General features: G+C 71.2%; 43 protein-coding genes. 33 read left to right on the top strand and 10 right to left on the bottom strand.

Translation table 11 applies throughout. The features are described 5' to 3' along the window. Positions 1 to 135 precede the first annotated feature (135 nt). Positions 136 to 2,139: a Stk1 family PASTA domain-containing Ser/Thr kinase gene (pknB, locus tag ABCQ75_RS15455; RefSeq protein ID WP_345886544.1), complete on the bottom strand. Its 2,004-nt coding sequence runs from the start codon at positions 2,137 to 2,139 to the stop codon at positions 136 to 138. A 61-nt stretch (positions 2,140 to 2,200) separates the two neighbouring features. Continuing rightward, positions 2,201 to 3,583, bottom strand: a complete 1,383-nt coding sequence (locus tag ABCQ75_RS15450; RefSeq protein ID WP_345886542.1) for a LysM peptidoglycan-binding domain-containing protein — start codon at positions 3,581 to 3,583, stop codon at positions 2,201 to 2,203. 269 nt (positions 3,584 to 3,852) lie between these two features. Here ABCQ75_RS15450 and ABCQ75_RS15445 point away from each other — a divergent pair, with 269 nt between their 5' ends. Beyond that, positions 3,853 to 4,206 (top strand): Rv2175c family DNA-binding protein, encoded by a 354-nt coding sequence (locus tag ABCQ75_RS15445; RefSeq protein ID WP_345886540.1) that lies wholly within the window; start codon positions 3,853 to 3,855, stop codon positions 4,204 to 4,206. A 17-nt stretch (positions 4,207 to 4,223) separates the two neighbouring features. On the opposite strand, the gene ABCQ75_RS15440 is transcribed toward ABCQ75_RS15445, so the two are convergent. Both ABCQ75_RS15440 and ABCQ75_RS15435 read right to left on the bottom strand, forming a co-directional pair. Beyond that, positions 4,224 to 5,327 carry a polyprenyl synthetase family protein gene (locus ABCQ75_RS15440; protein ID WP_345886538.1) on the bottom strand — a complete coding sequence of 368 codons (1,104 nt, stop codon included), beginning with the start codon at positions 5,325 to 5,327 and terminating at the stop codon, positions 4,224 to 4,226. A 5-nt stretch (positions 5,328 to 5,332) separates the two neighbouring features. Continuing rightward, positions 5,333 to 5,644, bottom strand: coding sequence for a hypothetical protein (locus tag ABCQ75_RS15435; protein WP_345886534.1), 312 nt, complete (start codon positions 5,642 to 5,644; stop codon positions 5,333 to 5,335). Between ABCQ75_RS15435 and ABCQ75_RS15430 the strand changes: the two genes are divergently transcribed. The 28 genes from ABCQ75_RS15430 to nrdR all read left to right on the top strand — a co-directional run bounded on the left by ABCQ75_RS15430 (position 5,643) and on the right by nrdR (position 36,552). Continuing rightward, entirely contained in the window at positions 5,643 to 5,876 is a 234-nt protein-coding gene (locus tag ABCQ75_RS15430; protein ID WP_345886533.1) for a hypothetical protein, read from the top strand. The two genes, ABCQ75_RS15435 and ABCQ75_RS15430, sit on opposite strands and share 2 nt — an antisense overlap. A gap of 148 nt (positions 5,877 to 6,024) precedes the next feature. Further along, positions 6,025 to 7,251, top strand: a complete 1,227-nt coding sequence (dinB, locus tag ABCQ75_RS15425; protein WP_427916120.1) for a DNA polymerase IV — start codon at positions 6,025 to 6,027, stop codon at positions 7,249 to 7,251. Between the two features lie 193 nt (positions 7,252 to 7,444). Further along, complete coding sequence (locus tag ABCQ75_RS15420) at positions 7,445 to 7,819, top strand: DUF3040 domain-containing protein (protein ID WP_345886529.1); 375 nt, start codon at positions 7,445 to 7,447, stop codon at positions 7,817 to 7,819. A gap of 770 nt (positions 7,820 to 8,589) precedes the next feature. After that, a complete protein-coding gene (gene mraZ / locus ABCQ75_RS15415) occupies positions 8,590 to 9,021 on the top strand; it encodes a division/cell wall cluster transcriptional repressor MraZ (RefSeq protein ID WP_345886527.1) in 432 nt (143 codons plus the stop codon). A gap of 151 nt (positions 9,022 to 9,172) precedes the next feature. Further along, positions 9,173 to 10,171 carry a 16S rRNA (cytosine(1402)-N(4))-methyltransferase RsmH gene (gene rsmH / locus ABCQ75_RS15410; protein WP_345886526.1) on the top strand — a complete coding sequence of 333 codons (999 nt, stop codon included), beginning with the start codon at positions 9,173 to 9,175 and terminating at the stop codon, positions 10,169 to 10,171. Further along, positions 10,168 to 10,815, top strand: coding sequence for a cell division protein FtsL (ftsL, locus tag ABCQ75_RS15405; protein WP_345886524.1), 648 nt, complete (start codon positions 10,168 to 10,170; stop codon positions 10,813 to 10,815). The genes rsmH and ftsL overlap by 4 nt, the downstream gene beginning before the upstream one ends. Before the next feature lie 75 nt (positions 10,816 to 10,890). Continuing rightward, on the top strand, positions 10,891 to 12,732 hold the full coding sequence (locus ABCQ75_RS15400) for a peptidoglycan D,D-transpeptidase FtsI family protein (protein ID WP_345886523.1): 1,842 nt from the start codon (positions 10,891 to 10,893) through the stop codon (positions 12,730 to 12,732). 101 nt (positions 12,733 to 12,833) lie between these two features. Further along, positions 12,834 to 14,480, top strand: coding sequence for a UDP-N-acetylmuramoyl-L-alanyl-D-glutamate--2,6-diaminopimelate ligase (locus ABCQ75_RS15395; RefSeq protein WP_345886545.1), 1,647 nt, complete (start codon positions 12,834 to 12,836; stop codon positions 14,478 to 14,480). After that, positions 14,477 to 15,991 (top strand): UDP-N-acetylmuramoyl-tripeptide--D-alanyl-D-alanine ligase, encoded by a 1,515-nt coding sequence (locus tag ABCQ75_RS15390; RefSeq protein ID WP_345886522.1) that lies wholly within the window; start codon positions 14,477 to 14,479, stop codon positions 15,989 to 15,991. Before ABCQ75_RS15395 ends, ABCQ75_RS15390 begins: the two co-directional genes overlap by 4 nt. Further along, a complete protein-coding gene (mraY, locus tag ABCQ75_RS15385; RefSeq protein WP_345886521.1) occupies positions 15,988 to 17,097 on the top strand; it encodes a phospho-N-acetylmuramoyl-pentapeptide-transferase in 1,110 nt (369 codons plus the stop codon). The genes ABCQ75_RS15390 and mraY overlap by 4 nt, the downstream gene beginning before the upstream one ends. After that, positions 17,094 to 18,638, top strand: a complete 1,545-nt coding sequence (gene murD / locus ABCQ75_RS15380; RefSeq protein WP_345886520.1) for a UDP-N-acetylmuramoyl-L-alanine--D-glutamate ligase — start codon at positions 17,094 to 17,096, stop codon at positions 18,636 to 18,638. Before mraY ends, murD begins: the two co-directional genes overlap by 4 nt. 3 nt (positions 18,639 to 18,641) lie before the next feature. Further along, complete coding sequence (gene ftsW, locus ABCQ75_RS15375; RefSeq protein ID WP_345886519.1) at positions 18,642 to 20,129, top strand: putative lipid II flippase FtsW; 1,488 nt, start codon at positions 18,642 to 18,644, stop codon at positions 20,127 to 20,129. Between the two features lie 5 nt (positions 20,130 to 20,134). Beyond that, positions 20,135 to 21,268 (top strand): undecaprenyldiphospho-muramoylpentapeptide beta-N-acetylglucosaminyltransferase, encoded by a 1,134-nt coding sequence (gene murG / locus ABCQ75_RS15370; RefSeq protein WP_345886517.1) that lies wholly within the window; start codon positions 20,135 to 20,137, stop codon positions 21,266 to 21,268. After that, complete coding sequence (gene murC, locus ABCQ75_RS15365) at positions 21,265 to 22,665, top strand: UDP-N-acetylmuramate--L-alanine ligase (protein WP_345886516.1); 1,401 nt, start codon at positions 21,265 to 21,267, stop codon at positions 22,663 to 22,665. The genes murG and murC overlap by 4 nt, the downstream gene beginning before the upstream one ends. A gap of 25 nt (positions 22,666 to 22,690) precedes the next feature. Beyond that, positions 22,691 to 23,590, top strand: a complete 900-nt coding sequence (locus ABCQ75_RS15360; protein ID WP_345886515.1) for a cell division protein FtsQ/DivIB — start codon at positions 22,691 to 22,693, stop codon at positions 23,588 to 23,590. Positions 23,591 to 23,846: 256 nt separating this feature from the next. Further along, positions 23,847 to 25,076 (top strand): cell division protein FtsZ, encoded by a 1,230-nt coding sequence (gene ftsZ / locus ABCQ75_RS15355; protein WP_345886513.1) that lies wholly within the window; start codon positions 23,847 to 23,849, stop codon positions 25,074 to 25,076. Beyond that, the gene (locus ABCQ75_RS15350; protein WP_345886512.1) at positions 25,073 to 25,783 is read left to right on the top strand and encodes a purine nucleoside phosphorylase YfiH/LACC1 family protein; all 711 of its coding nucleotides are present in this window, start codon (positions 25,073 to 25,075) and stop codon (positions 25,781 to 25,783) included. The genes ftsZ and ABCQ75_RS15350 overlap by 4 nt, the downstream gene beginning before the upstream one ends. Continuing rightward, on the top strand, positions 25,776 to 26,510 hold the full coding sequence (locus tag ABCQ75_RS15345; protein ID WP_345886510.1) for a YggS family pyridoxal phosphate-dependent enzyme: 735 nt from the start codon (positions 25,776 to 25,778) through the stop codon (positions 26,508 to 26,510). Before ABCQ75_RS15350 ends, ABCQ75_RS15345 begins: the two co-directional genes overlap by 8 nt. 79 nt (positions 26,511 to 26,589) lie before the next feature. Continuing rightward, a complete protein-coding gene (locus ABCQ75_RS15340) occupies positions 26,590 to 27,105 on the top strand; it encodes a cell division protein SepF (protein WP_345886507.1) in 516 nt (171 codons plus the stop codon). Between the two features lie 7 nt (positions 27,106 to 27,112). Beyond that, positions 27,113 to 27,400 carry a YggT family protein gene (locus ABCQ75_RS15335; RefSeq protein ID WP_345886506.1) on the top strand — a complete coding sequence of 96 codons (288 nt, stop codon included), beginning with the start codon at positions 27,113 to 27,115 and terminating at the stop codon, positions 27,398 to 27,400. Between the two features lie 134 nt (positions 27,401 to 27,534). Next, positions 27,535 to 28,176 carry a DivIVA domain-containing protein gene (locus ABCQ75_RS15330; protein ID WP_345886505.1) on the top strand — a complete coding sequence of 214 codons (642 nt, stop codon included), beginning with the start codon at positions 27,535 to 27,537 and terminating at the stop codon, positions 28,174 to 28,176. Positions 28,177 to 28,250: 74 nt separating this feature from the next. Next, positions 28,251 to 28,904: a signal peptidase II gene (gene lspA, locus ABCQ75_RS15325; protein ID WP_345886504.1), complete on the top strand. Its 654-nt coding sequence runs from the start codon at positions 28,251 to 28,253 to the stop codon at positions 28,902 to 28,904. After that, entirely contained in the window at positions 28,897 to 29,823 is a 927-nt protein-coding gene (locus ABCQ75_RS15320; RefSeq protein WP_345886503.1) for an RluA family pseudouridine synthase, read from the top strand. Before lspA ends, ABCQ75_RS15320 begins: the two co-directional genes overlap by 8 nt. An 87-nt stretch (positions 29,824 to 29,910) precedes the next feature. Beyond that, entirely contained in the window at positions 29,911 to 30,495 is a 585-nt protein-coding gene (locus tag ABCQ75_RS15315; RefSeq protein ID WP_345886502.1) for a hypothetical protein, read from the top strand. Positions 30,496 to 30,597: 102 nt separating this feature from the next. Beyond that, a complete protein-coding gene (gene dnaE, locus ABCQ75_RS15310; RefSeq protein WP_345886501.1) occupies positions 30,598 to 34,152 on the top strand; it encodes a DNA polymerase III subunit alpha in 3,555 nt (1,184 codons plus the stop codon). Next, positions 34,145 to 34,615: a hypothetical protein gene (locus tag ABCQ75_RS15305; RefSeq protein WP_345886500.1), complete on the top strand. Its 471-nt coding sequence runs from the start codon at positions 34,145 to 34,147 to the stop codon at positions 34,613 to 34,615. The genes dnaE and ABCQ75_RS15305 overlap by 8 nt, the downstream gene beginning before the upstream one ends. Before the next feature lie 9 nt (positions 34,616 to 34,624). Next, on the top strand, positions 34,625 to 35,986 hold the full coding sequence (gene hisD / locus ABCQ75_RS15300; RefSeq protein ID WP_345886499.1) for a histidinol dehydrogenase: 1,362 nt from the start codon (positions 34,625 to 34,627) through the stop codon (positions 35,984 to 35,986). Positions 35,987 to 36,075: 89 nt separating this feature from the next. After that, positions 36,076 to 36,552: a transcriptional regulator NrdR gene (nrdR, locus tag ABCQ75_RS15295; protein ID WP_345886498.1), complete on the top strand. Its 477-nt coding sequence runs from the start codon at positions 36,076 to 36,078 to the stop codon at positions 36,550 to 36,552. Between the two features lie 100 nt (positions 36,553 to 36,652). Here nrdR and ppgK read toward each other — a convergent pair whose 3' ends face one another. After that, entirely contained in the window at positions 36,653 to 37,447 is a 795-nt protein-coding gene (gene ppgK, locus ABCQ75_RS15290) for a polyphosphate--glucose phosphotransferase (RefSeq protein ID WP_345886497.1), read from the bottom strand. 58 nt (positions 37,448 to 37,505) lie between these two features. Next, on the bottom strand, positions 37,506 to 38,384 hold the full coding sequence (gene map / locus ABCQ75_RS15285) for a type I methionyl aminopeptidase (RefSeq protein ID WP_345886495.1): 879 nt from the start codon (positions 38,382 to 38,384) through the stop codon (positions 37,506 to 37,508). Between the two features lie 117 nt (positions 38,385 to 38,501). Here map and ABCQ75_RS15280 point away from each other — a divergent pair, with 117 nt between their 5' ends. Next, positions 38,502 to 38,690: an SPOR domain-containing protein gene (locus tag ABCQ75_RS15280; RefSeq protein WP_345886493.1), complete on the top strand. Its 189-nt coding sequence runs from the start codon at positions 38,502 to 38,504 to the stop codon at positions 38,688 to 38,690. A 41-nt stretch (positions 38,691 to 38,731) separates the two neighbouring features. Here the strand turns inward: ABCQ75_RS15280 and panB are convergent, their stop codons facing one another. Further along, on the bottom strand, positions 38,732 to 39,628 hold the full coding sequence (panB, locus tag ABCQ75_RS15275) for a 3-methyl-2-oxobutanoate hydroxymethyltransferase (RefSeq protein ID WP_345886492.1): 897 nt from the start codon (positions 39,626 to 39,628) through the stop codon (positions 38,732 to 38,734). A 129-nt stretch (positions 39,629 to 39,757) separates the two neighbouring features. Between panB and ABCQ75_RS15270 the strand changes: the two genes are divergently transcribed. Beyond that, the gene (locus ABCQ75_RS15270; RefSeq protein ID WP_345886491.1) at positions 39,758 to 41,098 is read left to right on the top strand and encodes a glutamine synthetase family protein; all 1,341 of its coding nucleotides are present in this window, start codon (positions 39,758 to 39,760) and stop codon (positions 41,096 to 41,098) included. A 6-nt stretch (positions 41,099 to 41,104) separates the two neighbouring features. Next, positions 41,105 to 44,152, top strand: coding sequence for a bifunctional [glutamine synthetase] adenylyltransferase/[glutamine synthetase]-adenylyl-L-tyrosine phosphorylase (locus tag ABCQ75_RS15265; RefSeq protein WP_345886490.1), 3,048 nt, complete (start codon positions 41,105 to 41,107; stop codon positions 44,150 to 44,152). 149 nt (positions 44,153 to 44,301) lie between these two features. Here the strand turns inward: ABCQ75_RS15265 and glnA are convergent, their stop codons facing one another. Next, positions 44,302 to 45,726 carry a type I glutamate--ammonia ligase gene (gene glnA, locus ABCQ75_RS15260; RefSeq protein WP_345886488.1) on the bottom strand — a complete coding sequence of 475 codons (1,425 nt, stop codon included), beginning with the start codon at positions 45,724 to 45,726 and terminating at the stop codon, positions 44,302 to 44,304. Between the two features lie 256 nt (positions 45,727 to 45,982). Between glnA and ABCQ75_RS15255 the strand changes: the two genes are divergently transcribed. Further along, positions 45,983 to 46,417: an RDD family protein gene (locus tag ABCQ75_RS15255; protein WP_345886487.1), complete on the top strand. Its 435-nt coding sequence runs from the start codon at positions 45,983 to 45,985 to the stop codon at positions 46,415 to 46,417. Positions 46,418 to 46,878: 461 nt separating this feature from the next. Here the strand turns inward: ABCQ75_RS15255 and ABCQ75_RS15250 are convergent, their stop codons facing one another. Together ABCQ75_RS15250 and lipA are read right to left on the bottom strand one after the other, a co-directional pair. Beyond that, complete coding sequence (locus tag ABCQ75_RS15250; protein ID WP_345886486.1) at positions 46,879 to 47,595, bottom strand: DUF4191 domain-containing protein; 717 nt, start codon at positions 47,593 to 47,595, stop codon at positions 46,879 to 46,881. Between the two features lie 108 nt (positions 47,596 to 47,703). Next, the gene (gene lipA / locus ABCQ75_RS15245) at positions 47,704 to 48,714 is read right to left on the bottom strand and encodes a lipoyl synthase (protein ID WP_345886125.1); all 1,011 of its coding nucleotides are present in this window, start codon (positions 48,712 to 48,714) and stop codon (positions 47,704 to 47,706) included. Positions 48,715 to 48,728: the final 14 nt, after the last annotated feature.

Genomic DNA, 48,728 nt, shown 5'->3' with positions numbered 1-48,728 from the left:
AGAGAGCCTCCGGGGTCAGGTGAAAGCCTTCGACAAGCCACACCCCACCCGGAGGCTCTCCCTACGTCAACACGACTCGCCTGCCACCAACGTCATGACCCGGTACACCTAGGCGGCCCTGCAGCCACAACGCGCTCAGACCACCGTGAGGGTCACGACGCTGCCCTCGGGCACCTCGGCATCCACCGGGTCCTGGTCGCGGACGGTCCCGAAGAACCCGCCGAGGACGTTCTCGATCCGCACCTCGAAGCCGAGCTCCCGCAGCTCCGCGGCCGCACGGCTCGCCTGCTTTCCGATGAAGTCCGGCACGCGCACGAGCCGCGGTCCCTTGGAGATCGTGAGGGTGACCTTCCCGCCCTTCACCAGCGACGCGTCGGCGCCGGGGGACTGGGCGGCCACGGCTCCGCGCGGGATCGTCCGGTGGTGGACCTCGTCGGAGGAGACCACAGGATCCAGCCCCGCGGTCCGCAGGGCAGCGAGCGCCTGCGACTGGGACATGCCCACGACCTGCGGGACGGGGATCGGCTTCGGACCCTTGGACACCGCGAGGGCAACGGCCGTCCCGCGCCGCGCATCGGTCCCTGCTGCAGGCTTCTGCGAGATGACGGCACCGGCGGGAACCTCCTCGTCGAACGCCTCGGTGACCTTGCCTGCGGTCATCCCCGCGGCCGTGAGGGCCTCTTCGGCGGCGTCGAGGGTCTTGGTCCTGACGTCCGGGAGCGGGAAGAGCTGGGGGCCCTTGGAGACGAGCAGGGAGACGTCCTCGAAGCGCCGGATCTCGGATCCTGCTTCTGGCGTGCTGCCGACGATGAGCCCGCGGGCCACCTCGTCGTCGAACACCTCGCGTGTCGAGAAGGCGAGCCCGGCCCGCTCGAACAGCGGCCTCGCCTGTGCCACCGTGAGGTCTCTGACCCCCGGCACCGTCGCGGCGGAGCCGGGGCCGACCCCGAAGAACCACCCTGCGGCCGCCGCGACGAGAGCAAGCAGGACGATCACCGCTGCCCACACGGCGCCGCGCCTCCGCGGCCCGAGATCGCGGGTCGGCGTCGCCGCGGCAGCCTCGGCCGCCTTCCTGGCCTCGCGTTCACGGCGCTTCGCCTCGCGCGCGCTCGGAGGCGCCGTCGGCTCGGGGCGGGGAACCGCCGTCGTCGGCTGGAGGACCGCAGCGAGGGCCTCGGTCGGTGCGCCCGCCGCGCGCGCGCCCCGTCCGTCGCCGCCCGCGAGCACCTCTGTCGCGCCGGCGGGCGCCGCCGCACGCGCAGAGGGCGCTCCGGACGGCACGAGGTCGAGCTCCTCGTCACTGAGGTGAGTCCGGATGTGGCGGATCTCGCCCAGGAGGGAGTCGGCGTCGACTGGGCGATCGTCAGGCTGCCGCGCGGCCGCCCACTGGACGAGCTCGTCGAGTTCCCGCGAGAGGCCCGGGACGAGCTCGGATGGGGGCGGCACGTCACGGGTCACGTGGGCGAGGGCGACGTGGACCGGGAGGTCGCCGCGGAAGGGGGGGACCCCCGTGAGGAGCTCGTAGAGCATGATGCCCGCCGAGTAGAGGTCACTGCGGGCATCTGCCCCGCTCTGTTCGACGAGCTCGGGCGCGATGTAGGCGACGGTGCCGAAGGTCAGCCCGGTGCTGGTGGACGATGTGGCAGCCCTCGCGAGGCCGAAGTCCGCGACCTTGATCTGGCCTGAATCGCCGAGGAGGACGTTCTCCGGCTTGATGTCCCGGTGGATGAGCCCGGCGGCGTGCGCAGCGGCGAGCCCTTCGACCACCGCATCCACGAGTGCGAGCGCCTGGCGGGGCGCGAGCGGGCCCGATTCGTCCAGCAGCTGCCGGAGGTTGCGTCCCGGCACGTACTCCATGACCAGGAAGAAGACCTCGCCGTCCTGGCCCCGGTCCAGGACTGAGACAACGTGGGGATGCGAGAGGCGCGCGGCGGCCTTCGCCTCGCGCTCGAGGCGCGCTCGGAAGGAGTCGTCCCGGGCGAGGTGGGGGTGAAGGGCCTTGAAGGCCACTTGCCGGTCGAGGACCGTGTCCATCGAGAGGTACACCGTGGCCATCCCGCCGGTGCCGAGACGCGAGAGGACACGGTACCGACCGGCAACGAGTGAGCCGACGAGCGGGTCGCCCAGGTTCGAATTCACCCCACGATCCTATGCGCTCTCGCGCGGGCGGTCCCTCTCGGACCGCCCGCGCCGGCCGTGCTCAGCGGAAGGTCGCCCGGTGGGCGCGGATCGCTCTGACGTACGCCTTCGTGTCCTCGTACATGCCGTTCCTGCTCACGGAGTACTGGCCTTGGTAGTAGCCGGCGATCGCGTGGTCGACGTCCTTCGACGTGCGCACGAGAGCGCGGAGGATGGCGACTCCGGCTGTGACGTTGTCGTACGGGTCCAGCAGGTTCAGCTTGCGGCCCACCAGCTCCGAGGCCCACCGCCCCGAGGAGGGAATGACCTGCATGGTGCCGATCGCGTTGGCGGGGGATACCGCGCGCTGGTTGAAGCCCGACTCCTGGTACGCCACCGCAAGTGCGAGCGAGGGGTCCAGGCCCATGGAGCGCGCCGTCGAAGCCACGATCTGCTTCATCTGGGCGGTGCTCGGAACAGGCGAGGCGTTGAGCAGGCGCTTGTTCTCGTTGGCCGACTGCACCACCGCAGCGGGGTACTTGTAGCCGAGGAACGAGTCCGGGACGAGCTGCTTCACCGGGGTCGAGGAGGACGGGCGGACCGCGGAGGACGCAGTCGACGACGAGCCGGGAACCTTGAGGGTGCGGCCCGCGTAGATGACGCTCGAGAGGCTGAGCCGGTTGGCGGACAGGAGGTCCGCGATCGGCACCTTGAGCCGGGCGCTGATTCCGTACAGCGTGTCCCCGGGACGAATCGTGTAGGTGCTCGTGCGCGCCGGAGCCGGAGTCTGGACGGACGTCCGCGTCGCGGCCCTGGGAGCGGCCGAAGCCGCAGCGGCAGCGGTACCGCCGGGGAGCCTGAGGGTGCGGCCTGCGTAGATGACGCTCGTGAGCTTGAGACCGTTGGCGGACAGGAGCGAGCTCATGGGAATCCTCAGGCGCGAGCTGATCCCGGAGAGCGTGTCCCCTGCCCTGATCTTGTAGGTGCCGCCGCGGGCCAGGGTCGGCCCCTTCGCGGCCACGGCAGTCGGGGCTGCCTTCGGTGCCGCAGGAGCGGAGGCGGCCGAGAGCCTGAGCTTCTTCCCAGGGAAGATCAGGGAGTCGGCCCGCAGGCCATTGAGCTTGAGGACGTCGGAGACCTTGAGGCCGAAGCGCTGCGCCACGGCCCACACGGTGTCGCCGGGCGCGATCGTGTATTCCCGCGGAGTCTGCCTGAGCGGTGCGAGCCGCGAGGGGACGAGCGCCGCGATCTCCGCAGCGGGCACGACGGCGGCCTGATGCCCCGCGCGCTCCATGGCAGAGACGAGGGTGCCGGGCAGCTGGCGCTCGGCGGCGGGTGCCGCGGCGGCTGGCTCGGCGAGCGCGAGCGACGAGAGCGCGACGGCCGGCAGCACGGCGGTGGTTGCGGCGACGAGGGGAAGGCTGGCCTTGGCAGCAGCGGCCCCGTTGGTGCCGGACGGGCTCATCGGTCGTCCTCCTTGGCTGGTGTGTAGTGGCGACCCATGGGGTCAGAGTTTTTCATGTTGCATTTGTTGTGCAATTTAATCATGTTACTCATGTGACGAATGTGAATCTCTCACGAATTCAAGAGGGGCACAAGGCGCAACGGCGTGGGTGACCCATCTCTCCTTCTCCTGCAGTGGGGCGGTCCTGCTCCGAGGGAGGCGGACGCTCCCGCGCACCTGAGGGGGCGCCGGACTAGGTCCCGGGGCGTGCGGCATGGCACGCTGGAGGCGTGAGTGATATCGAGAACCTGGTGGCGGAATGGCTTCCCCTCCCGGATGTGGCGGAGAAGCTGGGATGCGCGATCACCAAGGTGCATGGCCTGCTGGATGAGCGTGCCCTCGTGGCGGCACGCGTGGGCGAGCGCAAGGTCCGGGCCGTCCCGGCGCTCTTCCTCGCTGAGGACCATGTGGTGGACAGCCTCAAGGGGACCATCGCCGTCCTCGGAGACGCCGGCTTCAGCGACGAGGAGATCATCGTGTGGCTCTTCACGCCCGATGAGTCGCTCCGCGGGCGGCCGATCGATGCCCTTCGCGAAGGGCGCAAGACGGAGATCAGGCGCCGCGCCCAGATCCTGGCCTGGTAGGGTGGCGTCCGCCGCGCTCAGGCGGTGCGGCGGACTGCTGCCCGGCCGAGCGCCGTGAGGGCGCCATGGACGAGCGGGTCGAGGCCCAGCCGGTCAAGCGCCTCGGCGGCCTGGTGGGCGAGCCGGTCGATGAGCTCCTCGGTCTGCGCGAGCGCTCCGCTGTCCGCGATCACCGCGCGGAGGCGGTCCACGTCGTCGAGCTCCAGGCCTGGATTGCCCAGCCCACGGGCAAGCTCCTGCCGCCCGGCCTCGCCCGCTGCACCGAGGGCCAGGGCGACGAGCATCGTGCGCTTGCCCTCCCGCAGGTCGTCGCCAGCCGGCTTGCCGGTCGTGAGCGGGTCGCCGAACACGCCGAGCACGTCGTCACGGAGCTGGAACGCCTCGCCGAGGGGGAGCGAGAAGCGTGCGTACCCCGCCAGCGTCTCGTCGTCCGCGCCGGCGAGCGCGCCGCCGATCCCGAGCGGATGCTCTGTCGAGTACTTCGCCGACTTGAAGCGGATGACGGTACGGGCCCGCGAGACGGCCGATTCGGGACTGCGGACCGGGCCCGCGACCTCCTCGAGGATGTCGAGGTACTGCCCTGCCATGACCTCGGCGCGCATGGTGTTGAAGATCCGGCGCGCGGGCGTCCCCGCCCCCGCCGCTTCACCGATCTCAGTGAAGGCCTCTTCGCTGAAGGAGAGGCACAGGTCGCCGGTCAGGATGGCGGCGGCGTGGCCGAAGCGCTCGCCGTCGAGGGTCCAGCCGGAGCCCTCGTGGAGCTGGGCGAAGCGGCGGTGCACGCTCGGCGCGCCGCGCCGCGTGTCAGACCGGTCGATGATGTCGTCGTGGATGAGCGCCGCCGCCTGGAAGAGCTCGAGGGCGACGCCGGTGGCGACGGTTTGGGGGGCGAGCTCACCGCCGCCGGCTCCGCGCCAGCCCCAGTAGGAGAGGAGCGCGCGAAGCCGCTTCCCGCCGGAGACGAGGCCGGTGATGGCCTCCATGAGGGGTGCGACGTCGGGCGACACGTTCTCCATGTCTGCCCGCCGACGGTCGAGGAAGGCGCCGAGCTGCGCAGCGAGCGCCTCCCTGTACCGGGACTGCTCGCCCTCATGTGCGGCGGAGGCGCTCGGCTGCTGCACGAGGCCTACTTGAGGCTCGACGCGGCCACGGCCGCCCCGACCGTCACAGTGGTCTTCCCGTTCGCGGTCACAGTCGAGACGGTGGCCGTCTCCTTGCCGTCGGCCCGCACGAAGTCGAGGACGCGGGTGTCAGCAGCGCCCGAGGCCTTCGACTTCGGGCTCTCCGCCGGAACGGCCGTGAAGCCCTGCGCGAGGAAGGACTTGGAGTAGAAGGCGAGGGCCTCGTCGGCTGAGGCTGAGGTCATCGCGACGAGAGAGGCCACAGCGGGGGTCTTCGAGGCGTCATAACTGGTGGCCATGGCCGTTGCGCCCGGCATGAGCGGGATGAGCTCGCTCGGGAATCCCGAGGCGATGGCGCTGACCGTCGCCGAGGGCGATGCGGTGGCCGAAGCGCTCGGCTCTGCCGACGCCGACGCGCTCGCAGCCGTCTCCGCGGCGGTCGAGGTCTGCGTGGCGGATGCGCCGTCCGACGAGCATCCGGCGGTCGCGATTGCCGTTGCCGTCAGGACCGCGGCCCAGGCCGCTCGCCGAATCCCTCGAGTGCTGTAGCTCACCGTGTTCCTTCCATCCGTGGCGGGGGTCCCGACCAGTGTAGTGGGACGCCCGCACCTACGATGGACGCGTGGCGACCGAGCATGCACCGGGCGCCGGCGAGGGCCTCGAGGAGCTGCGCCGGCGCGGGATCCTGCATGTCGACATGGACGCCTTCTTCGTGGCGGTCGAGCAGCGCGAGAGGCCCGAGCTGCGGGGCCGGCAGGTCATCGTAGGGTTCCCGGGGGAGAGGTCGGTGGTCCTCTCCGCGAGCTACGAGGCCCGGGCCTTCGGGGTCCGCAGCGCCATGCCGATGGCGAGGGCGCTCAGGCAGTGTCCGTCCGCCCTTGTCGTCCCTCCTCGCCACACGCTGTACTACAGCGTGTCCCGGCAGCTCATGGAGATCTTCGGCGAGTTCACCCACCTCGTCGAGCCGCTCAGCGTCGACGAGGCCTTCCTCGACGTGTCCGGAGCGGTCCGGCGGCTCGGTGCGCCCGAGGAGATCGCGGCGCAGATCAAAGCCCGTATCAGGGCCGATCTCGGCATCACGGCCTCAGTCGGGGTCGCCTCGAGCAAATTCGTTGCCAAGATCGCCTCTGCGAGGTCCAAACCGGACGGGCTGCTCGTCGTCCGGCCCGAGGACACGGTCCAGTACCTGCACTCGCTGCCCGTGGGAGCGCTCTGGGGGATCGGGCAGAAGGCTGGGGAAGCGCTCGCGCGGCTCGGCATCCATACCGTGGCAGACCTCGCCCACACGCCCGACTCGACGCTCAGCAGGGCGCTCGGTGCCTCCGGCCTTCACGCGAAGCAGCTCAGCTGGGGTCGGGACCCGCGCCGCGTGACCCCCGTGCGCGAGGAGAAGAGCGTCGGCGCCGAGGAGACCTTCGCTGTCGACGTCGCGGACGACGCCGTGCTCCACCGCGAACTCCTCCGGCTCGCCCATCGCGTGGCCGAGCGGCTCCGCGCATCCGGGCTCGCCGGATGGACGGTCGCGCTCAAGCTCCGCTACGCGGACTTCTCGACCCTGAGCCGTTCGCACACGCTCTCCGTCCCGACCGACAGCGCCCAGCAGCTGTACGCCGAGGCGCGGGCGCTCCTGCTCGGCCTCGGGACGCGCCCCCAGAGGGTCCGCCTCATCGGACTCCGTGCCGAGCGGCTCGAGCGCGGGACAGGCGTCCCCCGCCAGATGAGCCTCGACATGTCCGAGGAGAACTGGCGGACCGCGGAGTCCGCCCTCGACGAGGTGTCGGCCCGCTTCGGGTCCGGAACGCTGCGTCCCGCCAGGCTCCTCGCGCCGGATGCGCGCGACAGGCCCGCCCGGTCCCACAGCCCGGTGATGCCCGATGGGCCGCCATTATTCCCCGCCGACGATGACGGCGGCAGGGGCCACTGACTCCTTTTGGAACCACTCTCGACCACCTATCCTTAAGAGACCTCGAACATAGAGTGCAGTGAGTCGGCTGGAGGTTCCCGGTGTGCGGTCGGGGTCCGCATCGGCTCGACCGGAGCGCGGGAACCCATGGTCGGTTCAGTGCGTTGATGCAGGTGATGGGGCAGCCATCACGTGCACGCATGAAGGAGTCGCCATGCCTCTCTCCGAGCATGAACAGAGGATGCTGGAGCAGCTTGAGAAGCAGCTCCATGATGAGGACCCGAAGTTTGCCGACTCCATGGGAGCGGACGCCCTGCGGACCTTCTCGACCAAGCACATCGTCCTGGGCGTCCTCGGCGTGATTGTCGGCGTTCTCGTTCTGCTGGTGGGCGTGAGCATCCAGAACGTGCTCGTGGGCGTCCTCGGCTTCCTCGCCATGGGCGCGAGCGTCTACTACGGGACGCTCCGGAGGGCTGGACGCAGGACCGGCTCCGGGTCCGGCCCGGGCGCCGCGGCGTCCTCCAAGGGGGGCGGCCTCCTCAGCCGGCTCGAGGCGCGCTGGGACGAACGGCGTCGCGACGACACCTGACCCTGCCGAGGCGCCGCGCCAGCACTCGCGCTGAGGTACAGCCTCCCAGCTGGGCGCCTACGCGATGGTGCGCGCCCGCGCGCCAGTGAACACCCCCGCGCGACATCCGATGTCACAGCACAGCGTCCGATGGTCCAGTGCGGTCTGCTGGTCCAGCGCAGCACCCGGTGACACCGTGCAGCCTCTCGACCCGACATGACCCCAGAGGCCCAGAACCCCAGCAACGCCGAATCGCGGCGGTGGAATGTGAAGGCCCCGGAATCCGGTTCCGGGGCCTTTGCTGCAGGCAGGGCAGGTCTCCACCCCGGCTGGGCTCGGCTCAGCTCTCGGGGGAGCCGTTCTCGGGGGAGCTGTGTCCTTCCCCGCCCGTTTCCCTCCTGAGGCTCCACGCTGCTCCTGGCCGCGGCATTCTCCCCTGGGCCCCTTCGCTCCCAGCCCCAATGCCGGCTCCATTTGGCTCCGGGGCTCCACTCTGCTCCCTGGGCTCCACTTCCCTCCCTGACTTCGCCCGTCCCTCTCTGCAGTGAGGTCGACACGCTCTGCAGTCACGTCGGCACGTCCTCGGGTGAGGAGGGAAACGCAGCGCCTCCTCCACTTCCCTCCCCGCTTCATTAATCCGCGGGATTCCGAGGATCTTCCCGGCAAAGACACGGCCCGACACGCCACGCAGCGCGTTGACGGGGGAGGCTTGTGGAGTAAAGTGGAGCATGTTGGAGGGAAGTGGCGGATAGGGACGTTCAGCTCTTCGGACAGACAGGGTGGTGGTGCCGGTGTTGCTCGGTACGCATTCGCCGCGTCTGGACGAGAAGGGACGGCTCATCCTCCCGGCCAAGTACCGCGACGAGCTTGCCGAAGGGCTGGTTCTGACCCGGGGCCAGGAGCGCTGCCTCTACGTCTTCAGCCAGAAGGAATTCGAGAGAGTCCACGAACAGATGCGGGAAGCCCCTATCTCCTCGCGTCAGGCGCGTGACTATCTGAGGGTCTTCCTGTCTGGAGCCTCCGATGAGGTGCCTGACAAGCAGGGGCGCGTCACCATTCCGCAGAACCTGCGGAAGTACGCAGGTCTCGAGCGGGACCTCGCCGTGATCGGCGTGGGGACCCGGGCGGAGATCTGGGACGCGGCCTCGTGGGAGGAGTACCTGGCCGAGAAGGAGAACGCGTTCTCCGAGACCGACGACGACGCGATACCCGGGATCCTGTGATCCCACCGGCTGGACCAGATCTCCAGCCGCCCGGCCTCTACTCCTGGCTCACCTTCCCCGGAGCCAGGCGGAGGCGGTGCGGAGGGGGATCTGGACCAGCCGTCCAGCAATGAGGAGCCCAGAGCAGGCCAGCGCACGGAAGGAGACGCCGATGGACGACAGCCAGGGACAGCGGCCCACCTCGGAACGCCATGTGCCCGTGCTCCGGGACCGCTGCGTCACCCTCCTGGGCGGCGGGATCGACGCCGCACGCACCGCTGGCCGGTCCCCCGTGGTGGTCGACGCCACGCTCGGGATGGGCGGCCACAGCGAAGCGATCCTCGAGCGCTACGACGACGTGACCCTCGTCGGGATCGACCGCGACGAGGAGGCGCTGGCCCTCGCCGGAGCGCGGCTTGCGCGCTTCGGGAACCGGGCGAGGCTCGTGCACGCCGTCTACGACGAGATCCCCGAGGTGCTCGGCTCCCTGGGCCTCGACGGCGCCGACGGCATCCTCATGGACCTCGGCGTGTCCTCGCTGCAGCTCGATGAGCGCGAGCGCGGGTTCGCGTACTCCTACGACGCCCCGCTGGACATGCGGATGGACACGAGCCGCGGCCAGACGGCCGCCGACATCGTCAACACCTACAGCGCGGAAGAGCTCACGCGGATCATCCGCGCCTGGGGCGAGGAGAAGTTCGCCGGACGGATCGCGAAGGCCATCGTCGCGGCCCGCGAAGAAGCCCCGCTCACGACGACGGGACGCCTCGTCGAGGTGATCCGCGCCGTCGTCCCCGCCGCAGCCGCCCGCACGGGAGGACACCCGGCCAAACGCACCTTCCAGGCGCTCAGGATCGAGGTCAACGAAGAACTCGATGTGCTCGAACGCGCCGTCCCCGCCGCGGTCGATGCGCTCCGGCTCGGCGGCCGGATCGTCGTCATGAGCTACCACTCGCTCGAGGACAGGATTGTCAAGGGCGCCCTGCAGTCGAGGAGCCGCTCGTCGGCACCCCCGGGGTTCCCCGTCGAACTCGAGGAGCACCGTCCAGAGCTCAAGGTCCTCACGAAGGGGACCGAGGTGCCGACGGATGACGAGATCGCGGAGAACCCGCGGGCGGCGTCCGCGCGGCTGCGCGCAGCAGAACGAATCAGGTCAAGGAGCGTCAGATGAGCCCAGCAGCACAGCCCACACGCGCCATCTCGGGCACCTCGGCGCTCGCCGCCGCACTCCCGGGCCGCGACCGCACCCCTGCTCCGGCGCGCCGTGCCCCCCTTGCCCTCGTCCGCACGAGTCCGGTCCGCCGGCGCGCCCCCTTCGCGATCTTCTGCCTCGGCGTCCTCGCCGCTGCGCTCGTGGGCGTGCTCGTCCTCAACATCTCGGTCTCGACCGGCCAGTACGAGCTCGTCCAGCTGCGCAGCGAGCAGCTGACCCTCCAGAAGCAGAACCAGGACCTGACGCAGCGCGCCCAGAACCACGAGGCTCCCCAGAATCTGGCCGCACGCGCGGCAGAATTGGGCATGGTCGCCTCGACGTCGAAGGGCCAGATCGACCTCGCGACGCTCGCGGTCACCGGGAAGGCCAAGGCGGCGGAGAAGGCTGCCCCGCAGGGGGCCGTCATCGCCGCGCCGGCCATTCCGGGCCAGATCGACCCGGTCCCCGCGCCGATCACGGGGGAGCCGCTCATGGCGCGCGCGGAGGCCAGCCCGGGCCCTGCGCCCGCCCCGACCCAGAAGAAGGAAACGCGCAAGACGGAGACCGAGGCGCTCAACGGCGGCTCGATCCCGGCTCCTGCGCAGCGCACCCCCGGGGAGTAGCGCCAAGCCTCGGACCGCGCACGGGCGCAGCTGGCAGACGATGGAATTGGCGAGGACCGAGGACACGGTGTGGCAATGAGCAGCAGGCCCCGGCCGCTGGCGGCAGACCGCCGCGACGGCCCTTCCGACGGCACCGAGCGCCGGGCCGCGCGCGCGAAGCGGCGCCTCCGGCTCGGGCTTGCTGCCATGCTCGCCTTCCTCCTCGTGGTGGCCGGGCGGCTGGTCATGGTCCAAGGCCTGGATTCTGGCGGGCTCGCTGAAGCGGCCCTCAGCAAGCGGCTCCAGAAGACGATCCTCCCTGCTGAGCGCGGCGAGATCGTCGACTCCAAGGGCACGGTCCTCGCCACGAGCGTGGTGCGCTACAACATCACCGTGGACCAGCGCCTCGCCTCGGACCCGGAGTTCGAGCACATCGACCGGCGCATCGAGACCGGGGACTCGGTCAAGCTCGTCGAAGTGCCCCGTGCACAGCTCCTCAAGGAGCTCGCGGACATCCTCGGCAAGTCCGTCGGGGAGGTCACCGAGGCGGTCACCGGCGAGAAGCCGTTCAACTACGTGGCGCGCAACGTGACCCCGGACACCGAGGCCAAGGTGATGGCCCTCGGCTTCCCAGGGGTCCTGTCCGAGGGCGTCTCCCAGCGGGTCTACCCGAACGGGCCGGTCGCTGGGAACCTCGTGGGCTTCGTGGGCGCGGACGGGACCGCCCTGGCCGGCCTCGAGCAGACGCAGAACTCAGTCCTCACCGGCAGGAACGGTGAACGGGTCTACGAGATCGGCGCCGATGGCCTGCGGATCCCCGTCGCCACGGACAGGCTGACCGAGGCCGAGGACGGCCGCACGGTGCGCCTCACCATCAACGCGGACCTCCAGTACTTCGCCCAGCAGGCCATCCAGACACAGGCGGGCAAGTACGGCGCCGAATGGGCGACAGTGGTCGTGGCCGACGCGAAGGACGGCAACATCCTCGCCATGGCGGACACGGACTCCGTGGATCCCAACGACCCGGGCCGATCCGCCGCCGAGGACAGGGGCGCGCGGGCCGTAACGGCCGCCTACGAGCCCGGCTCGGTGGAGAAGACCCTGACCTTCGCAGCCCTCATCGAGGAGGGGAAGGCGAAGCCCCTGAGCCGCTATACCGTGCCCTCGCAGTACACGATCGAGGGGCAGACCTTCGGCGACGCCTTCGAGCACGGCACGGAGCAGCGCACCCTCGCGGGCATCCTCGGGTACTCGATGAACACAGGGACAGTGATGGCAGGAAGGGCGCTCACGCGCCAGCAGCGCTACGACTGGCTCACGAAGTTCGGGATCGGCCAGCCCGTGTCGCTGGGACTGCCCGGCGAGAACCGCGGCATCCTCGCCAAGCCCGACACCTGGGATACCCGCCAGCAGTACACGGTGCTCTTCGGCCAGGGCCTCACCCAGTCCACGCTCCAGACGGTGCGCGCGTACCAGTCCATCGCGAACGGCGGCATCATGGTGCAGCCGCGGCTGATCGACGCCTACGTGGCTGCCGATGGCTCCGAGGAACGGCCGGAGACCGCTGCGCCGACCCGGGTCATGAGCGAGTCGACCGCCCAGCAGGTCAAGGACATGCTCGAGAGCGCGGTGACCACGGGCCACGTGGAGCCCGCTGCGATCGACGGGTACCGGGTCGGGGCGAAGACAGGCACGTCCGAGGCGCCCCGCGAGGACGGGGTCGCCGGCTACAGCGGCGTCACCTCCTCCCTCATCGGGATGGCACCGATGGAGGACCCCCGGTTCATCGTCGCCGTCGTGGTCCAGAGGCCCAAGGGCGACATCTTCGGCATCGCGAACGCCGAGGTCTTCCGCTCCGTGCTGTCCCAGACGCTCCGCCTCTACAACGTGCCTCCGTCCACAGGAGCGCCGTCACGCCTTCCGCAGTACGCGAAGTGAGGCCTCCCGAGCAGGACCTGCCCGCCAGTCGGGGTTCGGCAGCCGAGCGACTAGAGTTGGATTCCTCCCGAGCAGTGAAGGTGAACGTGAGCCAGCAGCCCATGCCGACGGACGGGCCCCCGCCCGGCAACGGCGGAACCCCAGACGCTTCCCGCGCCCTGCGCCCCGAGCGCGTGGATCCCGTCCCCCTCTCGGAGGTCGCCGGATTCCTCGGCCTCGAGGCCGAGGCCGAGGCCCTCCCCGCAGACACCGTCGTCACCGGCGTCTGCCTCGATTCACGGTCGGTCCTCCCCGGGGACCTCTACCTCGCCATGCCCGGTGCCACGCGCCACGGTGCGGACTTCGCGCGCGACGCCGTGGACGCCGGCGCGGTCGCGATCGTCACCGACCACGACGGCGCCACCCAGCTCGCGCTGTCCGAGACCGTGAGCGCGGTGCCCGTGCTCGTCGTCGACCGCCCCCGCACGGTGGCCGGCCCGCTCGCCGCCCGCATCTACGGCACCGCCCTGCACGGGGGCCGTCCAGCGCTCGTCGGCGTCACCGGGACGAACGGCAAGACGACCACGACCTATTTCGCCAATTCGCTCTTCCGCGCGCTCGGCCACACGACCGGGCTCATCGGGACGATCGAGATCGTCGCCGGCGGCGAGCCGATCCCCAGCCGGCTCACGACGCCGGAGTCCACCGATGTCCACGCGCTCCTGGCGCTCATGCGCGAGCGCGGCGTCACCGCCGCATCGATGGAGGTCTCCTCGCACGCGATCGAGTTCGGCAGGGTGGACGGAGTCCACTACGACGCGGTGGGGTTCACGAACCTGACCCAGGACCACCTCGACCTCCACGGCACCATGGAGGAGTACTTCGCGGCGAAGGCGGCCCTGTTCACTCCCGAGCGCGCCGAGCGGGGCGTCGTGACCGTCGACGACGAGTGGGGGGCGCGCCTCGCCGCCGCGGCCACGATCCCGGTGACGACCCTGAGCACCCGCCCGGATGCGCCGCAGGCGGACTGGACGGTCGGCTCCCTCGATGCCTCGGGCCTCGGCACGGTGTTCGAGCTGCGGCACCGCGACGGCGCCGCGCTGCGCGTGCGCTGCGGGCTGCCTGGCGGCTTCAACGTGGCCAACGCGGCCCTCGCCGTCCTCCTCGTCCTCGCGTCCGGCGCCACGGCCGAGGACGTCCAGCGCGCCCTCGACGCCGCCGACCCGTTCGCGGTCGAGGTGCCCGGGCGCATGCAGGCGGTCGCCGCCGAGCCCACGGCCGTCGTCGACTTCGCCCACAATCCCGACGCGCTCGCCCGCGCGCTCGACGCCGTCCGGCCGGCCGGGGCGGGCAGGCTCATTCTCGTCTTCGGCGCGACAGGCCAGCGCGACCAGAGCAAGCGGCCCCTCATGGGGGCGGTGGCGGTGCGTGGGGCCGACGTCGTCGTCGTGACCGATGACGACCCGCACGACGAGGATGCCGCCGCCATCCGCGCCGACGTCCTCGCCGGCGCGCTGGAGGAGAACGCCTCGGGCGGCTGGGACCGCATGGTCATCGAGGTCGCGCCCCGCGCGGACGCGATCCGCCGGGCCGTCGCGCTCGCCACGCGCGAGGACGTGGTCCTCGTCGCGGGCCGCGGGCACGAGGCGTGGCAGGAGGTCAAGGGGGTCAACCTCGCGCTCGACGACCGCGACGAGCTGCGGGCTGCCCTCGCCGAGCACGGATTCCGCCCCACGGGCGGAGAGTCGATAGAGTCCGGGGAAGAATGATCGAGTTCACTGCGGCGGAGATCGCCGAGATCACGGGCGGGCGCCTCGTGCCGGAGACGGCCGACCCCGCCATCGTCCCCACTTCAGTCGTCACCGACTCGCGCGAGGCGCGCGAGGGCTCGCTCTACGTGGCCAAACCGGGAGAGAACGCCGACGGGCACAGCTTCGTCGCCGCCGCCTTCGGGGCGGGCGCCGTGCTCGCCCTGTGCGAGCGGGAGGTGCCCGGAGCCGACGGCGCGGTGCCCCCGTCCGTCATCGTCCCCGACGCGGTCCTCGCGATGGGGAGCCTCGCGGCGGAGGCGGTGCGCCGCATCCGCACCGCCCGCGCTGCGCGAGGCGAGGCCTTCACGGTCGTCGGCATCACCGGCTCAGCCGGCAAGACCACGACCAAGGACCTGCTCGCGGGCATCTTCCGATCGACCCCGGAGGGCTCCGCCGGGCCGGGGGCGACCGTATGCCCGCAGGGCTCGTACAACGGCGAGGTCGGCGTACCGCTCACGGTCTTCGAGGCCGACGAGTCCACTCGGTACCTCGTGATCGAGATGGGCGCGACCGGGGTCGGGCACATCCGCTACCTGGCCGAGATGGTGCGGCCGGACATCGGAGTCGTGCTTGTCGTCGGCAGCGCCCATGCGGGCGAGTTCGGGGGTGTCGAGAACATCGCGCGCACCAAGGGCGAGCTCCTCGAGGCGCTCTCCGTGCACGGCGCCGCCGTGATCAACCTCGACGATGCGCGCGTGCGCGCGATGGAGCCGCGCACCACGGCGGCGCGCTGGTTCTTCACCGCACACCCCGAGGGATTCGCGGCGGAGGGGCAGCGGGGCACGCTGGTCGCCGCCCACCATGCGACGGTCGACGCCGAGGGGCACCCCGTCTTCGACCTCACCGTGGGCGGGGGTGCGTCCGTGCGGGTCCAGAGCCGCCTCATCGGCGAGCACCACACGGGCAACCTTCTCGCCGCGGCCGCCGCCGCGGCCGCCGCGGGCGTGGGCGCCCAGGAGATCGCCGCCTCGCTCTCGGCCCAGGGCCCGGGCAGCCGGTGGCGCATGGAGCGCACGGACCGCCCCGACGGCGTGACCGTGATCAACGACGCCTACAACGCCAACCCCGAGTCCATGCGGGCAGCCCTGCGCACGCTCGCGGACCTCGGACGGGGCCGGCGCACGTGGGCCGTCCTGGGGGCCATGCGGGAACTGGGCGAGGACACGATCGCTGCCCACACCGCCGTCGGAACGCTCGTGGTGCGCCTCAACATCGACCGGCTCCTGGTGGTCGGACGGGAGGCGCGCGCCCTCTACGTGAGTGCCGTCAACGAGGGATCGTGGGGGAGCGAATGCTCCTTCGTGGAGGACGCCGACGAGGCGTTCGAACTCCTCGAACGCGAGCTCCAGCCGGGGGACCTCGTCCTCGTCAAGTCGTCCAACGGGGTGGGCCTGAGGCACCTCGGCGATCGGATAGCATGGGCCGAGCTGCCCAGCCCCACGGCACACCCACGAACGGAGCTGACGTGATCGCACTCCTGATCGGCTCCGGCCTGGCCCTCGTCCTGGGGCTCGTCGGAACGCCGCTCTTCATCCGGTTCCTCGTCCGCAAGGGCTACGGGCAGTTCATCCGGGACGACGGGCCCACCACGCACCACACGAAGCGCGGCACGCCCACCATGGGCGGCACGGTCTTCGTCCTCGCAACCGTCGCCGCGTACTACCTCACGCACCTTGCCACCTGGCTCATGAACCCGGCGAGCGTCGGACCGACCATCTCCGCGGCGCTCCTGCTGTTCCTCATGGTCGGCATGGGCCTCGTGGGCTTCCTCGACGACTTCATCAAGATCTCCAAGCAGCGCAGCCTCGGCCTCTCAGCACGTGCCAAGCTCATCGGCCAGGGGCTCGTGGGGATCGTGTTCGCGCTCCTCGTCCTGCAGTTCCCGGATGAGCACGGGCTCACCCCGGCATCCACGCACATCTCGTTCCTGCGCGACATCCCATGGCTGGACCTCGCGTTCGGCGGGACGGTCATCGGGGCGATCCTGTTCGTCATCTGGTCCAACCTCATCGTCACCGCTGCGAGCAACGGCGTGAACCTCACCGACGGCCTCGACGGGCTGGCCGGCGGGGCCTCGATCATGGTCTTCGGCGCGTACACCCTCATGGGGATCTGGCAGGGCAACCAGGCGTGCGGGTCTGAGCGCGTCACGGGGAGCGTGTGCTACTCCACGCGGGACCCGATGGACCTTGCCCTCCTCGCGGCGATCATGAGCGCCGCGCTCGTGGGCTTCCTCTGGTGGAACACGTCCCCGGCCAAGATCTTCATGGGGGACACCGGCTCGCTCGCGATCGGCGCGGCCATCGCGGGCTTCGCGATCATGACCCGGACGCAGCTGCTCCTGGGCATCATCGGCGGCCTCTTCGTCCTCATCACGCTCTCGGTGATCCTCCAGGTGGGCTACTTCAAGGCCACCAAGGGCAAGCGCCTCTTCAAGATGGCGCCCCTCCAGCATCACTTCGAGCTGAAGGGCTGGGCCGAGGTGACCGTGGTGGTGCGGTTCTGGATCCTCGCCGGGCTGTGCGTCGCAGCGGGCCTGGCCGTGTTCTACGCAGAGTGGGTGGCCGGACTGTGAGCGCGTCGTCTCAGGCGGCAGGGCGCCTCGCATCGCTGACCTCGTGGGATTCCGACTGGTCCGGGCTCCGGGTCGTCGTGGCAGGGATCGGGGTCTCCGGCTTCGCGGCGGCGGACACGCTCATCGAGCTCGGCGCCGCCGTCGTCGTGGTGGACGCGTCCCAGACCGAGCGCGCGCAGGCGCAGGCCGACACGCTCAGGATCGTCGGCGCCCAGGACGTGCTCCTGGGCCCCGAGGCCGTCGCGCGCCTGCCGAAGGTCGACGGCGCATGGCCGGACCTCGTCGTGACCTCGCCCGGGTGGCGTCCCGACCAGGCACTCCTCGCGGAGGCCGCGTGCCGCGGCGTCGAGGTGTGGGGAGACGTGGAGCTCGCGTGGCGGGTCCGGCAGCGCCGTGGCAAGAAGACCGCGCAGTGGCTCGCGATCACCGGCACGAACGGGAAGACGACGACGGTGGGCATGGTCGAGTCGATGCTCCGCGCGGCGGGCCTCAGGGCCGTGGCCGTGGGCAACGTCGGCACCCCGATCCTGGACGCCATCCGGGAGCCCGTGGAGTACGACGTGTTCGCTGTCGAGCTCTCGAGCTTCCAGCTGCACTGGGCCCGTTCGGTGTCGCCGCTGGCCTCCGTGGTGCTCAACGTCGCCGAGGACCACGTGGACTGGCACGGCTCCTACGAGAGCTACCTCGCCGACAAGGCGCGCATCTACGAGAACACCCAGATCGCGTGCGTCTACAACGCCGAGCAGGTCGAGACCGAGCGCATGGTCGAGGACGCCGACGTCGTGGAAGGCTGCCGAGCGGTCGCCTTCACCACCCAGACGCCCGCCGTGAGCATGCTCGGCGTGGTCGAGGGCCTCCTCGTCGACCGGGCCTTCATCGAGGAGCGCCGCGACCACGCAGCCGAGCTCGCCTCGCTGGAGGACCTCGGCCCCGGCGCACCCCGGCACATGGTGGCCAACGCCCTCGCGGCCGCGGCCCTCGTGCGCGCCTGCGGCGTCGAGGCGGCCGCGATCAAGCGCGGGCTGCAGGCCTACGGCCCCGGTGACCATCGCATCCAGACGGTCGCGACGCTCGACGGCGTGGCCTGGGTCAACGACTCCAAGGCCACCAATCCGCACGCGGCGGCGGCGTCCCTCGCGGCCTTCAGACCGGTGGTGTGGATCGCCGGGGGGCTGTCGAAGGGGGTCGAGTACGACGACCTGGTCGCGCGGCACGCGGACCGGCTCAAGGCCGCGGTGCTGATCGGCCGGGACAGCTCCGCCCTCGCCGCCGCGCTCGCACGACACGCGCCCGACGTCCCCGTCATCGTCGTCGGGCCGGTCCACACTGAAGGGGATCGCCCGAGCGGCGAGGCTGTCATGGCCAGGGCCGTCGAGATCGCCGCCGAGCACGCCACCGCAGGGGACACCGTGCTCATGGCGCCCGCCGCGGCGTCCATGGACCAGTTCGAGTCCTATGCCCACCGGGGCGCCGCGTTCGCGGCAGCGGTCGCGTCGATCGGAACGGGCCGGACGGGCTCGGAGGACCGAGGCAAGGAGTAGGACATGGCCGGCACGGCTCAGCAGGAGCGGCCGTCGGGCAGCCCCCTGCGAACCCTCGCGGCCCTCTGGAAGCGCGTCGCCCAGACCGAGAACGCCAGCAGTGGCGCGAGCTACTACCTCATCCTCGGGGCCACCCTGGCGCTCACCGCGATCGGGATCCTCATGGTGCTCTCGGCGTCGAGCGTCGAGAACATCGCGGCGGGGGAGTCGCCGTACTCCGCGGCGGCCAAACAGGCGGTGTTCGGCGCCGCCGGACTCGTCCTGATGCTCTTCCTCTCGCGCATCAATGTGCGCTGGCTCAAGCGGCTCGCCTGGCCGGCGCTCCTGCTCGCGGTCGCGCTCCTCGGCCTTGTCCAGGTGCCCGGGATCGGCAAGTCGGTGCTCGGCAACCGCAACTGGATCGAGTTCGGCGGCTTCACGTTCCAGCCCTCGGAGGCGGCGAAGCTGGCGCTCGCGCTGTGGCTGGCAACGGTGCTCACCGCGAAGGCCCCGCTCCTGGCGAGCTGGAAGCATGCCCTCGTCCCCGCGGTCCCGGCCGGGTTCGGCATCATCGGCCTCATCCTGTGGGGCGAGGACCTCGGCACCGCCCTCGTCGTGATGATGATCGTCGCAGCCGGGCTCTTCTTCGCGGGTGTCTCGGGCCGGTTCTTCGTGGTCGCCGGGCTCGTGCTCGCCGCGGGGGCCGCCGTGCTAGCGGTGACGAGCCCGAACCGCATGTGCCGCATCAGCTCCTGGCTCGGGCAGGAGTGCGCGGGCGCCGACTCCGAGCAGATCAGCTTCCAGTCCACGCAGGGGCTCTTCGCCCTCGCCGAGGGCGGGTGGCTCGGGGTGGGCCTCGGCCAGTCCCGGCTCAAGTACAACTGGCTCCCCGAAGCCCACAACGACTACATCTTCGCGATCATCGGGGAGGAGCTCGGCTTCGTCGGAGCGCTCGTCGTGGTCGCGCTGTTCGCCGTCCTCGCCGTCTCGATCTACCGGGTCGTGGGACGCCAGGAGGACATGTTCCCCCGCATCCTCGGGGGCACCGTGATGGTGTGGGTGCTCGGGCAGGCCGCTATGAACATGGGCGTCGTCACCGGGCTCCTACCGGTGATCGGGGTCCCGCTGCCCTTCATCTCCTACGGCGGTTCCGCCTTAGTCATGACCCTCGGCGGCATCGGGGTCGTGCTCTCGCTCGCGCGCGAGGAGATGGCCGCCTCAGGGGCCGGGCCCATGGGCTGGATCCGCCTGCCCGGCCTGCCGCGGCGGGCGCCCGGCGGAGAGGCCCGGCCCCCTCGCAACCCCGGCCGCTCGGCCCCCGGACTCCAGCGCACCGGCTCCCAGCCCGCGGAATCCGCGCGCGCCGGGACACGCAGCGGCGGACCGGACGCCGGAGGCGCCCCGTCGGCGTCGTCCGCGCAGGCCACGGGCCCCGGCGCCCCGAAGCGCCCCGCACGGACCGGTGCACGCCCCGTGCCCCGTCCGCCCGCCAAGAAACGGAAGGCCGTCTGACCCGCATGTCCCCCCACGCTCCCTCTGGCCCGTCCCCGTCCGCCGGTGCCAGTCCGTCCGTCGTGCTCGCAGGCGGCGGCACCGCCGGGCACATCAGCCCGCTCCTCGCGATCGCGCGGGCCGTCCTCGACGCTGCTCCCGGAGCGAGGATCCTCGCGGTCGGCACGCAGTCCGGCATGGAGACCCGGCTCGTCCCGGAGGCGGGCTTCGAGCTCGCCACGATCGACCGCGTCCCGCTCCCACGCCGCCCGAGCCTCGACCTGCTGCACCTCCCGGGGCGCCTCCTGCGGGCCATCCGCCAGTCCGAGCGCATCCTCGAGGATGCGGGCGCGGACGTCCTCGTGGGCGTGGGCGGCTATGTGTGCACGCCCCTGTACATCGCAGCCCGCAGGCGCGGGGTTCCGATCGTGATCCACGAGGCGAACACGCGGGCCGGGATTGCCAACCGGGTCGGGGCGCTCTTCACGCGCCGGGTCGGCAAGGCGTTCGACCAGACGCCCCTGCGGCATGCGCGCCTCGTCGGCATGCCGATGCGCCGCGAGGTGGCGGGGCTCGACCGGGAGTCTGCCCGCGCTGCCGCCCGCACGGCGCTCGGCCTCGACCCGGACAGGCCCACGCTCGTGGTGACCGGCGGGTCGTCGGGGGCAGCCAGCATCAACCGGACGCTCGCAGCCTCGCTCGGCCGGCTCGCGGAGGCCGGGGTCCAGACCCTGCACATCACGGGCCGGGGCAAGGCGCTGGTGGGGCCCGACGGCGAGCCCCTCGCCGCGCCGGGCTACCGCCAGGCCGAGTACGTGGACGGCATGGAGACGGCCTACGCGGCCGCGGACCTGATCGTGTGCCGTGCCGGTGCCGGGACCGTGTGCGAGGTCGCCGCCGTCGGGCTGCCGGCGGTCTTCGTCCCGCTGCCGATCGGCAACGGGGAGCAGGCGCTCAACGCCCGCGGCCTCGTGGAGGCGGGGGCGGCGCTCATGGTCCGCGACGCCGGGTTCACGCCCGACTGGCTCGGAGGCGAGGTGCTTCCGCTGCTTGCCGACGCCCCCCGGCTCGCGGAGATGTCACGCCGGGCGGCAGGGCTCGGGATCAGGGACGCGGATGCGACGATGGCACAGATGGTGATGGAGGCGGCACAGGCATGAGCGGCGAGGCAATGGGCGGCACAGACACGGGCGCGGGGGCTCTCTCCCCCCTTGGACGGGTCCACTTCGTCGGGATCGGCGGCGTGGGGATGTCCGCGGTCGCGCGCGTCATGGTGGCCCGCGGCGTCCCGGTGAGCGGCTCGGACGCGAAGGACCTGCCGGTCATGCGGGACCTCGCCGCGCTCGGCGCCCGGATCGCCGTCGGCTACGCGGCAGAGAACCTCGAGGACGCCGAGACCGTCGTGGCCGGGTCCGCGATCCGTGCGGACAATCCCGAGCTCGAGGAGGCCCGGAGGCGCGGGCTCAGGGTCCTGCACCGGTCCGAGGCCCTCGCAGCCGCGATGGCGGGCAGCCGGGTGATCGCCGTTGCCGGCACGCACGGCAAGACCACCACCACCTCGATGGCGACGTGGATGCTGCGCGGCGCGGGGCTCGACCCGAGCTTCGCGATCGGCGCCACCGTCCCGGCCCTGGGCGTCAACGCGGCCGCGGGGAAGACGGACGTGTTCGTCGCCGAGGCGGACGAGTCCGATGCCTCGTTCCTCAACTACCGTCCCCTCGTCGAGGTCGTGACGAACGTCGAGGCAGACCACCTCGACCACTACGGCACCGAGCAGGCGGTGCACGCGGCGTTCGACGCGTTCGCCGCGCTCCTGCCCGCCGACGGCCTGCTCGTCGCGTGCGCCGACGACCCGGGCGCGCGGGCCCTCGCCGGCCGGGTGCGTGCGCTGTCCGGCGCGCCGCGCGTCCTGCTCTACGGCTCGGCGGACGACGCCGACATCCGGGTGCGCTTCGATCCCACCGGGTCCTCGCTCGAGTGGGAGGGCACCGTGCACGCCCTGCCGCTCTCCGTCCCCGGGCTGCACAACGTGCTCAACGCTGCAGGCGCCTTCGCAGCAGCCGTCGCGGTCGGCGCGGACCCTGCGCGCGCCGTGGCCTCGCTCGCCGACTTCACCGGGGCGTCGCGCCGCTTCGAGCCCAAGGGGGAGGAGCGCGGGGTCCGGGTCTTCGACGACTATGCCCACCACCCCACGGAGGTGCGTGCGGCCCTCGCTGCGGCCCGGGCCGTGGCGGGCGGGCACGGCGTGCACGTGCTGTTCCAGCCGCACCTGTTCTCCCGCACGCGCGAGTTCGCCCGGGAGTTCGCCGACGCGCTCGCCGCAGCGGACACCGTGCGGGTGCTGGACATCTACCCCGCGCGCGAGGACCCCATCCCGGGCGTGACGAGCGAGCTCGTGACAGCCCACCTCCCGGCCGGCGCCTACGCCGCGGACCCTGCACGGGCCGCGGCCGACCTCGCACAGGCGGCAGTCGCGGGGGACATCGTCCTGACGGTGGGCGCCGGGGACGTCACCTCGCGGGGACAGGAGATCCTGGAGGCGCTGCGTGGCCGGTAGCGGCCGGCCCCCCAAGGTCCCGCGCGTGGGCCTGGACCAGGACGAGGGCGCGAAGGTGACCCCCCTCAACCCGGGCGCCTCAGGCGGGGGCATCCCGCGCGCTGGCGTCCCCGCGGAGGGGCCTCCTGCCGAGGAGGCAGCTGCGGGCCGCAGCGCGCCGCCCGGCCCCGCGGGCCCTGCGGGCCCGGGCGAAGCGGACATCCTCGCGTTCCCGGAGCCTCCCGCCAAGCGCCGTCGGCGCCGGGCGCTCCTCGCCGCGGGTGTGGTGCTCGGCGTCGTCGGGGCCATCCTGGCCGTCGTCGTCTTCACGCCGCTCCTCGCGGTGCGCACCATCGCCGTCCACGGGACGCACCTGCTCACGCCCGCCCAGGTCGAGGCGAGGCTCGAGCCGGTCCGGGGACGCTCCCTCGCACTCGTGGGGGACGAGGAGGTGGCGGCGCTCGTCGGCGGGCTCGTCCAGGTCAAGGAGACGCGCACCCGTGCCGAGCCCCCGGGCACCCTCGTGGTGACGGTGGTCGAGCGCACGCCGGTCGCCCTCGTGCGGCAGGCGAAGACGCTGCTCGTCGTGGACGGCGACGGGGTGGTGCTGGGCAAGGCTGCCAAGCGCGCCGACTACCCGGTCCCGCTCATCGACGGCGCTGCTATGCCGGTCGGCAAGGAGGTCTTCCGGGCGGTCACCGGCGTGCTCTCCGCGCTCCCAGCCGATGTGCTCGCGAAGCTCGCGACCGCGTCGGCGGACTCGCCCGACTCCGTCCAGCTCAGGCTCTCCGACGGGCGCACGGTCGTGTGGGGGAACGCGGAGGACCGGGAGCTGAAGTCGCGCGTGCTCCAGGCGCTCATGAAGGCGGATGCGCGGCGTGCGGCGGGAGAGGCCCCGGTGAACGTCTTCGACGTCAGCGCGCCCCGCCATCCCGTGACGCGGTGACGGGACCGCAGGCACGCCCCGCTGGCCCGTGTGGAACCGCTCGGCCGGTGGCCCATGGCCTCTCCGGGCCGTGCAGGTGACGCATGAGCGCGAATGGCGCGACACGCCAGAGCGGTGTTTGCGCGGAAAACAGCGGCCCCATACCGTCTTCACCAAGAGCTACTTGACATAACTATAACCTTCAACCTGAAGGTTAAGGTTTTGGACTCCGGGCTTCTTGCAGAACCAGCAGGCATTCGAACAAGGGACACTCAACGTGGCAGCACCGCAGAACTACTTGGCCGTCATCAAGGTCGTCGGCATCGGCGGCGGTGGCGTGAACGCAGTCAACCGCATGATCGAGGTGGGTCTGCGGGGCGTGGAATTCATCGCCATCAACACGGATGCCCAGGCGCTGCTCATGAGCGACGCGGACGTCAAGCTCGACGTCGGGCGGGAGCTGACCCGTGGCCTCGGCGCCGGCGCGAACCCGGATGTCGGGCGCCAGGCTGCCGAGGACCACGCCGACGAGATCGAGGAGGTGCTCCGCGGCGCGGACATGGTCTTCGTGACGGCCGGGGAGGGCGGCGGCACGGGCACGGGCGGCGCGCCCGTCGTGGCCCGCATCGCCCGTTCGCTCGGCGCGCTGACCATCGGCGTCGTGACCCGTCCCTTCACCTTCGAGGGCCGCCGCCGGGCGACCTCTGCCGAGAACGGCATCGAGGCGCTGCGCGACGAGGTGGACACCCTCATCGTCATCCCGAACGACCGCCTGCTCTCCATCAGCGACCGCAACGTCTCGGTGCTCGACGCGTTCCGCTCGGCGGACCAGGTCCTGCTCTCCGGTGTCCAGGGCATCACCGACCTCATCACCACCCCGGGCCTGATCAACCTCGACTTCGCGGACGTCAAGTCCGTCATGCAGGGTGCCGGGTCCGCGCTCATGGGAATCGGCTCGGCGCGCGGCGAGGACCGCGCGGTCAAGGCCGCCGAGCTCGCGATCGCCTCGCCGCTGCTGGAGGCCTCGATCGACGGCGCCCATGGCGTCCTGCTCTCGATCCAGGGCGGCAGCGACCTCGGACTGTTCGAGATCAACGAGGCCGCGCGCCTTGTCCAGGAGGTCGCCCACCCCGAGGCGAACATCATCTTCGGTGCCGTGATCGACGACGCCCTCGGCGACGAGGCGCGCGTCACTGTGATCGCCGCCGGCTTCGACGACCTCAAGGCGACCTCGCCGTCCCTCGAGGACACGAAGGCCGCGCAGGCCGCGAAGGCCTCGGCGGCTGCCGAGCCGGGCCCGAGCGCTCCCGTGGCGCAGCCCGTGCAGTCCGCGCCGTCCCGACCAATGCAGCAGACGGCCGCCGCGCACGCGGGCCTGAGCCAGTGGAGCCAGCGCCCGAGTACGCCCGCCGATTCCGGCTTCGACGTCGAGCTGCCCTCGGTCGTCGAGCCTGACCTCTCGGGCACGCGCAGCGACGACCTCGACGTCCCCGACTTCCTCAAGTGACGCAGGGAGCGGGCGGCCTCTTCTGGTGGCGCCGGGACGTCCGTCCCGGCGTCACCGTCGCGTTCACCCACATGGGTGCTGGGAACCTCGCGTTCCATGTCGGAGAGGATGACGACGCCGTCCGCTCGCACCGCGCCCGCCTCGCCAGGGAGGCGGGGGTACCGCACTTCCGCTACATGAGCCAGGTCCACGGTGCCTCCGCCGTGTGGACGCACGACGCCGGGGAGGCGCCCACGGCGGATGCGCTCCTCTCGCGCGGCGAGCCCGTGGCGGTCATGGTGGCCGACTGCGTGCCGATCGTGCTCGTCGGCAGCCTGGCCGACGGCGGTCCCGTGTTCGGCGCCGTGCACGCCGGCCGGCCGGGCCTCGCCGCGGGCGTCGTGCCCGCCGCCGTCGAGCGCCTGCGCGAGGACGGCGCGGCCGGCCTCGAGGCCTGGATCGGGCCCAGCATCTGCGGCCGCTGCTACGAGGTGCCGGAGGCGATGCGGGACGAGGTCGACGCCCTCGTCCCCGGAACCGCTGCCCAGACCTCGTGGGGAACCGCGGCCCTCGACCTGCCTGCCGGCGTCCGAGCGCAGCTGGAGTCCGTGGACGTGCCTGTCCACGACGAGGCCGCAGCGTGCACGTTCGAGGAGCACGCACTCTTCTCGCACCGGCGGGCGCCGGGAGCCGGCCGCTTCGCCGGAGTGGTGTGGTCCCATGGCTGAGGGCGTGGGCGAGCAGGCCCGCCCGGATGGGCGCCGGGAGTTCCTCGCGGCGAACCTCGAGCGCGTGCGTGAGCGCATCCGCCGCGCGGCCGCCTCCGCGGGCCGCGCGGACGAGCCCGAGCTGATCGTCGTCACCAAGTTCCACCCGGCCTCGGACGTCCGGATCCTCGCCGGTCTCGGCGTGCGTTCGGTAGGGGAGAACCGGGACCAGGAGGCCTCGGAGAAGGCCGCCGAGCTCGCGGACCTGCCCCTCGCCTGGCACTTCATCGGGCAGCTGCAGACCAACAAGGCCAAGAGCGTGGCGCGGTACGCCGCGGCGGTCCACTCGGTGGACCGTGCCGGCCTGGTCTCCGCCCTCTCCAAGGCGATGGTCCAGGCCGAGCGGGAGGACAGCCTCGACTGCCTCGTCCAGGTCAACCTCGCGCTCGGCGCCGCTCCGGGGCGCGGGGGAGCGGTCCCTGAGGAGGTCCCGGCACTCGCGGATGCCATCGCCCAGGCGCCGGGCCTCCGGTTGGCCGGGCTCATGGCGGTCGCGCCCCTGGGCGAGGACCCGGCCGCGGCGTTCGCGCGCCTCGCCCAGGCGGCCGGTACGCTGCGTCAGGCCCATCCGGGGGCGTCGATGCTCTCGGCGGGCATGAGCCAGGACCTCGAGGAGGCCGTCGCCGCCGGTGCGACACACCTGCGCATTGGCACCGATGTCCTCGGCCGCCGCAGGACCGTGCGGTAGCGTCGAGGGTGTCGGGACCTCCTGGGCCGAGCAGCCCGACCCGTGTTCCAGAAGTCAGGCCCGAGGACAGGAGTCGAGCATGGCTGGCGCTCTGCGCAAGACGATGATCTACCTCGGTCTGGCGGACGGCGAAGAGCAGTTCGAGACCGAGGCCCAGCACGTACGCACGGAAGAGGACCACCCGTTGCACACCGACCGCGAAGACCGCCGCCAGACGCTGGCGACCCGTGAGCCGTCCGCTGACGAGGTCGAGGAGTACCGGGCACCGGTGACGCCGATCAAGCGCGCGGCGGCAGTCCGCGAGGACGGCTCCCTCCGCCAGATCACGACCGTGCACCCGCGCTCGTACAATGATGCGAAGGTCATCGGCGAGAGCTTCCGCGACGGCATCCCGGTCATCATGAACGTCACCGACATGGGCGAGGCCGACGCGAAGCGCCTGGTCGACTTCTCCGCCGGCCTGGTCTTCGGGCTCCACGGCAGCATCGAGCGGGTCACGAACAAGGTCTTCCTCCTGTCGCCGTCGTCGGTCGAGGTGCTCGGCGAGGACCGCAAGGCCGTCGAAGGCCAGACGAGCTTCTTCAACCAGAGCTGAGCAGGCTGTGGGCATTCTGTTGGGAGTGGTCTACCTCCTCCTCCAGCTCTTCTTCGTCGCGCTCATTGCGCGGCTGGTGTTCGACTGGGTCCAGGCATTCGCCCGGTCATGGCGCCCGAGGGGGGCAGCGCTGGTGGCGGCGAGTGCCGTCTACTCCCTGACGGATCCGCCGATGAAGCTCTCGCGGCGGTGGTTCAAGCCGCTTCGTCTGGGGTCGGTGAGTCTCGACCTCGGCTTCATCGTGCTGGCGATTGCGGTGGTGATTGCCATGGCGATCGTCGCGAATCTCGCGTAGGTTCGACCCAGCGGCGCCCGCATCCGTCGTGACGGATGCCTCGGAGGGCCCGGCTGGAGTGAAAGGTAACAGTTCAGATACGGTAGTCACGGTGGCGAAAGCTGCCTGACTGACTAGACCAATGAGGTGAGCAGATGGCTCTGACGCCAGAAGACGTTGTCAACAAGCGCTTCCAGCCGACCAAGTTCCGCGAAGGCTACGACCAGGATGAGGTCGACGACTTCCTGGATGAGATCGTCATCGAGCTCCGCCGCCTGAACCAGGAGAACGACGAGCTGCGCAAGAAGGTCGCGGAGCTCACGTCGAAGCAGGGCAGCGCGCCCGCTGAGAAGCCCGCGGCGCCCGAGGTCCGCGAGGAGCCGAAGCCGGAGCCCGTCAAGGAGGTCGCGCCGGCCCCGGTCGCCGCAGCCCCCGCCGCGCCGGCCCCGACGGCCCAGGGCCGCTCCACAGCGGACTCGGCAGCCGGCCTCCTCGCCATGGCCCAGCAGATGCACGACAAGCACATCCAGGAGGGCCTGGACCAGCGCGACAAGATCATCGCCGAGGCGCAGATCGAGGCGAGCAGCCTTGTCAACGAGGCGCAGGAGAAGTCGCGCAAGACCCTTGGTGCCCTCGAGCAGCAGCGTTCTGTGCTCGAGCGCAAGGTCGAGCAGCTGCGCGGGTTCGAGCGTGACTACCGTTCGCGCCTCAAGGCCTACATCGAGGGCCAGCTCCGCGACCTCGAGTCCCGCGGATCGGTCGCCGCAGGCGAGATCTCGGACAACGCCGAGGTCTGATCCCACATCCTTCACCCGAGGCCGGCGGCCGCCTTCAGGCGGACGCCGGCTTCGGGCTGCCTACGGAAAGCAGCATGGACACCACTCCCGACGAGGCCGCCCAGACCGCATCCCGCACGAGCACGAGGAGGCCTGCGGCGCTCCTCGCCGTGCTCGCCGTGCTCGCCTACGCGGCCGACCAGCTCACCAAGGCGTGGGTGACGAGCACGATGGTGGAAGGGGAGCGGATCCCGGTCCTGCCGCCGCTGCTCCACTGGCACTACATCCGCAACTCCGGCGCGGCGTTCTCGATCGGCGAGGACGTCACGTGGGTCTTCACGATCGTCATGTCGGTCGTCGCGGTCGGCATCGTCGTCTTCGCGCGCCGCGTGCATTCGCCCGCGTGGGCTGCGGGGCTCGGTCTCGTGCTCGGCGGAGCGCTGGGCAACCTGACGGATCGGCTCTTCCGTGAGCCCTCCTTCGGCATGGGCCACGTGGTGGACTTCATTGCGCTCCCGAACTTCGCGATCTTCAACGTCGCCGACTCCGCCGTCGTCTCGGGTGTGGCACTCGTGTGCCTCCTGACGCTGCGGGGGATCAACCCGGACGGCACACGGGCAGGCGGCAAGGACGGCACTGGCAGCGCAGGTGGCAGGCACGTCGCGGGCAGCGGGGGCGCAGGCGATGGCAACGCCCCCGAAGGCGGGACGGACGACGCAGGGGCGAGCCGGGATGGCGCCGGTGGCTGACGTGCTCTCCGTGCCGCCCGAGCACCCCGGCGGCCGGGCGGACGCTGTGCTCGCCGAGCTCCTCGGCGTCTCCCGCTCGACCGCGGCCTCTCTGCTCTCAGGCGGCCACGTGCTCCTCGCTGGCAAGGCCTTGGCCAAGTCCGCGCGCCTCGCACCGGGCGACGTCCTCGACGTCGAGGGCCCCGAGCAGACCGACCCCTTGGAAGTGGTGGCAGAGAAAGTGGACGGTCTCGAGATCCTGCTCGACGACGAGGACTTCGTGGTGGTGGACAAGCCCGTGGGCGTAGCGGCGCACCCCTCGCCCGGCTGGGTCGGGCCCACGGTCGTGGGTGGGCTCGCGGGGGCAGGCTACCGGATCACGACCTCGGGGGCGCCCGAGCGTGCGGGGATCGTCCACCGGCTCGACGTCGGCACGTCCGGCGCGATGGTGGTCGCCAAGACCGAGCATGCCTACACCCTCCTGAAGCAGGCGTTCCGCGACCGCACGGTCGAGAAGGTGTACCACGCTGTCGTCCAGGGCATCCCGGACCCGCTCGAGGGGACCATCGACGCGCCGATCGGCCGCCACCCCGGCTACGACTGGCGCTTCGCCGTGGTAGAGGACGGGCGTCCGTCGGTCACCCACTACGAGGTGCTCGAGGCGTTCGGCCGGGCGAGCCTCGTCGAGGTGCACCTCGAGACCGGCCGCACGCACCAGATCCGCGTGCACTTCTCGGCGCTGCGCCACCCATGCGCGGGCGACCTGACCTACGGGGCCGACCCGCGGCTCGCGGCGGACCTCGGGCTCACCAGGCAGTGGCTCCATGCCCACCGCCTCGCCTTCGCCCACCCGCGCACGGGCGAGCGCGTCGAGGCCGTGAGCCCGTATCCCGCCGACCTCGTCTTCGCGCTCGAGGCACTTCGCCACGGCGGTCCCTGAACCGGAGGGCCGGTGCTGCTTCCGGCCGTTGACCGCCTTTCCGGCTGGGCTTAGCCTGACCGGGGGAGGAGCCGGGACGGAGGCACCATGTCGCCTTCCGAGAACGCCGTGGGCAGGGCAGCAGTGACCGCCATCGGGGCAGCAGCGGTGTGGCTGGTCGGGATCACCCCGGTCCCGCGGGCCTACACCGAGCGGGACCCGGCGCGGCGCCTCGAGCTCCTCCGCGCAGGCCGCCGGTCCTGGATCGTCGGCGAGCACCTCGCCGCTGCAGGCACCGCGGCGGTTCCGGCGGCGTTCGCCCGCGCCGCCCTCGCACTCCCCGCCGGTCCGGCCCGCACATTCACGGGGGTCGCCGCAGGGGCCCTCGCGGCCGGAGCCCCCTTCTTCGTCTGGGAGATCGCGGTGCGCACTTCGGACATCGAGCGCTTCGCCTACCGCCGCATGGCCGGCTGGCCGTTCGAGGTCTATGCGTGGCTCCACGTCGCGGCACTGGGCTCGCTCGCTGGCGCCCTCTGGACCAGGCGCAGGAACCGCCGGGAGGCGGCGGCCGTCGGGGCTGTGGCGCTCGGCAGCGCCGTCGCGCTCGTCCGGACGGGGGACATGGTCCCGGCGGCGTTCTACCTCGCCGAGCAGGTCGCCGCCGCGAGCCTGCTGCGTCGCACGGACGAATGAGGCACGACGGCGGGGTCCCGCCGTCGTGCCTCGCGGCGCCCGGGCGGGGTCCCGCCGTCGTGCCTCACGGCGCCCCCGCGGGGTGGCGCCTAGACTGTTGCGGTGACTTCCAGCGGTTCGTTCGCCCATCTCCACGTCCACACCGAATACTCGATGCTCGACGGCGCGGCACGCCTCACCGACCTCTTCGCCGAGGCCGAGCGGCTGGGCATGACGGCGATGGCCACGACGGACCACGGGTACCTGTTCGGCGCGTTCGACTTCTGGAACAAGGCGACGCAGGCGGGCATCAAGCCGATCATCGGCGTCGAGGCATACGTGACCCCCGGCACGCACCGCACGGACAAGACCCGCGTTCGGTGGGGCGAGGAGCACCAGAAGTCGGACGACCTCTCCGGCGGTGGCGCGTACACCCACATGACCCTGCTCAGCTACAACAACCAGGGCATGCGGAACCTGTTCCGGGCGTCCTCGATCGGCTCGCTCGACTCGGTGTACGGCAAGTGGCCCCGGCTCGACCGCGAGCTCCTCGAGCAGTACAGCCCGGGCCTCATCGCCACGACGGGCTGCCCCTCCGGAGAGGTCCAGACGCGCCTGAGGCTCGGGCAGTACGAGGAGGCCAAGAAGGCTGCGGCGGAGTACCAGGACCTCTTCGGCAAGGAGAACTACTACTGCGAGCTCATGGACCACGGACTCGAGATCGAGCGCCGGGTCACCCAGGACCTCCTTCGCCTGGCCAAGGAGCTCTCGATCCCGCTCGTGGCTACGAACGACCTCCACTACACCCACGAGCACGACGCGAAGGCCCACGAGGCGCTCCTCGCGATCCAGTCCGGCTCGACCCTGCTCGAGCCCAGCTACGACCAGGGCGGCTCGCGCTTCGCGTTCTCCGGTTCGGGCTACTACCTCAAGTCCCCGCAGGAGATGCGCGAGCTGTTCCGCGAGCTGCCCGAGGCCTGCGACAACACCCTCGCGATCGCCGAGCGCTGCGAGGTCTCCTTCAACACGGATGCGAACTTCATGCCGAAGTTCCCCTGCCCCCCGGGCGAGGACGAGACCTCTTGGCTCGTCAAGGAAGTGGACCGCGGCCTCGAGTACCGGTACCCCTCGGGGATCCCGGACGATGTGCGCAAGCAGGCTGACTACGAGCTCGGGGTCATCACCCAGATGGGCTTCCCCGGCTACTTCCTCGTCGTGGCCGACTTCATCAACTGGGCGAAGGACCATGGCATCCGGGTCGGCCCCGGCCGTGGCTCGGGTGCCGGCTCGATGGTGGCCTATGCGCTGCGCATCACGGACCTGGACCCGCTCCGCCACGGCCTGATCTTCGAGCGCTTCCTGAACCCGGACCGCGTCTCGATGCCCGACTTCGACGTCGACTTCGACGATCGCCGCCGCCCCGAGGTCATCGAGTACGTCACACGCAAGTACGGCGACGAGCGGGTGGCGATGATCGTCACCTACGGCACGATCAAGACCAAGCAGGCGCTCAAGGACTCGGCGCGCGTCATGGGCCACCCGTTCAGCATGGGGGAGACCCTGACCAAGGCCCTCCCGCCCGCGGTCATGGCCAAGGACATCCCGCTGGCCGACATCGAGAACACCGAGGCCAAGCGCTATGGCGAGGCGGGCGAGTTCCGTGACCTCGTCGCCTCCGACCCGGCCTCGGCCTCGGTCTTCGAGACGGCCAAGGGCCTTGAGGGCCTCAAGCGGCAATGGGGGGTCCACGCCGCCGGCGTCATCATGTCCTCGGAGCCCATCATCGACGTCGTGCCGATCATGCGCCGCATCCAGGACGGCCAGATCATCACGCAGTTCGACTACCCGACGTGCGAGGGCCTCGGCCTGATCAAGATGGACTTCCTCGGACTGAGGAACCTGACGATCATCACGGACGCGATCGAGAACATCAAGGCCAACTGCGGGACCGACCTCGACCTGGAGCGGCTCGAGCTGGACGACACCGCCTCGTACGAGCTGCTCGCCCGGGGCGACACGCTGGGCGTCTTCCAGCTCGACGGCGGCCCCATGCGCTCGCTGCTCAAGCTCATGCGCCCCGACAACTTCGAGGACATCTCGGCCGTCCTCGCGCTCTACCGCCCGGGCCCTATGGGCGCGAACGCGCACACCAACTATGCCCTGCGCAAGAACGGGCAGCAGGAGATCACCCCGATCCACCCCGAGCTCGCGGAGCCGCTCGCGGACATCCTAGGCGGGACGTACGGCCTGATCGTGTACCAGGAGCAGGTCATGGCGATCGCCCAGCGGCTCGCCGGCTACTCGCTCGGCCAGGCAGACATCCTCCGCCGCGCGATGGGCAAGAAGAAGAAGGCCGAGCTGGACAAGCAGTTCGCGGGCTTCTCCCAGGGCATGCTGGACAACGGCTACTCGAAGGAGGCGATCCAGACCCTCTGGGACATCCTCCTGCCGTTCTCCGACTACGCCTTCAACAAGGCGCACTCCGCGGCCTATGGCGTCGTCTCGTATTGGACGGCCTATCTCAAGGCCCACTATCCGGCCGAGTACATGGCCGCCCTCCTGACGTCCGTGGGGGACGACAAGGACAAGTCTGCGATGTACCTCAATGAATGCCGGCGCATGGGCATCACGGTTCTCCCGCCGGACGTCAACGAGTCCTCGCTCACGTTCACCCCGGTCGGGCGGGACATCCGCTTCGGCATGGGCGCCATCCGGAACGTCGGCGCGAACGTCGTGCACTCCATGGTCGCCGCCCGGGAGGAGAAGGGCGCGTTCACGAGCTTCAGCGACTTCCTCCAGAAGGTGCCCGCGGTGGTGTGCAACAAGCGCACCATCGAGTCGCTCGTCAAGGCGGGCGCGTTCGACTCGCTCGGCCATCCCCGCCGGGCGCTCGCGATGATCCACGAAGAGGCCGTGGACGCCGTCATCTCGATCAAGCGCAACGAGGCCAACAACCAGTTCGACCTGTTCAGCGCCCTCGGCGGCGGGGACGGGCCGTCCGGCCTGCACGTCGACATCCCCGACCTGCCCGAGTGGGAGAAGAAGGACAAGCTCGCGTTCGAACGAGACATGCTGGGCCTGTACGTGTCCGACCACCCCCTCCAAGGGCTCGAGGGCGTGCTCGCCCAGCATGCCGAGACGGGCATCACGAGCCTCCTGTCCGAGGACGGCCCGGCGGACGGATCGATCGTGACGATCGCGGGGATGATCACGTCGCTGTCCCGGCGCATCGCGAAGGCGAGCGGCAACGCGTACGCCCGCGCTGAGGTCGAGGACCTGGGGGCCTCGATGGAGGTCATGTTCTTCGGCCAGGTGTACGGCCCCATTGCGACCCTCCTCGCGGAGGACCTCATCGTCGTCGTGAAGGGCCGGCTCCAGCGCAGGGACGACGGCGCAGTGACACTCAACGCGATGGAGCTCACCGTGCCCGACCTGACGGACGCGACCGGCGGCCCCATCGTCATCACGCTGCCCACCCACAAGGCCACCGAGTCGGTGGTCACGAAGCTCGGGGAGGTGCTCCGGACCCATCCCGGGCACAATGAGGTGCGCCTGCACCTCCAGGGGACCCGCAGCATCGAGGTCATGCGCGTGGGCGCGCACCTGCGGGTCAACCCCAACCCTGCCCTGTTCGGAGACCTGAAGGTCCTCCTCGGCCCGGCGTGCCTCGATGCGTGAGCGCCGCGGACACGGTCGCGCGCGGGCGTCGCTGCTGCGCTGGACGCTTGCCCCGACGGCGGCCGGGCTCCTGCTCGGTGTGCTGTGGTGGCTTGCGGCGCCCGGGGGGATCCTGCACGGCGACGGCAGCGACCTGACCTCGTGGGACGAGCGCGACCTCGTGTTCGCCGCCCTCGGTGCGGTGGCCGGCGGGGTCACCGTGACCGTCCTCGCCGCCGGTCGCGCGCGGAGCGGCCTGCCCGACCGCGGGCTCGCGGCCCTCGCCGGCAGCGTGGCGGGCAGCGCCCTCGCGGCCGGCATGGGCCTGGCCCTGGGGCGGATCGTGGGCTCGCGCGGGGCCGACGCCGCGGTTCCCGGCTCGGACTTCGGCCTCCAGGCCCTCAGCGCGGCCGCGGTGTGGCCCGCCGTGACGGCCCTCGGCGTCCTTGCCCTCACCACACTGTGGTGGCGGGACCCGAAGTAGACTGGTCGGGTGACTTCTCCCGCCTCCACGCTCGAGTTCCGCACGATCGACCTGCGCGGGCGCGCCCTCGGCCTCGCCGAGCTGCGCGCGGCCGTGCCGCGGCTCGCACCCTCTGACGGGGCCGACGTCGAGGGCACCGTGCGGGGGATCATCGAGGACGTGCGGCAGCGCGGCTTCGGGGCCCTGAGCGAGCTCGCGACGAGGTTCGACGGCGTGCAGCAGCGGCATCCGCGCGTGCCGGCCGGGGCGATCGCGGCGGCACTGGCCGGGCTCGACCCGGCGGTGCGGACAGCGCTCGAGGAGGCCATCGCCCGAGCCCGGCTCTTCGCCTTCGCGCAGGTCCCCGCGGACGTGACGGTGCGGCCCGCCGAGGGCGCCACCGTGACCCAGCGCTGGGTGCCGGTGGGGCGCGTCGGCCTCTACGTGCCCGGCGGGCTCGCGGTCTACCCTTCGAGTGTCGTCATGAACGTCGTCCCCGCGCAGGCCGCAGGGGTTCCCTCCATCGCCCTCGCGTCCCCGCCGCAGAAGGACAACGGAGGCCTGCCCCACCCGACCATCCTGGCCGCGGCGGCACTCCTGGGCATCGACGAGGTGTACGCGGTCGGCGGCGCGCAGGCGGTCGCCGCCTTCGCCTACGGCGTCCCCGAGTCGCACGACGACGAGGGCCGGCTCCCCGCCATCGCGCCCGTCGATGTCGTCACGGGGCCCGGCAACATCTTCGTCGCGACCGCCAAGCGACTCGTGAAGGGCGTGGTCGGCATCGACGCCGAGGCCGGGCCAACCGAGATCGCCGTCCTCGCCGACGCGACCGCCCGCCCCGCGCTCATCGCGGCGGACCTCATCAGCCAGGCCGAGCACGATCCCCGCGCGGGCTCGGTCCTCGTGACCGATTCCCCAGCGCTCATCGAGGCCGTGCGCACCGAGCTCGAAGCCCAGGCGGGGCGGACCAAGCACCGGGACCGCGTCCTCACGGCCCTCGCGGGCCCGCAGTCGGGTGCTGTCCTCGTGGACACCATCGACGCCGGCATCGCGGTGTGCGATGCGTACGCGGCCGAGCACCTCGAGGTCATGACCGCGGACGCGCGCGCGGTGGCCGCCCGCATCCGCAACGCCGGCGCGGTGTTCGTCGGGGAGTTCAGCCCAGTGAGCCTCGGCGACTACTGCGCCGGGTCCAACCACGTGCTCCCCACCTCGGGTACCGCGGCCTTCTCCTCGGGGCTCGGCGTTGCGACCTTCCTGCGCGCCATCCAGGTCGTGGACTACTCCGAGGCCGCGCTCGGCGGCGTGGCAGCGCACATCCGGAGCCTCTCGGACGCTGAGGACCTCCCCGCCCACGGCGACGCCGTCGACGTCCGCTTCGCGCAGTCCTGATCGGGCCGACCCCCACAGGTAGTCGACGCACTACTACATGTAGTGGTCTCGCCTTGTGGTTCGCGACGCGGGGTCACTAGACTCGATGCGTGTACTGCCCCTTCTGCCGCAACCCCAATTCGCGCGTGGTCGACAGCCGACTCCAGGACGACGGCGGCGCGATCCGTCGGCGGCGCCAGTGCCCCGAGTGCGGGCGGCGCTTCACGACCGTCGAGACAACGAGCCTCACGGTCGTCAAACGGTCCGGCGTGGGAGAGCCATTCAGCCGGATGAAGATCATCAACGGCGTCAGGAAGGCCTGCCAGGGCCGCCCGGTGACGGATGACGACCTGGCCCTGCTCGCGCAGGAGGTCGAGGAGTCGATCCGCGCCCTCGGTTCGGCCGAGATCCAGGCACACGAGGTAGGGCTCGCCATCCTCGGCCCACTCCGCAAGCTCGACCAGGTGGCCTACCTCCGGTTCGCGAGCGTCTACCAGGACTTCGAGTCCCTCGAGGACTTCGAGGCGGCGATCTCGGTCCTGCGCGCAGAGCAGGCGGAGGCGGCGGCCGCGAAGCCTGAGGGATGATCCGCCGCATGCCGGTGCCCGAGCGGCGCGCGCAGCGTCCGAACCGCGCAGAGCGTTGAGCAGAAGGGCCCCCGGACAGCGTCCGGGGGCCCCGTGCCTGCTACTTGGCGAGCTTGTGGTGGATGGCGACCTGGAGGGCGGCCCCCACGATCCCGGCCTCGTTCTTGAGCATGGCCGGCACGATGGGCGTCCGCAGTTCCATGAGGGGCAGGTACTCGTCCGATCGCTTGGAGATTCCCCCGCCCACGATGAAGAGCTCGGGGGAGAAGAGGAACTCCACGTGCGAGAAGTAGCGCTGCAGGAGGACCGCGTACTCGCTCCAGCCGAGCCCGGCCCGTTCCCGCGCCACCGCCGAGGCCTTCGTCTCGGCATCGTGGCCGTCCACCTCGAGGTGGCCGAGTTCGGCATTGGGGACGAGCTGGCCATTGAAGACGAAGGCGGAGCCGATCCCCGTGCCGAGGGTGATGACGAGGACGGTGCCGTCCACGCCCTTGCCGGCGCCGTAGCGGACCTCGGCGAGGCCGGCAGCGTCGGCGTCGTTGATGACCTCGACGGGACGGCCCAGTCGATCGGTGAAGAGCGCGTCGATCCCGAAGTCCAGCCACGACTTGTCCACGTTTGCCGCCGAGCGCGAGACGCCGTGCTGGATGATGCCCGGGAACGTCACGCCCACAGGGGAGTCCCCTGCGGGAGCGCCGTCGCGCCGGCCGAGCTCGTCCACGATCTGGGCGACGACCTCGGCGACGGCGTGCGGCGTCGCAGGCTGGGGTGTGTCGATGCGCACGCGATCGCCCACGAGCTGGCCCTTCTTGAGATCGACGATCCCGCCCTTGATCCCGGTTCCGCCGATGTCGACGCCGATGACGTACCGGGCCTTCTTCTCGCTCTTGGGCATGCGTGTCCTACTCTCGTGCAGTCTGGGAGGAACGGGGATGGGTGGAGCGCGGGGCGGCTCAGGGGAGGGTGAGGACCTCAGCGCCGCTGTCCGTGACGACGAGCGTGTGCTCGAATTGGGCAGACCGCTTCCGGTCGCGGGTGACGACGGTCCAGTCGTCCTCCCACATGTCCCACTCGATGCCGCCGAGGGTGAGCATCGGCTCGATCGTGAAGACCATTCCGGATTCCATCACCTGGCTGTAGCCGGGTGCGGCATCGTAGTGGGGGATGATGAGACCCGTGTGGAAGGCCTCGCCCACGCCGTGGCCGGTGAAGTCCCGCACGACCCCGTAGCCGAAGCGACGGGCGTAGGACTCGATGGCTCTGCCGATCACGTTGATCTCGCGCCCGGGGGCCACCGCCTTGATGGCGCGGCGGAGGGACTCCTTCGTCCTCTCCACGAGGAGGCGGGACTCCTCGTCGACGTCGCCGACCAGGAACGTGGCGTTGGTGTCGCCGTGGACGCCGTCCTTGAAGGCGGTGATGTCGATGTTCACGATGTCGCCGTCGGTGAGCACGGTGGTGTCGGGGATGCCGTGGCAGATGACCTCGTTGACCGAGCTGCACAGGGACTTCGGGAAGCCACGGTAGCCGAGCGTCGAGGGGTAGGCGCCGTGGTCGAGGAGGAACTCGTGGCCGATCCGGTCCAGCTCGTCAGTGGTGACCCCCGGGCGGATGTGCTGGCCGACCTCGACGAGGGCCTGCGCGGCGATGCGGCCTGCGGCGCGCACGCGCTCGATCGCCTCGGCGCTGAGAACGTTGGGGCCCGTGTAGGGGGCGGGGGCCTTCTTCCACGCGTACTCGGGTCGGGGGATCGAGTCCGGGACGGGCAGCACGGGGCTGACGGCTCCACGGACGAGCGTGCCCACGGGTGCCGTGGTGGGGGTTGAAGGCATAGGGTGAGTGTACTAGCAGGAGGCCTCGGCAGGAGCGTCCATTGCGGGACATGCGGCGGTGGCCGGCACGCGGGCCGGTGCACCTCCCTGCCGGCCCGGACGGAACAGGAGGACGCCATGGTCGAGTACTGGTACAACGTCGTGACCCACGAGGTCGAGGAGGACGCCCAGAGCGACTGGACGCAGCTCCTGGGCCCGTTCAAGACCCGCGAGGAGGCCGAGAGGGCGCTCGAGAAGGTGCGGGAGCGCAACCGGGCGTGGGATCCCTCCGATGCCGACGGCGACGGGTGGAGCGACCAGGACTGAGGCGGGCCGCCGCCGGAGCGGTGCTGCCTATCAGGAGCCGGTCAGAAGGAATGCTCGGAGGCCGGGAAGGTGCCGGTGCGCACGTCCTGCCCATACTGCCTCGCGGCTTCTAGGAGAGTCGAGCGGAGGTCTGCATAGCGCTTGACGAACTTCGCGACCCGCACGCCTTCGCCGCCCCGGAGTCCCATGGCGTCCTGCCAGACGAGCACCTGCCCGGTGGTCGCGTTCCCGGCCCCGATCCCGATCGTGGGTACGGACACGGCCGCGTCCACCGCGGCGGCGGTCTCCGCCGGGACCATCTCCATGAGCACGCAGAAGGCGCCCGCAGCCTCGAGCGCCCGCGCGTCGTCGATGAGGCGCTGGGCGTCGTCGCCCCTGCCCTGGACGCGGTAGCCGCCGAGCACATGCTCTGACTGCGGCGTGAAGCCGATGTGGGCCATGACCGGGATGCCGGCTTCGACCATGGCCCGGACCGTCGGGGCATAGTGCGCGCCGCCCTCCATCTTCACAGCATGGGCGAGGCCCTCCTTGAGGAAGCGGACGCCGGTCGCCACTGCCTGCTCGGGCGAGACCTCGTAGCTGCCGAAGGGGAGGTCTGCCACGACGAGCGAATGCCGTGCCGAGCGCGCCACGGCACGCACGAGCGGGAGCAGCTCCTCCACCGTCACCGGGAGGGAGGTCTCATGGCCGAAGACGTTGTTGGCGGCGGAGTCGCCGACGAGGAGGGCTTCGATGCCCGCCTCGTCGAAGATCTGCGCGGTGTACTGGTCATAGGCCGTCAGCATGGCGAAGCGCTCGCCGCGCTCCTTGGCCTGCGCGAGATGGTGGACGCGGATGCGCGGCCTCGGTGCGGTCCCGGCCGGGCCGCTCCCGTAGGGCGCCGGCAGCTCGGAAGGCCGCTGCTCAGGATTGCGCTCGGGCATGTTCGTGGGGGCCATGGACGCCAAGCCTAGCCGACGGCGCGCGGCGATCCTCAGATGCCGCTCGCTTCAGTAGAGTGGGAGACGCCGGCATGGCGCTTGCCCGTGGCGCCGGCACCCACCCACGGAAGGCGAGGGAGACGCCCCATGAACCGTCAGCAGGAGTTCGTGCTCCGCACGATCGAGGAACGCGACGTCCGCTTTGTGCGGCTGTGGTTCACCGACGTCGTGGGGTCCCTCAAGTCGGTCGCGCTCGCTCCGGCCGAGGTCGAGAGCGCCTTCGAGGAGGGCCTGGGGTTCGACGGCTCCTCGATCGAGGGGCTCGCGCGCATCTCGGAGTCGGACATGCTGCTGCAGCCGGACCCCTCGACCTTCCAGATCCTCCCATGGCGCGGCGAGACCGAGCCGACGTCCCGGATGTTCTGCGACATCCTCACCCCGGACGGCGAGCCCTCGCCAGCGGATCCGCGCAATGTCCTCAAGCGGACGCTCGCCAAGGCCGCCGAGATGGGCTTCACGTGCTACACCCATCCGGAGATCGAGTTCTACCTCCTCGAGTCGGACCGGCTCGGTCCGGACGGCGCGCCGGTCCCCGTCGACCAGGGCGGCTACTTCGACCACGTTCCCGGCGGGGTCGCGCAGGACTTCCGGCGCACGGTCGTGAACATGCTCGAGTCGGTGGGCATCTCGGTCGAGTTCAGCCACCACGAAGGCGGTCCCGGCCAGAACGAGATCGACCTGCGGTACGCGGACGCGCTCCAGACCGCGGACAACATCATGACGTTCCGCACCGTGGTGAAGGAGGTGGCCCTCCAGCAGGGCGCCTACGCGACCTTCATGCCCAAGCCGTTCACGGCCCACCCGGGCTCGGGGATGCACACGCACTTCTCGCTCTTCGAGGGCGACTCCAACGCCTTCCACGAGCCCGGCGCGCAGTTCCAGCTCTCGAAGACGGCGCGGCACTTCATCGCCGGGCTGCTCAAGCACGCGAACGAGTTCACCGCCGTCACCAACCAGTTCGTGAACTCCTACAAGCGGCTCTGGGGCGGCGGCGAGGCCCCGAGCTACCTCAGCTGGGGGCACAACAACCGCTCCGCGCTCGTCCGTGTCCCGCTCTACAAGCCGGGCAAGAACCAGAGCGCCCGCGTCGAGTACCGCGGCATCGACTCGGCGACCAACCCCTACCTCTCCTACGCGGTCCTCCTCGGCGCAGGGCTCAAGGGCATCGAGGGGGAGTACGAGCTCGCCCCGGCGGCCGAGGACGACATCTCGTCGCTCACGAGCGCCGAGCGCCGCATCCTCGGGCACTCGCCGCTGCCGGCGAGCCTCCACGACGCCATCCACACCATGGAGGACTCCGAGTTCATGGCCGAGATCCTCGGCGAGCAGGTGTTCGAGCACTTCCTGCGCAACAAGCGGCAGGAGTGGAACGAGTACCGGATGGAGGTCACCCAGTACGAGCTGCACCGCAACCTCGGCATCCTCTGAGCACCCATGGCGCCGAGCCTTGCCCGCAGACTGATCGCCCTCGGCTCCTCGGACCCCGAGCGGGCCGAACGGTTCCTCGCGGCGGACGAGCTGGCCGGGATCGACCCGGGCCTCGTCCTCGAGGGCCTCGCGTTCGCCCCTGACCCGGACACCGCCCTCCTGGCGCTGGTCCGGCTCCTCGGGCGACGACCGCAGCTCCGCGCGCTGGTGGAGGGAGGGCCCGAGCGCAGCGAGGCGGTGTTCAGGCTCCTCGGCGCGTCCGAGGCCCTGGGCGAGTTCCTGTTCCAGCATCCCGAGCACGCAGACGTCCTCGAGGGGAGCCTCTCGGCCGAGCCCCAGGGGGCGGACCCGGGGGCCCTCCGTGCAGGCCTGCTGCGGGCCGTCGGGGCGGACCCCCGGACGGCGCGCCCGGTCGCGGGAGTGACCGGGCCCCCGGCCTACGAGGCGCTCCGAGTGGCGTACCGGCGCCGTCTCTGCGATCTCGCGCTGCGGGACCTGGGCGCGGCGTCTCCCACGGACTTCCTTCCGGCCGCCGCTGCCGAGCTCTCCGACCTGGCGGCTGCCGCGCTCGAGGCTGCCCTCGCCGTCTCCCGTGCCGAGGCCGCCTCCGGATTCCCGCCCGAGGAGGTTGCCGCCGTCGGCCTCGCCGTGATCGGGATGGGCAAGTGCGGAGCCCGCGAGCTGAACTACATCTCCGACGTCGACGTGATCTATGTGGTCGAGCCGGACGTGCAGGGGCCCGGCGGCGCCGGGAGGCTCGACGACACGAGGGCAGTCCAGATCGGCACCGCGCTCGCCACCGGGATCGCGCGCGCCGTGTGGTCGCCCGGCCGCGAGCCCGCGCTGTGGCAGGTCGACGCGAACCTCCGTCCCGAGGGCAAGGACGGCCCCCTCGTGCGGACGCTCGAGTCCCACATCGTGTACTACAGCCGATGGGCCGAGAGCTGGGAGTTCCAGGCGCTGCTCAAGGCCCGGAGCATCGCGGGGGACGCCGAGCTCGGGGCCCGATACGAGTCTGCCATCGCACCGTTCGTATGGGCGTCCGCGGGCCGGGACGGCTTCGTCGACTCGGTCCAGGCCATGCGCCGGCGCGTCACGGACAACATCCCGGCCGGGGAGGCCGAGCGCCAGCTCAAGCTCGGGCCCGGCGGGCTGCGCGATGTCGAGTTCACCGTCCAGCTCCTCCAGCTCGTGCACGGCCGCTCCGACGAGACGCTCCGCGTGCGGGACACGACCTCGGCGATCGCGGCGCTCGCTGCCGGGGGGTACATCGGTCGCACGGCGGCTGCGGAGTTCGACTCGTCCTACCGCTACCTGCGCGTCCTCGAGCACCGCATCCAGCTCTTCCGCCTGCGCCGCACGCATCTGATGCCCGTGGGCGAGGACGCGCTCCGAGCGCTCGCCCGCTCGAGCCAGGGCGTCCTCGACGTCGGCAGGGCCACCCCCGACCAGCTCACCGAGCGCTGGCAGCGCACCAAGCGCAGCGTCCGCGAGCTCCACGAGCGCATCTTCTACCGCCCGCTCCTGAACACGGTGGCCAACCTGAGCCCTGACGAGGCCCGGCTCACCCCGGAGGCGGCCCAGGAGCGGCTCGCGGCGCTCGGCTACCGTGATCCCCGGGGTGCCATGCGGCACATCGAGGCCCTCACGGCCGGCGTGAGCCGCCGGGCGTCTCTCCAGCGCCAGCTCCTGCCGGTCCTGCTCGGGTGGCTCGCCCAGGGCGTGGACCCTGACGGCGGGCTGCTCGCCTTCCGCCGGGTGAGCGAGGCGCTCGGCACGACTCATTGGTATCTGGGCCTCCTGCGCGACTCGGCGGCGGCGGCGGAGCGCCTGTGCCAGGTCCTCGCCGATTCACGGCTCATCGCGGACCTCCTCGAGGTCTCGCCCGAGTCCGTCGCGTGGCTCGGAACCGATGCGGAGCTCGCGCCGATCCCGCTCGAGGCCCAATTGCAGGAGATCCAGGCGAAGCTCGCGCGGCATGAGGACCCGTCCGCCGCAATGCGGCTCGTGCGGCTCATCCGCAGACGGGAGATCCTCCGAACGGCCCTCGCAGACCGGGCGGGCCTGCTGGACACCCAGACGGTCGGGCGCGCGCTCTCGACGGCGGACGAGGCTGCCGTGCGCGGCGCTCTGCAGCTTGCCGAGGCCAAGGCAGAGGCCGGCGGCCCCCTCCTCACGAGGGTGCTCGTCGTCGCGATGGGCCGACAGGGCGGCCGCGAGATCGGCTATGGCTCGGACGCGGACGTCATGTACGTCCACCGGCCGCTCGAGGGCGCGGACCCCGAGGCCGCGCAGCGCCAGGCGTTCGAGATCGTCGGAACGCTCTCGGCACTGCTCACCCAGCCGCTCAAGCCGGCCGTGCAGGCCGAGCGCGTCCTGCAGCTCGACGCCGACCTGCGGCCCGAGGGCAAGAGCGGACCGCTCGTCCGCTCGCTCGACTCCTTCGCCGAGTACTACCGCCGCTGGGCCCTCGTCTGGGAGGCGCAGGCACTCCTGCGCGCCCGGCCGATGGCGGGGGACACGGCCCTTGCCGAGGACTTCATGGCCCTCGTCGACACAGTCCGGTATCCGCAGGAGCTCCCTGCGGCGGACGTCATGGAGATCCGCCGGATCAAGGCCCGCGTGGAGTCCGAACGGCTGCCGCGGGGTGCCGACCCCTCCCGGCACGTCAAGCTCGGCCGCGGTGGGCTCAGCGACGTCGAGTGGCTCGTCCAGCTCCTCCAGCTCCAACACGCGGCCGCGCATCCCGCCCTGCGGACGACGGCGACCCTGCCGGCGCTCGACGCGGCGGCGGAGCTCGGACTCGTCCCACGCGACGAGGCGGAGCTCCTTGCCGAGGCCTGGACCCTGGCCACACGCGTTCGGGGAGCCAACGTCGCCTGGTCAGGCCGCGCGTCGGACCTGCTGCCGTCCTCCCGGCAGGACCTCGAAGCCGTGGCGCGCTGGTGCGGATATCCGCCCGGGAACGCGAGCGCCCTCGAGCAGCACTACCTTAACCTCACGCGCCGTGCGCGCCAGGTCTTCGAGCGCCGCTTCTCGGGCAGGGAGGCGTGAGCGGCCCGCGGGCCGCACGCTGCGCACGACGACGCCCCCGCCTTCCGCTGGATCCAGCGGAAGGCGGGGGCGTCGTCGTGCGGCGGAAGAGCCGGGGGCCGCGGGCGCGGCCGCTGGCGGCCAGCGGGGGGGCTGGCCGCCAGTGTGGATCACACGCCGTAGTAGAGCTCGAACTCGTACGGGTTCGGGCGCAGTGAGAGGGGGGCGATCTCCTTCTCGCGCTTGTACGCGATCCAGGTGTCGATGAGGTCCTGCGTGAAGACGCCGCCGGCCTGGAGGAACTCGTTGTCAGCCTCGAGGGCGTTGAGGGCCTCCTCGAGCGAGCCCGGAGCCTTCGGGATGTCGCGGGCCTCCTCGGCGGGCAGCTCGTAGAGGTCCTTGTCGATCGGCGCCGGCGGCTCGATGCGGTTGCGGATGCCGTCGATCCCTGCCATGAGCTGCGCGGCGAAGGCGAGGTACGGGTTCGACGAGGGGTCCGGAGCGCGGAACTCGATGCGCTTGGCCTTCGGGTTCGAGCCCGTGATCGGGATGCGGATGCCGGCGGAGCGGTTGCCCTGCGAGTACACCATGTTCACCGGGGCCTCGAAGCCCTTGACGAGGCGGCGGTACGAGTTGACGGTCGGGTTCGTGAACGCGAGGACCGCGGAGGCGTGCTTGAGCAGGCCGCCGATGTACCAGCGGGCCGTGTCCGAGAGGTTGGCGTAGCCCTTCTCGTCGTAGAAGAGCGGCTCGCCGTCGTTCCAGAGGGACTGGTGGCAGTGCATGCCCGAGCCGTTGTCGCCGAAGACCGGCTTGGGCATGAACGTGACGGACTTGCCCCACTCGAGCGCCGTGTTCTTGATGATGTACTTGAACTTCTGCAGATCGTCCGCCGCGCGGACGAGGGTCGAGAAGCGGTAGTTGATCTCGGCCTGGCCAGCGGCGCCGACCTCGTGGTGGGAGCGCTCGACCTCGAGGCCCGCGGCGTCCAGGTTCAGGCACATCGCGTCGCGCAGATCGGCCTGGTGGTCCACGGGGGCAACCGGGAAGTAGCCGCCCTTGAACGGGGTCTTGTTGCCCAGATTGCCGCCCTCTTCGGCGCGGCCCGAGTTCCACGGCGCCTCGATCGAGTCGATCTTGTAGAACGAGCCCTGGGGGGAGGACTCGAACTGGACGTTGTCGAAGACGAAGAACTCGGCCTCGGGGGCGAAGAACGCGGTGTCGGCGATGCCGGTCGAGGCGAGGTACGCCTCGGCGCGCTCGGCCACGCCGCGCGGGTCGCGGTGGTACGGCTCGCCCGTGCGCGGGTTGACGATCGAGAAGTTGAGGGCAAGGGTCTTCTCGACACGGAAGGTGTCGATGAACGCCGTCGTGACATCCGGGATGAGCTGCATGTCCGACTCGGCGATGCCCTGGAAGCCGCGGATCGAGGAACCGTCGAACAGCTGGCCGTTCTCGAAGAAGTCCGCGTCCACCGACTTCGCCGGGATGTTGAAGTGCTGCTGCACGCCGGGGAGGTCGGTGAAGCGGATGTCGACGAACTTGACGTCTTCATCCTTGATGTACTTGAGGACTTCGTCCGCAGACTTGAACATCTATGCTCCTTACGCAAGGGGGGTGGCAGTCGGTCCGGGCGCTCTCTTCGGCGCACACGTGCCTGCGCGGCGCCGGACGCCTCGCTGCAACGGATCCCAGACTACGAACGCGGGATTACCCGACCGTGTCCGCATTGTTTCCGGGACGTTACAGGAGTCGCTTCGGCATTCAACGCTAGCCGCAGGCCCTGCGCGGGTCCATGCCTGCCCGGATGGTGGCCATCGGCGCCCCTCCGGCCGAGCCTAGAATGGACGGGTGATCGAGCGAAACGACCTGGGCTCCTGGCTCACCGGCCCCACCCCGGGTGAGGGGGACTATCCCGGACGGCGTCTCGGGATGCCCCGGACAGGCCCGGGTTCCATTGGGCGTCCCGGCCGTCGCGTCCTCGCACTGTGCATCGACTGGGCCGCATGCTCGGCGATCGTGTGGGCCTTCTTCGGCGGGAGCTCGCTCGCCATCCTCGGCGTCTTCGCCCTCGAGCAGGTCCTGCTCGTCGGCCTCGTGGGCACCAGCCTTGGCCACCGGATCGCGGGGCTGCGGGTGCAGCGCCTCGACGGGGGGACGGTCGGTCTGCCAGCGGCGGCCGTGCGCACGCTCCTCGTGTGCCTCGTCATCCCTGCAGTCGTCTTCGACCCGGACCAGCGGGGACTCCACGACAAGGCCGCGGGCACCGTGATCGTCCGCCGCTGATCTGGCCCGGGCCTGAGGCGTTCCTGCCGGCTCCCTGAAGCGAAGGCAGCTCTGATCGGCGACAACACGCCAGACAGCGGGGATACGGCGGATCTGAAAGAGCACAGCCGACCGGCGAGGGCGCGGCGAATGGGCGGGAATGCGGCCCACCGGCGAGTCTGGGGTGTTTCCGCCGGTTCCCTGCAATGACGGGGGTTCTGACCGGCGGGAATGCGGCCCACCGGCGAGTCTGGGGTGTTTCCGCCGGTTCCCTGCAATGACGGGGGTTCTGATCGGCGGGAATGCGGCCAGCCGGCGAGGGCGCGCCGGCCGGGGGGTGCGGCCAACCCGCGGGTCTGGGGTGTCCGCCGCGTGCGAGGGCCCTGCAGCCTGGGGGATACAGCAGACACAGGGTCCCCCGGGCTGCTGCCCGGGGGACCCTTGGATGATGCAGTTGACGTCTGTGCAGGTGACGTGCAGGCTCAGCGGCCCCGCATGGCGCGCCGGTCGGGACGGACCCGCATCGGGTCGACGCCCTTCGGGACCGGCAGGCGCGGAGCGAGGGACGCCATGCGCTTGGCGACGGCCGATACCTCCGTCTTGGTGAGCTCGGGCTTGAGCTTCTGCAGCTTCCGCGCCACACCCTGCAGGGGCGTCTGGCCCTCGTCGCGCCCGGTCTCGACGACGTGGACGGGCACGTTGGGGAGGATGCGCGAAAGTCGCTTCCGCTCGCCGTCGGCGAGCGCACGGACGCGGCTGCTCGGGCCCTCCGTCACGAGGATGACGCCCGGGCGGCCGATGGCACGGAAGACGACGTCCTGGGTGCGCGGGTTGACAGCGACCGGCTGCTCCTCCACGATCCAGCCCCGCCGCAGCGTGCTCAGGGCGGCTCCGGCCGCACCCGGCTGGCCCTCGATCTGTGAGAACGCTGCGCGCTCCGCACGCCTGCTCAGGATGAACACGGCGCCCAGGAGCCCGAGCGGGATGCCGACCAGCAGGCCGGTGACCCAGTTGTCCAGGAGGAACCCGATGAGGAGGCTGAGTCCAGTGACCCCGAGGAACACGAGGACCATGAGCCACACAGCATTGGGGTCGGCCTTCCGGGTCATCTGGAAGACTTGGAGGAACTGCCGGAAGCCGTTGGTCTTCTTCGCCTTCTTCGGAGCCTTGTCCGCAGGGGTGTCGGTGCGCTTCGCCATAGTCCCTCAATTCTACGTGACGCTCGGACCCCGGGAGGCCCGTGGTGCGCGTCGACGCCCGCCCAGGCACTCAGGGCCGGAGCGGGCGTCGATGCACGCATGCTCGCGTCAGGCGTTGCGGGCGGCGAGGAGGGTTGCGGCCTCCTGGCGGGTGGTGCCGGAGCTCTCGATGTGGGCCAGGTGGGCGGGGATCTCCAGGCCCTTCTTGCGCATCGCGGTGGCCCAGAGCCGGCCGGCGCGGTAGGAGGAGCGCACGAGCGGGCCGGACATGACCCCGAGGAAGCCGATCTCCTCGGCCTCGGCGGAGAGCTCGACGAACTCCTCGGGCTTGACCCACCGCTCCACGGGGTGGTGCCGCTCGGAGGGGCGCAGGTACTGGGTGATCGTGACCAGGTCGCAGCCGGCCTCGTGGAGGTCGCGCAGGGCCTCGGAGACCTCCTGACGGGTCTCGCCCATGCCCAGGATGAGGTTGGACTTGGTGACCATGCCCCGGTCCCGGCCCTGGCTGATCACGTCCAGGGAGCGCTCGTAGCGGAACGCGGGGCGGATGCGCTTGAAGATCCGCGGGACGGTCTCGACGTTGTGCGCGAACACCTCGGGGGCGGAGTCGCAGATCGCGCCGATGTGCTCGGGCCTGCCGGAGAAGTCGGGGATGAGGATCTCCACGCCGGTGCCGGGGTTGAGCTCGTGGATCCTGCGGACCGTCTCGGCGTAGAGCCAGGTGCCCTCGTCCTCGAGGTCGTCCCGGGCCACGCCGGTCACGGTCGCGTAGCGCAGCCCCATGGACTGCACGGAGCGGGCGACCTTGGTCGGCTCGGAGCGGTCCAGCGGGGAGGGCCGGCCGGTGTCGATCTGGCAGAAGTCGCAGCGGCGGGTGCACTCGGAGCCGCCGATGAGGAAGGTGGCCTCCTTGTCCTCCCAGCACTCGAAGATGTTCGGGCAGCCGGCCTCCTCGCAGACCGTGTGCAGGCCCTCCTTCTTCACCTGGCCCTTGAGCTGGACGAACTCCGGGCCCATCTGGACCTTGGCCTTGATCCAGTCCGGCTTGCGCTCCACCGGGACCTGGGCATTGCGGGCCTCGACCCGCAGCAGGCGGCGGCCTTCAGGGGCGAGCGTCATACGAGGGCTCCTTC

This window comes from Sinomonas halotolerans, assembly GCF_039615075.1.
Lineage (GTDB): Bacteria > Actinomycetota > Actinomycetes > Actinomycetales > Micrococcaceae > Sinomonas > Sinomonas halotolerans.
This window is presented reverse-complemented; position numbering and strand designations above follow the sequence as displayed.

What these genes read in the sequence shown, in the direction of transcription:
- ABCQ75_RS15430 (WP_345886533.1), top strand. Translation starts at nt 5,643, where the DNA reads ATGAGCGGGATGAGCTCGCTCGGGAATCCCGAGGCGATGGCGCTGACC.
- ABCQ75_RS15345 (WP_345886510.1), top strand. Translation starts at nt 25,776, where the DNA reads ATGGCTGAGGGCGTGGGCGAGCAGGCCCGCCCGGATGGGCGCCGGGAG.
- ABCQ75_RS15340 (WP_345886507.1), top strand. Translation starts at nt 26,590, where the DNA reads ATGGCTGGCGCTCTGCGCAAGACGATGATCTACCTCGGTCTGGCGGAC.
- ABCQ75_RS15250 (WP_345886486.1), bottom strand. Translation starts at nt 47,595, where the DNA reads ATGGCGAAGCGCACCGACACCCCTGCGGACAAGGCTCCGAAGAAGGCG.
- ABCQ75_RS15400 (WP_345886523.1), top strand. Translation starts at nt 10,891, where the DNA reads ATGAGCAGCAGGCCCCGGCCGCTGGCGGCAGACCGCCGCGACGGCCCT.
- ABCQ75_RS15395 (WP_345886545.1), top strand. Translation starts at nt 12,834, where the DNA reads ATGCCGACGGACGGGCCCCCGCCCGGCAACGGCGGAACCCCAGACGCT.
- dinB (WP_427916120.1), top strand. Translation starts at nt 6,025, where the DNA reads ATGGACGCCTTCTTCGTGGCGGTCGAGCAGCGCGAGAGGCCCGAGCTG.
- ABCQ75_RS15390 (WP_345886522.1), top strand. Translation starts at nt 14,477, where the DNA reads ATGATCGAGTTCACTGCGGCGGAGATCGCCGAGATCACGGGCGGGCGC.
- panB (WP_345886492.1), bottom strand. Translation starts at nt 39,628, where the DNA reads ATGGCCCCCACGAACATGCCCGAGCGCAATCCTGAGCAGCGGCCTTCC.
- murG (WP_345886517.1), top strand. Translation starts at nt 20,135, where the DNA reads ATGTCCCCCCACGCTCCCTCTGGCCCGTCCCCGTCCGCCGGTGCCAGT.
- murC (WP_345886516.1), top strand. Translation starts at nt 21,265, where the DNA reads ATGAGCGGCGAGGCAATGGGCGGCACAGACACGGGCGCGGGGGCTCTC.
- glnA (WP_345886488.1), bottom strand. Translation starts at nt 45,726, where the DNA reads ATGTTCAAGTCTGCGGACGAAGTCCTCAAGTACATCAAGGATGAAGAC.
- ABCQ75_RS15435 (WP_345886534.1), bottom strand. Translation starts at nt 5,644, where the DNA reads ATGCCGGGCGCAACGGCCATGGCCACCAGTTATGACGCCTCGAAGACC.
- ABCQ75_RS15330 (WP_345886505.1), top strand. Translation starts at nt 27,535, where the DNA reads ATGGCTCTGACGCCAGAAGACGTTGTCAACAAGCGCTTCCAGCCGACC.
- ABCQ75_RS15270 (WP_345886491.1), top strand. Translation starts at nt 39,758, where the DNA reads ATGAACCGTCAGCAGGAGTTCGTGCTCCGCACGATCGAGGAACGCGAC.
- ABCQ75_RS15305 (WP_345886500.1), top strand. Translation starts at nt 34,145, where the DNA reads ATGCGTGAGCGCCGCGGACACGGTCGCGCGCGGGCGTCGCTGCTGCGC.
- ABCQ75_RS15420 (WP_345886529.1), top strand. Translation starts at nt 7,445, where the DNA reads ATGCCTCTCTCCGAGCATGAACAGAGGATGCTGGAGCAGCTTGAGAAG.
- rsmH (WP_345886526.1), top strand. Translation starts at nt 9,173, where the DNA reads ATGGACGACAGCCAGGGACAGCGGCCCACCTCGGAACGCCATGTGCCC.
- lipA (WP_345886125.1), bottom strand. Translation starts at nt 48,714, where the DNA reads ATGACGCTCGCCCCTGAAGGCCGCCGCCTGCTGCGGGTCGAGGCCCGC.
- ABCQ75_RS15315 (WP_345886502.1), top strand. Translation starts at nt 29,911, where the DNA reads ATGTCGCCTTCCGAGAACGCCGTGGGCAGGGCAGCAGTGACCGCCATC.
- ABCQ75_RS15280 (WP_345886493.1), top strand. Translation starts at nt 38,502, where the DNA reads ATGGTCGAGTACTGGTACAACGTCGTGACCCACGAGGTCGAGGAGGAC.
- ABCQ75_RS15450 (WP_345886542.1), bottom strand. Translation starts at nt 3,583, where the DNA reads ATGAGCCCGTCCGGCACCAACGGGGCCGCTGCTGCCAAGGCCAGCCTT.
- ppgK (WP_345886497.1), bottom strand. Translation starts at nt 37,447, where the DNA reads ATGCCCAAGAGCGAGAAGAAGGCCCGGTACGTCATCGGCGTCGACATC.
- ftsL (WP_345886524.1), top strand. Translation starts at nt 10,168, where the DNA reads ATGAGCCCAGCAGCACAGCCCACACGCGCCATCTCGGGCACCTCGGCG.
- map (WP_345886495.1), bottom strand. Translation starts at nt 38,384, where the DNA reads ATGCCTTCAACCCCCACCACGGCACCCGTGGGCACGCTCGTCCGTGGA.
- ftsW (WP_345886519.1), top strand. Translation starts at nt 18,642, where the DNA reads ATGGCCGGCACGGCTCAGCAGGAGCGGCCGTCGGGCAGCCCCCTGCGA.
- lspA (WP_345886504.1), top strand. Translation starts at nt 28,251, where the DNA reads ATGGACACCACTCCCGACGAGGCCGCCCAGACCGCATCCCGCACGAGC.
- ABCQ75_RS15265 (WP_345886490.1), top strand. Translation starts at nt 41,105, where the DNA reads ATGGCGCCGAGCCTTGCCCGCAGACTGATCGCCCTCGGCTCCTCGGAC.